Raw genomic sequence first — 56,702 nt, 5'->3', positions numbered from 1 at the left:
TTCAAAGCCATAGCACCCGCTCTAGCTGCAACAAATGCTGCTGTAGGATGTGGTGTCGTAATAATGACTTCTTTACAAGCAGGAAGCATGGAGTGAACGTCTAATGCGACATCACCTGTTCCAGGAGGTAAGTCTAGTAAAAGATAATCTAATTCTCCCCATTCAACTTCTGTAAAAAAGCTCGTCAACATTTTTCCAAGCATAGGTCCTCGCCAGATAACGGGTGAATTATCTTCTACAAAGAAGCCCATTGAAATAACTTTCACTCCGAAGCGGTCAACTGGAATAATCTTTTCACCTTCTACTACAGGACGTTGTGTAATTCCCATCATATCTGGAACGCTAAATCCATAAATATCGGCATCAATTAAACCAACTTTCTTGCCTAAACGAGCTAGAGAAACGGCCAAGTTAACAGAGACTGTTGATTTACCAACGCCTCCTTTACCACTTGCAATAGCAATAAATTCAGGTGCATTTGGACTAGTTAGTAAGTTTCCATTATTCGGTTGCTCAGCGCGATACTGCTGAAGTTCCTCAGGCGTAAACTCCACAAAACGCAGTCCAACCGACTGTATACCTGCTTTTTTTAATGAGTCCACAATCGTACCTTGCAGGCTCAATTGTTCGCTAGTACCTGTTTTTGCAACGGCAATCTTGAGACTTACATGCTGTTTTTCAGCTTTGATTGTTATTTCTTTAATCGCATCTGTTTCTGATAGTTTTTTATTTAAAAATGGATCTGTAATTTCCCCTACCACTTCTTTTACTTGCTTTTCCGTTAGCATACTCCCACCACCATGTTAAAATCTATTTAATTTATATTATTAAGTATATCATACATATTAGATTTTTCTGAATAGAAGGATGCTAAGCTTTTTATTTGGGCTTTTCTCCAGTAAAATATCGGCTGACTCCTTCATAAATGGATTCAGCTAACTTTTTTTGATAGCGTTTCGATTGAAGCATTTTACGTTCTGTAGGATTTGATAAAAATCCTACTTCAACTAATGCACCGGGTGGTTTAGAATGCTTGAGTAGGTAAAGAGTTTGAATCACTTTTGCTTCACGGCTCGTATTATCCAGGTTATTTCTTAGCTCCTGTTGAATGAGTTTGGCCACTTGTTCATTTTCTTTTAGGGACCCGTAATAGAAAGTTTGGGCTCCTCTCCATGCAGAGGATGGAATAGCATTCAAGTGAATACTTAAGTACAAATCGGCATTCGACTTATTGATCATCGTTAAGCGATTTTTTAAGTCTTCTACTTTTCTCCGACTGTATCCTCTTGTGTCTTTAGCCGCTAGGTCTTCGTCTTTTTCTCTCGTCATAATAACAAGCGCTCCTTGCTCTTGCAGATAGTCTCGAAGCATTAGCGAAATCTTAAGAGTTATTTCTTTTTCAAGCACCTTATCTTCTCCTACCGCTCCTCCATCAACGCCACCATGTCCAGGATCTAGCACAATGACTTTTCCGCTAAGAGGAAGTGAAAGCGAACCGGATGATGTTTTATGATCTATCTGATATTGTACAATGACAAAAAGAACGAGAAGCGCTATAATTGTGCTCATTATTTTTACTTTAGACATTTTATCCCTTCCCTTCTTGCCTCACCTATTTATTTCTATATGGGACAAGAACGGGAATTATGAGTACTTTTTAATGCAAACGTAACCGACGTCTTTTTTCTGCGGTTCGATAGCCTTCTTTACACCAGTCCTGCACATATCCTTGACACAAATAATACAAACCATCTTGATAAAGATCTGTTACAGACATGCTGACCGCTCCGTACAACGTATCAATTAAAAGAGACTCTTCCTGCTTACTGTGCTTCCGAGAGTCTTCGTAGCCTTTACCACATTTACTCACCCGTGCACCTAATAAAAATGATTCGATGGCAATATCAAGACAATATTCCTCCACATGTTCGTCTCCTAGCATATTCCACTGAAACATAGGATGAAAATAACGGCGCAGCCTCTCTTGAAGCAAATCAAACGACAGTTCTCTTAGGACTTTGCGTTCATACTTCATTTCTTTTTCATAACGTTTTTCTTTTAAATATGTAACCTCGTTCACGATAACGCCTCCCTTTTTTACATATTGTCTGCACAAGCGTTCGTCTCATACGCAAACAACAAATAAAAAAAGCCTTGGTCCAAAGACCAAGGCTTGAAACGTAATATAAAATTAACGTTTTGAGAATTGTGGTGCACGACGAGCGCCTTTAAGACCGTATTTTTTACGTTCTTTCGCACGAGCGTCACGAGTTAATAGACCAGCACGTTTTAATGTTCCACGGTATTCAGGGTCTGCTTGTAATAAAGCACGAGAGATTCCGTGACGAATAGCGCCAGCTTGACCTGCATAACCTCCACCATTAACGTTTACAAATACGTCATAGTTACCTACAGTTTCAGTTAAAGCAAGTGGTTGTTTTACTACTTCACGTAGTGCAGCAAATGGAATGTATTCTTCGATTTCACGACCGTTGATTGTTACGCGACCGTTACCTGGTACTAAACGTACACGAGCAACAGAGCTTTTACGACGACCAGTTCCGTAATATTGTACCTGTGCCAAGATAATAACCTCCTCTTATTAATTATCCGCGAAGTTCGTAAACTTCTGGTTTTTGTGCTTCATGTGGATGTGTGTCACCAGCATACACATGTAATTTTTTGAACATTTGACGGCCTAGGCTACCTTTTGGAAGCATGCCTTTGATTCCTAATTCAAGCATTTTCTCAGAGTAGTTAGTACGCATTTCTAATGCTGTACGTTGTTTCAAACCACCTGGGTGCATGCTGTGACGGTAATAAATTTTATCAGTTAATTTTTTACCTGTTAATTCAATTTTTGACGCATTGATAAGGATCACGTGATCACCAGTATCAACATGTGGTGTAAAAGTTGGTTTATGTTTACCGCGTAAGATTGATGCTACTTCACTTGCTAAACGACCTAAAGTTTTACCTTCAGCATCGACAACATACCATTTACGCTCTACTTCGTTTGCTTTCGCCATGAAAGTTGTACGCATGAGTTTCCCTCCTAATTTTCATCATCAATTATAAAATTATTTCAACCTTCTATTTCAACACGATTAATTTCCGGGGCTAACCGTGGGGTTAAAATACATACCATATGATATATTATATCTTTAAGCTACTAATGTCAAGAAAATGTTACACCAGGTTTAGTTGTCATAGAAAACGCGCCATAAATATAGTCCTTGCGAAGGCGCAGTTTTCCCTGCACGAGGACGTGATTTGCTTTCTAGAATATCTTTTATAGTATCTGCTTCAATACGGCCTTGTCCCACTTCTAAAAGCGTTCCAACAAGAATACGAACCATATTATACAGAAAGCCACTTCCAACGAATCTAAACACAAGCTGATCATTCTCTTCATACATATCAATCTTGTAAATTGTACGAATCTTATCTTCCACTTCTGTCCTCGCTGAACAAAAGCTTGTAAAGTCGTGTGTACCGAGTAAATATGTGATGGCTTTTTTCATTTTTGAGTAGTCTAATGAATAAGGATAATGGTATGCATAAGAACGAGTGAAAGGATTTCGATCTTCGCCGCGCAAAATATAATAGCGATACTCTTTTGAAGTAACGTCATACCGGGCGTGAAAATGCGCATCAACTTCACATACATTCTTCATTACAATATCATCTGGTAGCATTGAATTCAATGCTTTTTTCCACTTATCACATGGAATATTTAGGTTTGTATCAAAATGAATGACTTGCCCCTGTGCATGAACATTTGTGTCCGTCCTTCCAGAGGCGTAAATCGGCACTTTTTTGTTATGCATTTTCTCCAGAACGGCTTCAATCTCCAGTTGAACAGTTCGCTTATTTGGCTGAACTTGATAACCAGAAAAGTGTGTGCCGTCATATGCAACTATACATTTTAAACGTCTCATCTTTTCACCAAACAATCTTTACGTTCTAATCAGCACTAAAACAACTGCTACTGCTAGCAGAAGTAAAAGCATAATGGTATCTATGCTTCTCCATTTCAATTGACGGTACTTTGTACGCCCTTCTCCGCCTTTATAGCCCCTTGCCTCCATGGCAATAGCTAACTCTTCAGCACGCTTAAACGAACCTATAAATAAAGGAACAAGTAAAGGAACGACGGCTTTCAAACGATTCGTAATGGGACCGCTACTAAAGTCCACTCCTCGTGCTGTCTGCGCTTTAATAATTTTATCCGTTTCTTCCATCAACGTAGGGATAAAGCGAAGAGAAATGGACATCATTAAAGCTAGTTCGTGTACAGGAAGCTTGAGCTTTTTAAATGGATTCAGCAAGCTTTCCATTCCGTCTGTTACTTCAATGGGCGTAGTCGTTAACGTTAGCATCGTTGTAATTAAAATTAAGAACAAGAAGCGTAAGGAAATTAAAACACCTTGAATAAGACCGCCTTTATAGACAGAAAACCATCCCCATTCAAACAAAAGAGGACCTTCCTTTGTCATGAAGATATGCAAAAGAAACGTGATGACAATAATAAATAACACGGGCTTCAACCCTCTTAAAATAAAAGAAACGGGCACTTTGCTCATCGCTACTATCGCAAGGGTATACACACCTAAAAAAGCATAGCCCATAGGGTTATTTGCCACAAACACAATTAATACATATGCGAATACAAGAAGCAGCTTAGCTCGAGGATCCATTCGATGAACAACAGAATGACCAGGCACATACTTACCAATAATGATTGAGTTCATCATAATCGTTCACCTTGCTGCATGAGGTGCTGCACTTTCTCCACAACTTCTGAAAAGGTAATAACCGTATCCGATGCTTCCAGCTGAAATTTCTCTTGCAGTTTCAGCATAAAGCGAAGCGATTCTGGAACATCTAATCCATATTCTTTTAGCTGGTTATGCTGACCAAACACTTCTCTAGGTGATCCTTTCATCGCAATCGTTCCCTTATTCATCACAATTAGCTCATCAGCGTACATAGCTGCATCTTCCATGCTGTGAGTCACGAGAATCGTCGTCAAGCCTTTTTCCTTATGAAGATGATAAATCATATTCATAATCTCTTGACGCCCTCTAGGGTCCAACCCAGCAGTTGGCTCATCTAAAATTAGCACATTTGGATTCATCGCTAGAATGCCTGCAATCGCTACGCGACGCATTTGTCCACCACTCAAATCAAAAGGAGATCTGTTAAGGATATCCTCTGGTAAACCTACTAACTTGATGAGCTCTCTTGCTTTTTGCTTTGCTTCTTCTTCTGAAACACCATAATTCATTGGTCCAAAAGCTATATCTTTTTCCACCGTTTCTTCAAAAAGCTGATGCTCAGGAAATTGAAACACAACGCCTACTTGCTGACGAATAGCTTTTAAATTCTTTTCTTTTCGATTTGCTTTAATGGTGCGTTCACCGATTTGAATTTCACCAGAAGTTGGCTTCAATAAGGCATTCAGATGCTGTATAATTGTTGATTTCCCAGAACCAGTATGGCCAATAACAGCCAAAAATGTACCTGATTGAATGTCTAAATTTAAGTCATGTAAAGCAATTCGTTCAAATGGTGTATTAACTTGATAACGATGCTCTACTTCTTTGAATATAATGTCCATAGTTCGTCCACCAAGTCCTCATCTGTTAAATGAATTTTTGATAAAGGAATTCCTACGGAAGCAAAACGATGGCTTAGTTTAACGGAAAACGGCAAGTCTAGTCCAATATCCGTTAACTTGGAACCTAATGCAAATACTTCGCGTGGGGTACCTGTTGCATAGATCTTCCCTTTGTTCATTACAATGACTCTGTCAGCCATTGCTACTTCATCTAAATCATGTGTAATTGAAATAACCGTCAGTTGTTTTTCTTCTTTTAATTTTCTAACAGTTTCAATTACTTCACTTCGTCCAATAGGATCTAACATAGATGTTGCTTCATCTAGAATGATGACAGATGGCTGCACGGCAATTATACCCGCAATGGCCACACGCTGTTTTTGTCCACCTGATAGCTGATGAGGCTCTTGATCAAGAAAAGCACTCATATTGACCATTTGGATTGCTTCAGGTATACGTTTTTCCATAATTTCAAATGGAATCCCGTTATTTTCAAGCCCAAATGCAATATCGTCTTGAACGGTTGAGCCAACAAATTGATTATCCGGATTTTGAAACACCATTCCTATCTGCTTGCGCACATCCCATATTGTTTCTTCAGATAAAAGGGTATTACCCACTCGAACCGTTCCTTTTTCAGGCAGCAAAAGACCGTTTAGGATTCGTGCCAGCGTCGATTTACCAGATCCATTGTGTCCAGCTATCGCTAACCATTCACCTTTATAAGCAGAGAAAGAAAGGTGGTCTAATGTTAGGTCTGCTTCAGGATCATATCGAAAGCATAAATCTTTTACCTCTAAAGACATTTCTTTCAACACTATCTTCCTCTCAGCTTTTTCTATTGCAGCATTGCCTACATTGTTTTTTACGCTATTTATCCGGTTTAAGGTATAAAAAAAGGGCAACGACTAGTTACACACTGTCTCGCCCTTTTCTATCTGTATTAAAAATATTAAACTAATTCAATGATAACCATTGGAGCACCGTCACCACGGCGAGGTCCAACTTTTAAGATACGAGTGTAACCGCCTTGGCGATCTTCGTAGCGAGTAGCGATATCGCTGAATAGTTTTTGTAAAGCGCTTTGACCAGCTTCTTCGTTAGCTACTTCATTACGGATGTAAGATGCAGCTTGACGACGAGCGTGTAGATCTCCACGTTTACCTAAAGTAATCATTTTTTCAACAGTTGAACGTAATTCTTTTGCACGAGCTTCAGTTGTCTCAATGCGTTCACTGATGATTAAATCAGTTGTTAAATCACGAAGAAGCGCCTTGCGTTGTGCGCTTGTACGACCTAATTTACGGTAAGACATGTGAGGTCCCCTCCTTTGTTAAGTAGTTAAACAGGTAGATATAATCAGTCGTCCTTACGTAGACCCAAACCTAATTCTTCAAGTTTAGCTTTAACTTCTTCTAAAGATTTACGGCCTAAGTTACGAACTTTCATCATATCTTCTTCTGTTTTATTAGCAAGCTCTTGTACAGTATTGATGCCTGCTCGTTTTAAGCAGTTGTAAGAACGAACAGATAAATCCAGTTCCTCGATCGTCATCTCTAGAACTTTTTCTTTCTGATCTTCTTCTTTTTCTACCATGATCTCTGCTTTTTGAGCTTCATCTGTTAAGTTAACGAAGATATTTAAGTGTTCAGTTAGAATCTTTGCACCTAAAGCAACAGCTTTTTCTGGCTCGATGCTACCGTCAGTCCAAACATCCAATGTTAACTTATCGTAATTTGTCATTTGACCAACACGAGTATTCTCTACATAATACGATACGCGAGTAACAGGCGTATAGATTGAGTCAATTGGAAGTACACCAATTGGTTGGTCTTCACGCTTGTTAGCATCGGCAGGATTATAGCCTCGACCTGTGCGAGCAGTAAGTCTCATACGGAAATGAGCATCTGACTCAAGTGTTGCAATATGAAGATCTGGATTTAGAACTTCGATATCGCTGTCTGCTTGAATGTCAGCAGCCGTTACTGTACCAGGACCTTTAACATCGATCTCAAGTGTTTTCTCTTCATCAGAGTAAATCTTTAACGCTAATTTCTTAACGTTTAAAATGATGTTTGTTACATCTTCAACAACTCCAGGAACTGTTGAAAATTCATGTAATACACCTTCAATTTGAATAGATGTTACAGCTGCACCAGGGAGTGAGGATAATAGGATACGACGTAAGGAGTTACCCAAAGTAGTACCATATCCACGCTCAAGTGGTTCGACGACGAATTTACCGTACTTTCTATCATCGCTGATTTCTACCGTTTCGATTTTTGGCTTTTCAATCTCTATCAATATAAACCCTCCTTCAAAACGTCGAAACCTCGGCTAGACGGCTGATTTCTCAAATGCCTAACCGAAATTCCCTATTAGACAGTTCCCGAATGTGCACAACAAATGGAAAACATTTCGTTGCATGAATAAATTCTACACCATCATCATTATAGACAACGAAATAGAATCTATACATATTAATTATACACGACGACGTTTTGGTGGGCGGCATCCGTTGTGAGGTACAGGAGTAACATCTTTAATAGCTGTTACTTCTAAACCTGCAGCTTGAAGAGCACGGATAGCTGCTTCACGACCAGCACCAGGGCCTTTAACTGTAACTTCAAGAGTTTTCATTCCGTTATCCATAGAAACTTTTGCAGCAGTTTCAGCAGCCATTTGCGCAGCAAATGGAGTAGATTTACGAGAACCTCTGAAGCCAAGTGCGCCTGCACTAGACCAAGCAATCGCATTACCGTGAACATCTGTAATTGTTACAATAGTATTGTTAAACGTTGAGCGAATATGAGCTACACCAGCTTCAATATTCTTTTTCACGCGACGTTTACGTGTATTAGTTTTACGTGCCATCTGTTAATGACCTCCCTTACTAATTATTTCTTCTTGTTCGCTACAGTACGGCGTGGGCCTTTACGTGTACGAGCATTGTTTTTACTGTTTTGACCACGAACTGGTAAACTACGACGGTGGCGGATACCACGGTATGAACCAATCTCAATTAAACGTTTGATGTTTAAAGAAACTTCACGACGAAGATCGCCTTCTACTTTATAGCTATCTAAAATATCACGAATTTTACCTAATTCTTCTTCTGTTAAGTCACGAACGCGAGTATCTTCAGAAACTCCAGCTTCAGCTAGAACTTTTTCAGCAGTTGGACGACCAATACCAAAAATGTATGTTAATGAAATTACTACACGCTTGTCACGAGGAATATCAACACCAGCAATACGTGCCATATGAATAGTGCACCTCCTTATTGATTAACCTTGTTTTTGTTTATGCTTAGGGTTTTCACAAATTACCATTACTTTACCTTTTCTACGGATAACTTTACATTTTTCGCAGATTGGTTTAACTGATGGTCTGACTTTCATGTTTCATACCTCCTTGATAGTACGGAGTGCATAGGTTTTATTTGAAACGGTACGTAATTCTACCGCGAGTTAAATCGTATGGTGACAATTCTACAGTTACTTTATCACCAGGTAAGATTCGAATGAAATGCATGCGAATTTTTCCTGATACGTGAGCAAGTACTGTATGACCATTTTCTAATTCTACCTTGAACATAGCGTTAGGTAAAGTCTCAGCAACTGTACCTTCAACTTCAATTACATCGTCTTTTGCCATTAAAGTGCTCTCCTTTCTTTGAAACAGTAACAAGCTATCATTAAACGACTTAAAAAGAACCTGTTCTGAACATCCGGAGATCGTAATCATTAAATTCAAGATGATTGACGCTAATATACATCTTTACCATTTTAACAGCAATTCAGACGAAAAACGATCATCGTGAATTTAGATAATTACTGTTTACTGTCCAGTGCATCTAGCGAGGAATGGATAGAGATAACATCCTTTAACATTACAATGCTGTCAGAATTTCATATCCCGTCTCAGTAATAGCAATAGTATGTTCGAAGTGCGCACACATTTTACCATCCACTGTCACTACTGTCCAGTTATCAGGTAATGTTTTTACATATCGCATACCAGCATTCACCATTGGCTCAACTGCCAATACCATGCCTGGACGTAGACGCGGTCCTTTATTCGGTGGACCATAATGAGGTACTTGCGGATCTTCATGTAAGTCTTTGCCAACCCCATGGCCGACATATTCTCTTACAATCGAAAAGTTACGTGATTCTGCGTACTGTTGAATAGCATGTGAAATATTCGACAAACGCTCACCCGGCTTAGCTTCTGCTAATCCTTTATAGAGAGATTGCTCAGTCACATCAAGCAGCTCTTGATTTTCTAATGAAATCTTTCCCACTCCATATGTCCAAGCTGAATCACCGTGATAGCCACCGAATTTAGCTCCGATGTCTAAACTGATGATATCTCCTTCATTAAGTTTGCGTTCTCCCGGAATACCATGAACTAATTCTTCATTCACAGAAGCACATACACTGCCGCGAAAACCATTATACCCTTTAAAAGACGGAATTGCATCATGTTGACGAATAAAATTTTCAGCAATTGCATCCAATTCTATAGTCGTAATACCTGGAGCGATATGTTTTTTTAACTCTTGATGAGTTAAAGCCACGATTCGTCCAGCTTCACGCATGACCTCAATTTCCTCTGGTGTCTTGCAAATGATCATTGCTTAACCCCAGCAAGTAATTGACGAACATCCTCAAACACAATGTTAATATCTTGATTACCATTAATATTGCGTAGATAACCTTTTTCTCGATAGAAATCAAGCAAAGGTTGAGATTGTTTAACATTAACTGAAAGTCTAGTTGAAACCGTCTCAGCATTGTCATCTGCACGTTGGTAAAGCTCGCCACCACATTTGTCACAAACTCCTTCTTTCGCAGGAGGATTGAATACTAAGTGGTAAGTAGCTCCGCAATCTTTACAAATGCGGCGTCCAGTAAGACGCTCCATTAAAATGCTTTGATCTACATCAATATTAATCACATAATCAATTTGCTTGTTTAGTTCTTTTGTAATTGTTTCAAGAGCTTCTGCTTGGGCCACTGTTCTTGGGAAGCCATCAAGTAAAAAGCCATTTTCACAATCTTTTTTGTTTAAACGCTCGCGCACAATTCCAATTGTTACTTCATCAGGAACAAGGTTACCTTGGTCCATAAATGATTTAGCTTTTAAACCTAGTTGCGTTCCTTCTTTAATTGCAGCTCGGAACATATCTCCTGTTGAGATATGAGGGATATCGTAATGCTCAACGATTTTTTCTGCTTGAGTACCTTTCCCAGCACCAGGAAGACCCATTAACACTAAATTCATTTCTTGCTTCCCCCTCAGTATCTTATCCGTTTAATGGGAAAGCAGCTTGCTTCCCACTAAACAGCTTTACTTAATAAATCCCTTATAATGACGTTTCACTAATTGACTCTCAAGCTGCTTCATTGTCTCAAGAGCTACACCGACAACAATTAACAAACTAGTACCGCCGATCTGAGCAGATGATGGTAGGTTTGCAATTTTGATGAACAGAACCGGCAACACAGCAATTAACGCAAGGAATATCGAACCGATTAATGTCAGACGATATAACACTTTCGTTAAATATGCTTGTGTGCTTTTACCAGGACGTATGCCTGGGATGTAGCCACCTTGCTTTTTCAAGTTTTCTGCAACTTGTTCAGGATTAACTTGAACAAATGTATAGAAGTAACAAAAAGCAATGATTAACGCTACATACACTATCATACCAATTGGCTTAGTATAGTCAAATGTATTCTGAATCCACGTTGTTACATCATTTGGACCGAAAAATGATGCAATTGTTGGTGGTGTGATAATAAATGAAACTGCAAAGATAACAGGAATAACCCCAGCAGCATTTACTTTTAACGGTAAATGAGTGGATTGACCTCCAACAGGATTACGACCAGCTGAACCCTTTGCATATTGAATAGGAATTTTTCGTAGCGCTTGTTGGAAGTAAATAACCCCAACAATAATAGCTAAAACTGCGATGGCAATTAAAACTACCGTTACGATACGAATGAATAATTGATCCCCAACGTCTTCAAATTGCTGTGCATAAATTTGATTTAATGTTGTCGGAATACCAGCCGCAATACCAGCAAAGATAATAATAGAAATACCATTACCTACGCCTTTTGCAGTAATCTGCTCTCCTAACCACATTAAGAAGGCAGTACCTGCCGTTAACACTGTAGCAATTAGAAGATACGTAGAAATTCCTGGATTAGCGATCAATTGTCCGCCCGAAATATTGTTGAATCCTATAGACATACCTAAAGCCTGGATAAATCCAAGCACAATTGTTCCATAACGAGTTACTTGAGCTAATTTACGGCGCCCAACATCTCCCTGCTTTGACCATTCTGTAAACTTAGGTACAACATCCATCTGCAATAATTGGACGATGATGGATGCTGTAATATAAGGCATAATGCCCATAGCAAGAATGGAGAAGTTTTTTAACGCGCCGCCGCCAAATGTATTCAGAACCCCGAATACATTTAACCCATCTTGCAATTTTAGTACATCCGTATTAACACTTGGCACAGGAATAAATGTACCAATTCGGAAGACAATTAACATTAACAAAGTGAAAAAGATTTTTTGTCTTATTTCACGCACGCGCATTAAATTGGAGATTGTTTGAAACATTAGATCACCTCAACTGTACCGCCAGCAGCTTCGATAGCTTCTTTAGCAGTTGAAGAGAATTTAGCAGCTTTAACAGTTAGCTTAGAGTTTAATGTACCGTTTCCTAGTACTTTAACGCCAGCTTTTGCTTTGCTTACTAAACCAGTTTCGATTAATAATTCTGGTGTTACTTCAGTTCCATCTTCAAAACGGTTAAGAGCTTCTAAATTAACGATCGCATATTCTTTGCGATTGATATTAGTGAACCCACGTTTTGGAAGACGACGGAATAAAGGAGTTTGACCACCTTCGAAGCCAGGTCTTACGCCACCGCCAGAGCGAGCGTTTTGCCCTTTGTGACCTTTACCTGAAGTCTTTCCGTTACCTGAACCAGTACCACGACCTACACGGTTACGTACTTTACGTGAACCTTCAGCTGGTTTCAATTCATGAAGTTTCATTCCGGAGCACCTCCTTAGAGTGACAATTTATACTTATTGCTCTTTTACTGTAACAAGGTGAGCTACTTTGTTAATCATTCCGCGAATTGCAGGATTATCGTCTTGAACGACAGTTTGATTTAACTTACGTAGGCCAAGTGTACGAACAGTTACACGTTGATCTTCTGGACGACCAATTACGCTACGAGTAAGGGTAATTGCTAGTTTGTTTGCCATTCTATATCCCTCCCTTATCCTAACAGTTCTTCTACAGTCTTGCCACGTAGTTTTGCAACATCTTCAGCACGTTTTAGGTTAGCTAAACCGTTAAGAGTTGCACGTACCATGTTGATTGGAGTATTTGAACCTAAAGATTTAGATAGAATATCACTTACGCCAGCCAATTCTAATACCGCACGAACTGGACCACCAGCGATAACTCCTGTACCTTCAGAAGCAGGTTTTAAGAAAATTTGACCTGCACCAAATTGTCCAAGGATTTCGTGTGGAATAGATGTACCAACCATAGGTACAGTAATTAAGTTTTTCTTCGCATCTTCAATTGCTTTACGGATTGCATCTGGTACCTCTTGTGCTTTACCAGTACCGAATCCAACGTGACCGTTTTTGTCACCAACTACAACTAATGCAGCGAAGCGGAAACGACGTCCACCTTTCACAACTTTAGCTACGCGGTTAACGGTAACAACACGTTCTTCAAGCTCTAATTTATTTGGATCAATACGACGCATGATTTTCCCTCCTTTTACAATTAGAATTGTAATCCAGCTTCACGAGCAGCGTCAGCTAATGCTTTAACACGGCCATGATATAAATAACCGCCACGGTCGAATACTACTTCGTTTACACCTTTTTCTACTGCGCGTTTAGCGACTAATTCGCCAACTTTAATAGCAGCTTCAGTGTTACCAGTGCTTTCTAAAGTCAGGTCTTTATCTAACGTTGAAGCACTTGCGATTGTTACTGAATTTAAATCGTCGATAACTTGTGCGTAAATATGTTGATTAGAACGGAACACGTTTAAACGCGGACGAGTTGCAGTTCCAGATAACTTCGCACGAACACGAGCATGTCTTTTTTTACGAACTTTGTTTTTATCAAGCTTCGTGATCATTTCGGGCACTCCTTTCTTTTACCTAACCGGCATTACTTCTTAGCAGTTTTACCTTCTTTACGACGTACATATTCGCCTTCGTAACGAATACCTTTACCTTTGTAAGGCTCTGGTGGACGAACGTCACGAATATTTGCAGCTAATGCACCTACGCGTTCTTTATCAATACCTTTAATAACGATCTTAGTTTGAGAAGGAACTTCGATTTCGATTCCTGTTTCAGGAGTAATCTCAACTGGGTGAGAGTATCCAACGCTCAATACTAATTTGCTACCTGATTTTTGTGCACGGTAACCTACACCGACTAATTCTAAACCACGTTCGAATCCTTTAGTAACACCTTCAACCATGTTACCTAAAAGGCTACGAGTAGTTCCGTGAAGAGCACGGTGCTCTTTATTGTCGCTAGGACGATTAACAACTAATACGTTGTCTTCAACTTTGATTTCGATTTCAGGGTGGAATGTACGAGTTAATTCACCCTTTGGTCCTTTTACAGTTACAGTGTTGCTCTCGTTCGTAACTGTAACACCTGCTGGAAGTTCTAAAGGCTTTTTACCAACACGTGACATAGTTACACCTCCATTCACATTTAAAACTTATTACCAAACGTACGCTAATACTTCTCCACCAGTTTGCTTTTGACGAGCTTCTTTGTCAGTTAAAACACCTTGAGAAGTAGAAACGATTGCGATACCTAAACCGTTAAGTACACGTGGTACTTCGTTAGTTTTTGCATAAACACGTAGACCAGGTTTACTGATACGTTTTAAGCCTGTAATTACACGTTCGTTATTTGAACCGTATTTTAAGAAGATACGGATAATACCTTGTTTGTTGTCTTCGATGTATTCTACATCACGTACGAAACCCTCACGCTTAAGGATTTCTGCAATTTGCTTCTTAATGTTAGAAGCAGGAACTTCAATTTTCTCATGACGAACCATGTTCGCATTGCGGATACGAGTTAGTAAATCTGCAATAGGATCAGTCATTACCATATTAATTTACCTCCTTCCCAAACTTGGGTTTTACCAACTAGCTTTTTTAACACCAGGAATTTGACCTTTATAAGCAAGCTCACGGAAACAAATACGGCAAAGCTTGAATTTACGTAGTACTGAGTGTGGACGTCCACAACGTTCGCAACGTGTATACTCCTGTACTTGGAATTTTTGCTGGCGTTTTTGCTTCGCAATCATTGATTTTTTAGCCACATTTTCGCCTCCTCTGCTTAACGTTGGCAGTTATTACTTCTGGAACGGCATACCGAACTGAGTTAAAAGCTCACGAGCTTCTTCATCAGTGTTTGCTGTTGTAACAATAACGATATCCATACCACGAACTTTAGTTACTTTATCATAATCGATCTCTGGGAAGATCAATTGTTCTTTAACACCTAATGTGTAGTTTCCACGACCATCAAATGCTTTTTTAGATACACCACGGAAATCACGTACACGTGGAAGTGATACTGATACTAGTTTATCGAAGAATTCGTACATACGCTCGCCGCGTAAAGTAACTTTCGCACCGATTGGCATACCTTCACGAAGACGGAAACCAGCGATAGATTTTTTCGCACGAGTTACAACAGGTTTTTGACCAGTGATTTCAGCTAGTTCTTCAACAGCGTTATCTAAAGCTTTTGAGTTAGAAACAGCATCACCGATACCCATGTTGATTACGATCTTTTCGATTTTTGGCACTTGCATTACAGATTGATAATTAAACTTGCTAACTAGAGCAGGAGTAATTTCTTTTGTAAATTTCTCTTTAAGACGGTTCATGTGAACTAAACCTCCCTTCACATTTCATTAATTATTTATCTAAAGTTTCACCAGATTTTTTTGCTACACGTACCTTTTTGCCATCGATAACTTGGTACCCAACACGAGTTGGCTCACCAGATTTAGGATCCAACGGCATTACGTTTGATACGTGGATAGGTGCCTCTTGGCTAACGATTCCACCTTGTGGATTTACTTGAGAAGGTTTAGAGTGTTTTTTCACAACGTTCACGCCTTCAACAAGTACACGGTCTTTCTTTGGGAAAGCTGCAAGTACTTCACCTTGCTTACCTTTGTCTTTACCAGAGATAACCACTACTTTGTCGCCCTTTTTAACATGCATCCTATTCGCACCTCCTTAAAAGGCATTTTGTATTTGTTCTATATATCAATTAGATAACTTCTGGAGCTAATGATACGATCTTCATGAAGTTGTTATCACGTAATTCACGAGCAACTGGTCCGAAGATACGAGTACCACGTGGTCCTTTGTCGTCACGGATGATTACGCAAGCATTTTCGTCGAAACGGATGTAAGAACCGTCATTACGGCGAACACCACTTTTTGTACGTACAACAACAGCTTTAACAACGTCACCTTTTTTAACAACGCCTCCTGGTGTTGCTTGTTTCACCGTACAAACGATAACATCACCAATGTTTGCTGTCTTACGACCTGAACCACCAAGTACTTTAATAGTAAGTACCTCACGTGCACCAGAGTTGTCTGCAACTTTTAAACGAGATTCTTGTTGAATCATGTACGAAACCTCCCTTCGGATGAATCATTCTTATCCGATCTATCTTAACTATTAGATGATAACAGCTTTTTCTACAACTTCTACTAGACGGAAACGTTTAGTAGCTGATAACGGACGAGTTTCCATGATCTTCACGATATCGCCTAGTTGAGCTGTATTGTTTTCATCGTGAGCTTTGAATTTCTTTGAGTATTTTACACGCTTGCCATAAAGCGAATGCTTTTTGTAAGTTTCAACAAGAACAGTAACAGTCTTATCCATTTTGTCAGAAACTACGCGGCCAGTGTAAACTTTACGTTGGTTGCGTTCACTCATTCTGAAAGCCTCCTCTCAGACTTAATTATTTATTAGCAGCAATCTCTCTTTCACGAACTACAGTTTTCATACGAGCGATCGATTTGCGCACTTCGCGAATACGAGTAGTATTCTCTAATTGTCCAGTCGCTAATTGGAAACGAAGGTTAAACAACTCTTCTTTTAAAGCCTTAACTTTTTGTTCAATTTCAGCAGTGGTAAGGTCACGAATTTCATTAGCTTTCATTAGAATCACCACCAATTTCTTCACGTTTTACAAACTTACATTTTACAGGTAGCTTGTGTGCAGCTAAACGTAAAGCTTCACGTGCAACCTCTTCAGATACACCTGAAATTTCAAACATTACTTTTCCAGGTTTAACAACTGCTACCCAACCTTCAGGAGCACCTTTACCAGAACCCATTCGGACTTCTAGAGGCTTAGCAGTATAAGGTTTAGAAGGGAAAATTTTAATCCATACTTTACCGCCACGTTTCATGTAACGAGTCATTGCGATACGAGCAGCTTCGATTTGACGGTTTGTAATCCAAGAAGCTTCAGTAGCTTGTAAACCGAATTCACCAAAATGTACTTCCGTACCACCTTTAGCGCGTCCACGCATTTTTCCGCGGTGTTCGCGACGATATTTAACGCGTTTTGGTAATAACATAATTATTTTCCTCCTTCCTCTGTTTTCTTTTTAGTAGGAAGAACCTCTCCACGATAGATCCATACTTTCACACCAAGTTTACCATAAGTAGTATCTGCTTCAGCGTGAGCATAGTCAATATCAGCGCGAAGTGTATGAAGTGGAACTGTACCTTCACTGTAATATTCAGAACGAGCAATATCAGCTCCGCCTAAACGACCAGATACCATTGTTTTGATACCTTGTGCGCCAGCGCGCATAGTACGTTGGATAGCTTGCTTTTGAGCACGACGGAATGATACACGGTTCTCAAGTTGGCGAGCGATGTTTTCAGCTACTAGTTTAGCATCTAAGTCTGCTCGTTTAATTTCAAGGATGTTAATGTGTACACGCTTGCCTGTTAATTGGTTAAGAGCTTTACGAAGTGATTCTACTTCAGTACCACCTTTACCAATTACCATACCAGGTTTTGCAGTGTGGATCGTTACGTTTAAGCGGTTAGCAGCGCGTTCGATTTCAACTTTAGAAACAGCTGCATCGTTTAAACGTTTAGCGATATATTCACGTACTTTTAAGTCTTCATGTAATAAGTCAGCGTAGTCTTTGCCAGCGAACCATCTTGATTCCCAATCACGGATGACACCGACGCGAAGACCGACCGGATTTACCTTTTGACCCATGAATTATCCCTCCTTCTTTTCTGATACCACGATTGTGATGTGGCTTGTGCGCTTGTTGATTTGGCTTGCACGTCCCATAGCGCGTGGACGGAAACGTTTTAAAGTTGGACCTTCGTTAACAAAAGCGTCAGTAATAACTAAATTGTTAGCGTCCATTTCATAATTGTGTTCTGCATTGGCAATAGCAGATTTTAATACTTTCTCAACGACTGGAGAAGCAGCCTTTGGTGTGTGAAGTAGCACTGCTAGCGCTTCACCCACTTGCTTACCTCGAATTAAATCTACAACTAAACGAACTTTACGAGGAGCAATACGTACTGTTCTCGCGACAGCTTTAGCTTGCATTTAAAAGCCTCCTCTCATATTAGCGTCTTGTTTTCTTATCATCACTTGCGTGACCTTTGTAAGTACGAGATGGTGCGAATTCACCAAGTTTGTGACCTACCATGTCTTCAGTAACATAAACTGGTACATGTTTACGACCGTCATATACAGCAATTGTATGACCAATGAACTGAGGGAAGATAGTTGAACGACGAGACCAAGTTTTTACCACTTGCTTGCTGTCAGTTTCGTTTAACTTCTCAATTTTGTTGATTAAATGGTCATCTACAAAAGGTCCTTTCTTTAAGCTGCGACCCATAAATGAACCTCCCTTCGTGATTGTCCTACGGTTCGTTTGAACCGTAGCTCAATCCCGTTATTTTTTACGACGACGAACGATAAATTTATCGGATTTGTTTTTCTTCTTACGAGTTTTGTAACCAAGTGTTGGTTTACCCCATGGACTCATTGGAGACTTACGTCCGATTGGAGAACGTCCTTCACCACCACCGTGTGGGTGATCGTTAGGGTTCATTACAGAACCACGTACAGTTGGACGGATACCTAACCAACGAGAACGACCGGCTTTACCGATGTTGATTAACTCGTGTTGTTCGTTACCAACTTGACCTACAGTTGCACGACAAGTTGCAAGGATCATGCGTACTTCACCAGAAGTTAAACGTACTAATACGTATTTACCTTCTTTACCAAGTACTTGAGCAGATGTACCTGCAGAACGAACTAATTGTCCACCTTTACCAGGTTTCAATTCGATGTTGTGTACTACTGTACCAACAGGAATGTTAGCTAAAGGAAGTGCGTTACCTACTTTAATGTCAGCTTCAGGACCTGACATAACTTCTAAACCTACTTTTAGGTTTTTAGGAGCAAGGATGTAACGTTTTTCACCATCAGCATAGTGAATTAATGCGATGTTAGCTGAACGGTTTGGATCATACTCGATTGTAGCAACGCGTCCAGGTATTCCATCTTTATCGCGTTTAAAATCGATGATACGGTATTGACGCTTGTGCCCACCACCTTGGTGACGAACAGTCAATTTACCTTGGTTGTTACGACCACCTTTTCTCTTGACAGGTGCAAGTAACGATTTTTCTGGTTTGTCAGTAGTAATTTCAGCGAAATCAGAAACTGACATGCCACGACGACCATTTGAGGTTGGTTTATACTTTTTAATCGCCATCTCAATTTCCCTCCTTCTCTAGTAATCTTAAGCTTCGAAGAATTCGATTTCGTTGCTCTCTTGAGTTAGTGTTACTACCGCTTTACGACGACGGTTAGTAAGACCACTGTAGCGACCTACACGCTTGAATTTACCTTTGTAGTTCATGATGTTTACTTTTTCAACTTTTACGTCAAAGATTTTTTCGATAGCATCTTTAACCTCAGTTTTATTAGCTCTTACATCAACATCAAACGTATATTTTTTCTCAGCCATTAAGTCTGTTGAACGTTCTGTAATTACGGGGCGCTTAATAATATCACGAGGATCTTTCATTATGCAAGCACCTCCTCTACTTTTTCAACTGCGTCTTTAGTGATTACAAGCTTGTCGTGGTTAACAACGTCTAATACGTTTAACCCGTTAGCTGCAACAACTGTTACACCAGGAATATTACGTGCTGAAAGTGCAACGTTATCGTTAAGATCAGCAGTTACTACTAATGCTTTGCGTTCTACTGTTAGGTTTTTAAGTACTGCTACCATTTCTTTTGTTTTTGGAGCATCAAAAGAAAGAGCCTCAACAACAACGATGTTGTTATCTTGAACTTTAGTTGATAATGCAGACTTAATTGCTAAACGACGAACTTTTTTAGGTAATTTGTAGCTATAGCTTCTTGGAACTGGACCAAATACTACGCCACCGCCACGCCATTGTGGAGAACGGATAGATCCTTGACGAGCACGACCAGTACCTTTTTGACGCCATGGCTTACGGCCACCGCCTCTTACTTCAGAACGATTTTTAACTTTAGAAGTACCTTGACGTTGAGATGCGCGTTGCATTACGATCGCGTCGAAAAGTACTTTATTGTTTGGTTCGATACCGAAAACGGCATCTTGAAGTTCGATTTCTCCAACGTTTTCACCGTTTTGGTTAAACAATGCTACTTTTGGCATTGGTTATTCCTCCTTTCTCGAAGAATTATTATTTAGATTTAACTGCAGTTTTAACAGTAACTAGAGATTTTCTAGCTCCTGGCACGTTACCTTTTACTAATAAAAGATTGCGTTCTGCGTCAACTTTAACGATTGATAAGTTTTGCACAGTGATGCGCTCTCCACCCATGCGTCCTGGTAATAATTTACCTTTGAATACGCGGTTTGGAGCTACAGGACCCATTGAACCTGGGCGACGGTGGTAGCGAGAACCATGAGACATAGGTCCACGAGATTGTCCGTGGCGTTTAATAGCACCTTGGAAACCTTTACCTTTTGAGATTCCTGTTACATCAATTACATCGCCTTCTGCGAAAATATCAACCTTGACTTCTTGACCAACTTCATATGCTGAAGCGTCCACACCGCGTAACTCACGGATGAAGCGCTTAGGAGCAGTATTAGCTTTAGTAGCATGTCCTTTTGCAGGTTTGTTAGATAGTTTTTCACGGATATCTTCGAAACCTAATTGGATTGCTTCGTAACCGTCTGTCTCAGCGTTTTTAACTTGAAGAACTACGTTAGCAGAAGCTTCAATTACTGTTACTGGGATTAAGTCACCATTTTCAGCAAATACTTGAGTCATACCGATCTTTCTTCCTAAGATTCCTTTGGCCATTAGTCACACCTCCTAAGTATCTTTTCATTCTTTATTTTAAATTAAAGTTTAATTTCGATATCTACACCAGATGGTAAGTCTAAACGCATTAATGAATCAACAGTTTGTGGTGTTGGATTCACGATATCAATTAAGCGTTTATGCGTGCGCATTTCGAACTGCTCACGAGAATCTTTATATTTGTGTACTGCACGTAGAATTGTATAAATTGATTTTTCAGTCGGTAATGGAATCGGACCAGATACAGCCGCACCAGAACGTTTTGCAGTTTCTACGATTTTTTCAGCAGATTGATCAAGAATTCTGTGATCATATGCTTTTAAACGAATGCGAATTTTTTCTTTTGCCATTATTTTCCCTCCTTTTTCGCCTACTTTACAATAGACATTCTCCGCGGAAATTTCCCCACACTCGCCATGGCAAAGCGGCCGGGTGTGTCGGCAACCTTCCGCATCATCGCAGTCAAAGACCAACATTTTTATTATACTAAAAATGGGTTCATATTGCAACAACAAAGTTAAAAAACTTTTTATGTGTCGCACACTTTTTTCATTATATATAAAAGGAGATCATTTTGCAAGTGTAATAGTAAAAACTATCTTTACCTTTTATCACCAAATAAAAAAGGAGTAGGTTACCCTACTCCTTTTTTTACTGATACGAGAAATTACTCGCTGATTTTAGCTACAACGCCAGCGCCTACTGTACGTCCACCTTCACGGATTGAGAATTTAGTACCTTCTTCAATCGCGATTGGAGCGATAAGTTCAACAGTCATTTCGATGTTGTCGCCAGGCATTACCATTTCTACGCCTTCAGGTAAGTTACAAATACCAGTTACATCAGTTGTACGGAAGTAGAACTGTGGACGGTAGTTTGAGAAGAATGGAGTGTGACGTCCACCTTCGTCCTTAGAAAGAACGTATACTTCAGCAGTAAATTTAGTGTGTGGAGTGATTGAGCCTGGTTTAGCTAATACTTGTCCACGTTGGATATCTTCACGTGCTACACCACGAAGTAAAGCACCGATGTTGTCGCCAGCTTCAGCATAGTCAAGAAGCTTACGGAACATTTCTACACCTGTTACAGTAGTAGATTTTGGCTCTTCAGTTAAACCGATGATGTCAATAACGTCACCAACTTTAACTTGTCCACGCTCTACACGACCTGTAGCAACTGTACCACGACCAGTGATTGAGAATACGTCCTCAACTGGCATCATGAATGGTTTTTCAGTGTCACGTTCTGGAGTTGGGATGTACTCATCAACAGCGTCCATAAGCTCGATGATTTTAGCTTCCCAGTCAGCGTCGCCTTCAAGAGCTTTAAGAGCAGAACCTTTGATTACTGGTACATCGTCACCAGGGAAATCATATTCAGAAAGAAGGTCACGTACTTCCATTTCTACTAATTCAAGTAGCTCTTCGTCGTCTACCATGTCACATTTGTTTAAGAATACAACTAGGTAAGGTACACCTACTTGACGAGAAAGAAGGATGTGCTCACGAGTTTGTGGCATTGGACCATCAGCAGCAGATACTACTAAGATACCGCCATCCATTTGAGCAGCACCAGTGATCATGTTTTTAACGTAGTCAGCATGTCCTGGGCAGTCAACGTGTGCATAGTGACGAGTGTCAGTTTCATACTCAACGTGTGCAGTTGAGATTGTGATTCCACGCTCGCGCTCTTCTGGAGCAGCGTCGATCATGTCGTAAGCCATTGCTGCACCTTTACCACTTTTCTTAGCAAGAACAGTAGTGATAGCAGCTGTTAAAGTTGTTTTACCATGGTCAACGTGACCAATTGTACCGATATTGGCATGTGTTTTTGAACGGTCGAATTTTTCCTTAGCCATTCGAAAATCCTCCTTAAAATTCATGTAGTTTATGTTTTATGAGGCCGTGAAAGGGAATGAACTCCACTTTCACAGCGTACATAAGTAGTTATACTTCAATAAAGAGTGAAAATCAATTATTCACCTTTATTTTTTTTAATAATTTCTTCTGAAATTGATTTAGGAACTTCTTCGTAGTGATCGAAGTGCATAGAATATGTTCCGCGACCTTGAGTGTTTGAACGTAATGCAGTTGCATAACCAAACATTTCAGAAAGTGGAACGAATGCACGTACAACTTGAGCGTTACCGCGTGCTTCCATACCTTCTACACGTCCACGACGAGACGTAACGTCACCCATGATATCTCCTAAGTATTCGTCAGGGATAACAACTTCTACCTTCATCATTGGCTCAAGGATAGCTGGGTTACATTTTGATACTGCGTTTTTAAGAGCCATAGAAGCGGCAATTTTAAACGCCATCTCACTTGAGTCAACGTCATGGTAAGATCCATCAACTAAAGCAGCTTTTACATCGATTACTGGGTAACCAGCAAGAACACCGTTTTGTAATGCATCTTCAAGACCAGCTTGAACTGCAGGGATGTATTCACGTGGAACTACACCACCAACGATTTTGTTTTCAAATTCAAAGCCTTTTCCTTCTTCGTTAGGTTCGAACTCAATCCAAACGTGACCGAATTGTCCACGACCACCAGATTGACGTGCGAATTTACCTTCAACTCTCGCACTACCGCGGAAAGTTTCACGGTAAGCTACTTGAGGAGCACCAACGTTTGCTTCTACTTTGAATTCGCGACGCATACGGTCAACGATGATATCAAGGTGAAGCTCACCCATACCAGAGATGATGATTTGACCAGTCTCTGTATTAGTTTCCGCACGGAAAGTTGGATCTTCTTCTTGTAACTTTTGAAGAGCTGTAGTCATTTTATCTTGGTCAGCTTTTGATTTTGGCTCAACAGATAAAGAGATAACTGGCTCTGGGAATTCCATAGACTCAAGAATTACAAGATTCTTTTCGTCACATAGCGTATCACCAGTAGTTGTATCTTTTAATCCTACAGCTGCCGCGATATCTCCAGCGTATACTTCAGAAATCTCTTCACGAGAGTTAGCATGCATTTGTAGGATACGACCTACACGCTCACGCTTACCTTTTGTAGAGTTTTTGATGTAAGAACCAGAGTTTAGTACACCAGAGTACACACGGAAGAATGTTAATTTACCAACATAAGGGTCCGTCATAACTTTGAACGCTAATGCTGAGAAAGGAGCGTCGTCGCTAGACTCACGCGTAACTTCTTCTTCTGTGTCAGGTACGATACCTTGGATTGCTGGTACATCAACTGGAGATGGTAGGTAATCGATTACCGCATCTAGCATTAATTGTACACCTTTGTTTTTGAATGCTGAACCACAGATAACTGGGTAGAATTCAACGTCACAAGTACCTTTACGGATACCAGCTTTTAGTTCTTCAACTGTAAGCTCGCCTTCGTCTAAGTACTTCATCATTAATTCTTCGTCAAGTTCTGCAACAGCTTCTACTAAGCTTGCACGGTATTCTTCAGCTTGCTCTTTGTATTCCTCAGGAATTTCACGAGCTTCTGAACGAGTACCTAAGTCATCTTCGTAGAAGTATGCTTTCATTTCCACTAGGTCAATGATTGCTTCGAACTCATCTTCAGCACCAATCGGCAACTGAATTGGGTGAGCATTTGCACCTAAACGATCGTGGATCGTTTTTACAGAGTACAAGAAGTCAGCACCAATTTTGTCCATTTTGTTAACGAATACGACACGGGGAACACCGTACGTAGTCGCTTGACGCCATACTGTTTCTGTTTGAGGCTCAACACCAGATTGAGCATCAAGAACTGCCACAGCGCCATCAAGTACACGTAATGAACGCTCAACTTCAACAGTGAAGTCTACGTGTCCAGGAGTATCGATGATGTTAACGCGGTGACCTTTCCAAGAAGCAGTTGTCGCAGCAGACGTGATAGTGATACCACGTTCCTGCTCTTGCTCCATCCAGTCCATTTGTGAAGCTCCTTCATGAGTTTCACCAATTTTATGGATACGGCCAGTATAATAAAGAACACGCTCAGTTGTTGTTGTTTTACCAGCATCAATGTGAGCCATGATCCCAATATTACGAGTGTTTTCTAAGGAGAACTCTCTTGCCATCTTAGGTATTTCTCCTTCCATATTTTAGTTTGTTTTTTAAAAAGTTTCGTTAAAAGATTACCAACGGTAATGAGCAAATGCTTTGTTAGCTTCTGCCATTTTGTGAGTATCTTCACGCTTCTTAACTGCAGCACCAGTGTTGTTAGCTGCATCAAGGATTTCGTTAGCTAAACGCTCTTCCATCGTTTTTTCTCCACGAAGACGAGCATAGTTTACTAACCAACGAAGACCTAAAGTAGTACGACGCTCTGGGCGTACTTCTACAGGAACTTGGTAGTTAGAACCCCCTACACGGCGTGCTCTAACTTCTAGTACAGGCATGATGTTTTTAAGAGCTTGGTCGAATACTTCCATAGCTTCTTTACCACTGCGCTCTTGTACTAAATCGAATGCTCTATAAAGAATAGCTTGTGACTTACCGCGCTTTCCATCAAGCATCATTTTGTTGATTAAGCGAGATACAAGCTTAGAATTGTAAATCGGATCTGGTAATACGTCTCTTTTTGCAACAGGTCCCTTACGTGGCATTCTACTTCCTCCTTTCACTTTTAAAAGTTTATCTATTATTTGTTAAGCTATTAATTGTTAAGCTATTATTTTTTAGCTGCTTTTGGTCGCTTAGTACCATATTTAGAACGACCTTGCATACGGCCATCCACACCAGCAGTATCAAGTGCACCACGTACGATATGGTAACGTACCCCTGGTAAATCTTTTACACGTCCACCGCGGATAAGTACCACGCTGTGTTCTTGTAAGTTGTGACCAATACCTGGGATATAAGCTGTTACCTCGATACCGTTTGTTAAACGTACACGAGCATATTTACGAAGAGCCGAGTTCGGTTTCTTCGGTGTCATAGTACCCACACGTGTACATACACCACGTTTTTGTGGAGAAGATTGGTTAGTTTGAGCTTTTTTGAAGCTGTTGTAACCTTTGTTTAAAGCAGGTGAGTCAGATTTTTTACCTTTGCTCACACGACCATTACGGATTAATTGGTTAATAGTAGGCATTTAAATTTTCCTCCTTTCGCCTTTTGTAAGACCACACATCCAGGTGGTTCATTTTTTAGCAAAAAACAAAGTCTTTGAAACTAAAAGTTCAAAAACGTGTTAACTAATAATTGCAACAGTTGCAGCGTTAACTTCTATCCTACAAGCTTGACCAAGCTTTCGCATAGAAGGGACATACGTATACGGAACGTTTTCTTGCTGTGCTGTTTTTACCACAATAGATGTGACATAAAGATCAGCATCTTCAGCAATGATGACTTCCTTTACTGTACCTTTTTTTAATGCTTTCACCGTCTGCTTTGTTCCTACAATAATATGATCAGCCTGTAATACTTTTTCATAAGACATTATCATATCCTCCAAAGTAACAGGTAGTTTATAGGAGCACCTTTGATATAGTATCATTCCCTAGAATGGATGTCAACTAACGTTTTGTAGTTTTTTAAAAAAACATCCATTCTAGAGTAATGATTTTATAATTAGTCGATTGTTACCGTTTCTTCAGCTTGGTTTTTGATTGGTTCAGCATTACGATATCTCGTCATACCTGTACCAGCCGGAACTAGCTTACCAATGATAACATTCTCCTTAAGTCCAAGCAACTCATCACGTTTTCCTTTGATTGCAGCATCTGTAAGAACACGCGTTGTTTCTTGGAATGATGCAGCAGATAAGAAGGAATCAGTTTCAAGAGATGCTTTTGTAATACCAAGTAATACAGGACGGCCTGTCGCTGGACGATTGCCTTCAAGTAATACTTTTTCATTTGCATCAGTGAATTGGTGAATATCAAGTAATGAGCCTGGTAATACATCTGTATCTCCTGAATCCATTACGCGCACTTTACGAAGCATTTGGCGAACCATTACCTCTACGTGCTTATCTCCAATTTCTACCCCTTGCATACGGTATACTTTTTGCACCTCACGAAGCAAGTACTCTTGTACAGCCGTGATGTCTTTTACTTTTAGTAATTCTTTAGGATCAATTGAACCTTCTGTTAATTCTTGACCACGTGCAATACGCTGTCCTTCAATAACTTTCAGACGTGCACTGTACGGAGCTGTGTAAGAACGAGTTTCAATGTCGCCTTGAACAGTAATTTCGTGCTGACGATCGCGTCCTTCAGAAATGCTGGCAATTGTACCTTCAATTTCAGAAATAACGGCTTGACCTTTAGGATTACGCGCTTCGAAGATCTCTTGGATACGCGGTAAACCTTGAGTGATATCGTCTCCAGCAACCCCACCTGTATGGAATGTACGCATCGTTAACTGTGTACCTGGCTCACCGATAGATTGAGCAGCGATGATACCAACTGCTTCACCCACTTCAACTTCTGAACCAGTCGCAAGGTTACGACCGTAACATTTTTTACATACACCGTGGCGAGTGTTACAAGTGAATGCAGAACGAATCCATACTTCTTCAACACCAGCATTCACAATTGTTTCAGCTAGGTCTTCTGTAATTAGTTCGTTTTCTTTAACTAACACTTCATTTGTTCCTGGGTGAAGCACTGTTTTTCTTGCATAACGTCCAATTAGACGCTCATCAAGTTTTTCAATTTCTTCTGTTCCTTCTTTGATTGCAACAGCCAGAATACCACGGTCTGTACCACAGTCGTCATCACGTACGATAACGTCTTGTGCCACGTCAACCAGACGACGAGTAAGGTAACCTGAATCAGCTGTTTTAAGAGCCGTATCGGCAAGACCTTTACGTGCACCATGGGTAGAGATAAAGTACTCTAATACTGTTAAACCTTCACGGAAACTAGATTTGATTGGTAACTCGATGATACGACCAGACGGGTTGGCCATTAGTCCACGCATACCTGCAAGCTGAGTGAAGTTAGATGCGTTACCACGGGCACCAGAGTCACTCATCATGAAGATTGGGTTTCGTTTGTCTAATGACGCCATTAATTTACCTTGGATAACGTCTTTTGCACTACTCCATACAGAGATAACACGGTCATAACGCTCATCTTCAGTAATTAAACCGCGACGGAATTGTTTTAGTACGTTATCTACTTTTGCTTGTGCTTCTGTTAAGATAACTTCTTTTTCTCCTAAAACAACGATATCAGCTACACCAACTGTAATACCAGCTTTAGTAGAATATTTGAAACCTAGGTCTTTCATGCGGTCAAGCATTTTAGATGTTTCAGTAATTTTGAAACGTTTAAATACTTCAGCGATGATATTACCTAAGATTTTTTTCTTGAACGGTGCGATAGCCGGTTGATTCTTGATGAATTCCTTCACATCTGCACCCTTTTCAACAAAATACTTCTCAGGAGTTTTTACTTCTAAGTTTTCTCTTGTTGGTTCGTTAATGTATGGGAACGATTTTGGTAAAATTTCGTTAAAAACTAATTTACCAACCGTTGTAACAAGCAATTGTTGATTTTGTGCTTCTGTAAACGTTTCATTGTTTAAAGAACCTGCATACACAGCTACACGTGTATGAAGATGCACATAACCGTTTTGGTACGCTAATAGTGCTTCATTCGTATCTTTGAACACCATACCTTCTCCAACTGCATCTTCACGCTCAAGTGTTAAGTAGTAGTTACCTAATACCATATCCTGTGAAGGTGTAACAACTGGTTTACCATCTTTAGGGTTCAAGATATTTTGAGCAGCAAGCATTAAGATACGTGCTTCTGCTTGTGCTTCTGCAGATAACGGAACGTGAACCGCCATTTGGTCACCGTCAAAGTCAGCGTTATATGCTGTACATACAAGCGGGTGAAGACGGATAGCGCGACCTTCTACAAGCGTAGGTTCAAATGCTTGAATACCTAATCTGTGTAGCGTTGGTGCACGGTTTAAAAGAACTGGATGCTCTTTAATAACCGATTCTAATACGTCCCATACTTCAGGTTGCACGCGTTCAATTTTACGTTTTGCACTCTTGATGTTATGAGCTAAACCGCGTTCAACAAGCTCTTTCATTACGAAAGGTTTGAAAAGCTCTAACGCCATTTCCTTTGGAAGACCACATTGATACATCTTTAAGTTCGGACCTACAACGATTACCGAACGGCCAGAGTAGTCAACACGTTTACCTAATAAGTTTTGACGGAAGCGACCTTGCTTACCTTTTAACATGTGAGAAAGAGATTTTAATGGACGATTACCTGGTCCTGTTACCGGACGGCCACGACGACCATTATCGATTAATGCATCTACAGCCTCTTGAAGCATACGCTTTTCGTTTTGAACGATAATGCTAGGAGCTCCAAGGTCTAATAAACGCTTTAAGCGGTTGTTACGGTTAATTACACGGCGATATAAATCATTTAAATCAGACGTAGCAAAGCGTCCACCATCTAGTTGAACCATTGGACGAAGTTCTGGTGGAATAACCGGTAGAACATCTAAGATCATCCAAGAAGGTTCGTTACCAGAATGACGGAAAGCCTCTAGTACTTCTAAACGTTTAATAGCACGTGTACGACGTTGACCTTGAGCAGTTTTCAATTCTTCTTTTAAAGCATCTACTTCTTTATCAAGATCAATGTCATGCAATAATTTCTTAACAGCTTCAGCACCCATTGCTGCGTGGAAAGTTTGTCCGTACTTCTCACGATACGCACGGTATTCTTTCTCTGATAAAAGCTGTTTCTTTTCAAGTGGTGTATCACCAGCATCTGTTACCACATAAGAAGCAAAATAAATGATTTCCTCTAGCGCACGAGGGGACATGTCTAAGACAAGTCCCATGCGGCTAGGAATACCTTTGAAGTACCAAATATGTGAAACAGGTGCAGCTAGTTCAATGTGACCCATGCGTTCACGACGAACTTTTGCGCGCGTAACTTCTACGCCACAACGATCACATACAACACCTTTATAACGAACGCGCTTATATTTTCCGCAGTGACATTCCCAGTCCTTTTGTGGACCGAAAATACGCTCACAGAATAAGCCGTCTTTTTCAGGTTTTAACGTACGATAGTTGATCGTTTCAGGTTTTTTTACCTCACCGTACGACCAAGAACGAATTTTATCTGGCGAAGCTAGACCGATTTTCATATACTCAAAGTTATTTACATCTAGCAAGGAGCCTACCTCCCTTTTAATCTACAGGTTTTTTCCCTTAACGTTTATATGAAAGTAATTCCTTACTCTTTTGTGACAGGATCTTTTTGTCCTTCAGAAAGGCTTTCTTCGTTATCTGCAATAATTGATTCTGTTGGTTGCTCATGGTCCTCTTCTGAATCCATGATATCAATTTCTTGCTCGTCAGCAGAAAGCATCTTCACATCCATACCTAAACTTTGTAGTTCTTTAATTAATACTTTGAACGATTCAGGTATGCCAGGTTCTGGAATGTTTTCACCTTTAACAATTGCTTCGTATGTTTTCACACGACCTACTACGTCGTCTGATTTCACTGTTAAGATCTCTTGTAACGTGTAAGCAGCACCGTATGCTTCAAGTGCCCATACTTCCATCTCACCAAAACGCTGTCCACCGAACTGCGCTTTACCACCAAGTGGTTGCTGTGTAACAAGTGAGTATGGTCCGGTAGAACGAGCGTGAAGTTTGTCATCTACCATGTGAGCAAGTTTGATCATGTACATGATCCCTACTGATACACGGTTATCGAATGGTTCACCTGTTCGACCATCATATAGAACTGTTTTAGCATCACGAGACATGCCAGCTTCTTCGATTGTTGCCCAAACATCTTCCTCACGCGCACCATCAAATACTGGAGACGCAACGTGAATGCCAAGCTTACGAGCAGCCATACCTAAATGAAGCTCTAGCACCTGACCGATGTTCATACGGGATGGTACCCCTAATGGGTTTAACATGATGTCAATTGGCGTACCGTCTGGTAGGTAAGGCATATCTTCTTCAGGTAAAATACGTGAAATTACACCTTTGTTACCGTGACGACCGGCCATTTTGTCACCTTCAGAAATTTTACGCTTCTGAACAATGTATACACGGACTAATTGGTTTACACCTGGTGGTAATTCGTCGCCATCTTCACGGTTGAAGACTTTAACATCTAGAATAATTCCACCGCCACCGTGTGGTACACGAAGAGAAGTATCACGAACTTCACGCGCTTTTTCACCGAAAATAGCGTGTAGAAGACGTTCTTCAGCTGTTAGTTCTGTTACACCTTTTGGCGTTACTTTACCAACTAAAAGATCTCCATCTTTTACTTCTGCACCAATGCGGATGATTCCACGCTCATCTAAGTTACGAAGCGCATCTTCACCTACGTTTGGAATGTCACGCGTAATTTCTTCAGGCCCCAGTTTCGTATCACGAGACTCAGATTCATATTCTTCAATATGAACAGACGTATATACATCGTCTTTCACAAGGCGTTCACTCATGATGATGGCATCTTCATAGTTGTAACCATCCCATGTCATGAAACCAACCATTACATTTCGTCCTAAAGCAAGCTCACCTTTTTCCATTGAAGGACCGTCGGCTAAGATCTCGCCTTTTACTACTTCGTCGCCCACTGAAACAATTGGGCGTTGGTTGTAACAAGTACCTTGGTTAGAACGAACGAATTTTAATAATTTGTATTGATCTAAGTTACCTTTAACTTTTTGTCCGTCTACTTCTTCATAGCGGCGAACAAAAATTTGTTTTGCTTCTACGCGCTCTACAACACCAGGGTATTTACAAATCACGGCTGCACCAGAGTCTTTACCAGATACGTACTCCATACCTGTACCTACGATTGGTGCTTCAGGATTTAATAAAGGTACTGCTTGACGTTGCATGTTCGCACCCATTAATGCACGGTTAGAGTCATCGTTCTCTAAGAATGGGATACACGCTGTAGCGGCAGATACAACTTGTTTTGGTGATACATCCATATAGTCTAAACGATCGCGACGAATAACCGTATTTTCTCCACGGAAACGTGCAACAACGTTTTCATCTAAGAATGAACCATCATCACCTAGACGAGCGTTCGCTTGGGCTACAACATAGTTATCTTCTTCATCAGCTGTTAAGTAGTCAATTCGTTCTGTCACTTTACCCGTTTCAGGATCGATACGACGGTAAGGTGTTTCGATGAAACCGAATTTGTTTACTTTTGCATAAGAAGAGAGTGAGTTGATTAACCCGATATTCGGACCCTCTGGCGTTTCAATCGGACACATACGACCATAGTGAGAATAGTGAACGTCACGCACTTCGAAACCAGCGCGCTCACGCGTTAAACCACCAGGTCCTAAAGCTGAAAGACGACGTTTGTGCGTCAATTCTCCTAATGGATTCGTTTGATCCATGAATTGTGATAATTGAGAACTTCCAAAGAACTCTTTAATCGCCGCAATAACTGGACGGATATTAATTAATTGTTGAGGTGTAATTGTATTCGTGTCTTGAATTGACATTCTTTCACGAACAACACGTTCCATACGAGATAAACCGATACGGAATTGGTTTTGTAACAATTCACCTACAGAACGCAGACGACGGTTACCTAAGTGGTCGATATCATCTGTATCTCCTACTTGATGAAGCAAGTTAAAGAAGTAACTGATTGATGCTAAAATATCAGCAGGTGTGATATTTTTAACTTCTTCTGTTACATATGCGTTGCCTGATACAGTGATAATTTTTTCACCTTCTGGATCATTTGGCGCATATATCTTAATAGATTGTAATGTAACATCATCTTCTACTACTCCACCAACCGGACTATAAGTTTTGAAGTTTACTCCACCTTCAAGCATCGGAATCAAGCGGTCTAGCAGACGGCGGTCAATCATTGCGCCTTTTTCTGCAATAATTTCACCTGTTTCAGGATCAACTAATGTTTCAGCTAGTTTTTGATTAAATAAGCGATGTTTGATATGAAGCTTTTTATTAATTTTATAGCGACCTACGTTTGCTAAGTCATATCGTTTTGGATCAAAGAAGCGAGATACTAAGAGAGATTTCGCATTCTCAACTGTCGGCGGTTCACCCGGACGTAAACGCTCATAGATTTCTAATAGCGCTTTTTCCGTTGTTTCCGTATTATCTTTTTCAAGCGTATTACGGATATATTCATTATCACCGATTAAATCGATAATCTCTTGGTCAGAACCGAAACCTAGCGCGCGTAACAGCACTGTTACTGGCAGTTTACGAGTACGATCAATACGTACGTATACTACATCTTTTGCATCAGTTTCATATTCTAGCCATGCACCACGGTTAGGGATAACAGTTGCTGTATATCCTTTTTTACCGTTTTTATCAAGCTTTCCACTATAGTAAACACTTGGTGAACGAACCAACTGTGATACGATAACACGCTCAGCACCATTAATTACAAAGGTACCTGTTTCGGTCATCAATGGGAAATCTCCCATGAACACATCTTGGTCTTTTACTTCACCTGTTTCTTTATTAATTAACCGCACCTTAACACGAAGAGGTGCTGCATAAGTTACATCACGTTCTTTAGACTCTCCTACTGAATACTTTGGCTCACCTAAGCTGTAATCAATAAATTCTAGTGATAAGTTACCTGTAAAATCATCAATTGGAGAAATATCTTGGAACATTTCTCGTAAACCTTCATCTAAAAACCATTGGTATGAAGCCGTTTGAATCTCGATTAAGTTCGGTAACTCTAAAACTTCACTAATACGAGCATAACTTCTGCGTTGGCGGTGGCGTCCATACTGAACTAGTTGACCTGTCAACTGATTCACCCCTCAAATCAAGCGTTATTATTCAAAATATATAATAAACCATATGTTTATTATTGAACAAAAGAAAAATGGTCTCTTTAAATAGAAAACCACAATTTCATAAAAACGTACTATTGATTTTATTAGTTTTTCCCATATAATTCAAAATTATACCTTTTATTTTATGTATAACCCGAGCCTATATGGAATATTTATATATTGGCATTTTATAATGCTAACATACTAAAAAATATTAGTCAACATTTTTTAGCACATATGATATAATACCCTTTTTTCTTTTCTACTACTTCTACTTCATTAAATAAAGATTCTAATTTCGCAAGAGCAGATGGTGCTCCTTGCTTTTTCTGAATCACAATCCAAAGTTTCCCTTGATCAGCAAGGTGATCTAATGACTGTTCTAGAATTTCATGAACTACTTTTTTACCCGCACGGATCGGCGGATTACTAAGAATAGCTGCAAAATTCGTTTCCTTCACATTTTTATAACAAGAGCTTTGATAGATTGAAACATTTGATACCGAATTAGCTTCAGCATTTTTTCGAGCTAATGCTAATGCACGTTCATTCACATCCACCATATGAACGTTTCTTTGACTATCCTCTTTTGCAAGCGCCAACCCAACTGGGCCATATCCGCACCCAACGTCTAAAAGCGGGCCGGGACTCTCGGGCATTTGAAAAGTTTCAATTAACAGGCGAGATCCAAAATCGATCTCTTTTTTTGAAAAAACACCGCGGTCACTCGTAAACGAAAAAGAGGTTCCTCTCAATTCAAATGAAAAGCGCTCTTCATTACTTGCAGACGATGGTGTATTAGAAAAATAATGTTCTGTCAAAATAGAACCTCCTAATCAATATGTTCTTCTTTACTATAAATGAAAAGGATGACAGAAGCAAAAAAGCTCGCTTGTACAAGCGAGCTTTTTTATATCAGTTGCTAAGCAATAATTACTTAACTTCTACAGAAGCGCCAACTTCTTCAAGTTTAGCTTTTGCTTCTTCAGCTTCTTCTTTAGAAATACCTTCTTTAAGAGCTTTTGGAGCGTTATCAACGATTTCTTTAGCTTCTTTTAAGCCAAGACCAGTGATTTCACGTACTACTTTGATAACTTTGATTTTTTGGCCGCCAGCACTTTCAAGTACTAGGTCAAATTCAGTTTTCTCAGCAGCAGCTTCACCAGCAGCACCGCCAGCTACAGCTACAGGAGCAGCAGCAGTTACGCCAAATTCTTCTTCAATTGCTTTTACTAAATCGTTAAGTTCTAAAACAGTCATATTTTTAACTGCTTCAATGATTTGTTCTTGAGTCATTGTTAATTTCCTCCTTGTGATTGTGTTATATATAACAGACTAGATTATGCACCTTGTTCTTCTTTTTGATCTGCCACAGCTTTTGTAGCAAGAGCAAGGTTGCGAATTGGAGCTTGAAGCACGCTAAGCAACATAGAAAGTAAGCCTTCGCGAGATGGTAGTTCTGCAAGTGCTTTAATTTCTTCAACAGATGCAACATTACCTTCAATTACACCAGCTTTGATTTCTAATGCTTCGTGTTCTTTAGCGAAGTTGTTTAGAATTTTAGCTGGAGCAACAACATCTTCTCCACCAAATGCGATTGCATTTGGACCAACTAACGCATCATTAAGACCTGTTAGTTCAAGTTTTTCTACAGCACGGCGAGTTAAAGTGTTTTTGTAAACTTTGAACTCAATGCCTGCTTCACGTAATTGCTTACGAAGTTCAGTAACTTCAGCAACATTCAAACCACGGTAGTCAACGACAACTGTTGAGTTACTCGCTTGAAGTTTTTCAGCAATTTCGTCTACGACTTGTTTCTTTTGTTCAATTACGTTGCTCATCTTTACACCTCCTGTAGATTTCCTTCCGTACACTCAGACAAGGTGCAATAAAAAACCTCCATGACAATAAAGACATGGAGGTGTAGTAAGCGAACCATAACGTTTCACTAATTTATCTCACACACCTCGGTAGGAAATTAAGCTTTGCAGCACCTACTGTCTACGGTAAAAATGTTATTCTTTTTTAACAACATTATCTATTATAATCAGGGACTTTTAAAAAGTCAACACCGATTTATTTCCAAATTTATTAAGCAGAGAATGAAGCAGTATCAACTTTGATACCAGGGCCCATTGTTGAAGTAACAGCTACGTTCTTCATGTATGTGCCTTTTGCTGCTGCCGGCTTAGCTTTTACCATAGTTTCGAAGATTGTAGTGAAGTTTTCAACTAACTTGCTCTCTTCGAAAGATACTTTACCGATTGGTACGTGAATGTTACCAGCCTTATCAACGCGGTATTCTACTTTACCAGCTTTGATTTCGTTAACTGCTTTTTGAACGTCAAATGTTACTGTACCAGTTTTAGGGTTTGGCATTAAACCTTTAGGTCCTAATACACGACCAAGTTTACCAACTTCCCCCATCATGTCTGGAGTAGCTACGATTACATCGAACTCGAACCAACCTTGTTGGATTTTGTTGATGTAGTCAGCATCGCCAACGTAGTCAGCGCCTGCAGCTTCAGCTTCTTTAGCTTTTTCGCCTTTAGCGAATACTAATACACGTTGAGTTTTACCTGTACCGTTTGGTAGTACTACTGCACCACGAATTTGTTGGTCAGCTTTCTTAGGGTCAACTCCTAAACGGAATGCTACTTCTACAGTTGCATCAAATTTAGTTGTGTTTGTTTTCTTTACTAATTCAATCGCTTCTTGTACTGAATAAGTTTGTGTACGATCTACAAGCTTAGCAGCTTCAACGTACTTTTTACCTTTTTTAGCCATTTTTATTTCCTCCTTATGTGGTTTTAACGGAATAACCTCCCACTAATAAAGGTTGCGAGCATAGGAAAACTTCCATTTCTCGCAACCTTCTAACACCCAATCAAATGGAATTAGTCTTCAACTACGATTCCCATACTGCGCGCTGTACCTTCTACCATGCGCATTGCAGATTCAACGCTAGCAGCGTTTAAGTCAGGCATTTTAGTTTCAGCAATCTCACGCACTTTGTCACGCTTGACTGTTGCAACTTTATTACGGTTTGGTTCACCAGAACCAGACTCAATACCAGCCGCTTTCTTAAGTAGTACAGCAGCAGGTGGAGTTTTCGTAATAAATGTAAATGAACGGTCTTCAAATACCGTGATTTCAACAGGAATGATAAGACCAGCTTGATCAGCTGTGCGAGCGTTAAACTCCTTACAGAAACCCATGATGTTAACACCGGCTTGACCTAATGCAGGACCAACTGGTGGCGCTGGATTTGCTTTACCTGCAGGAATTTGTAACTTAACAAGTTTAATTACTTTTTTAGCCACGAGACACACCTCCTTAAGTCCGTGATGTGGTAATAGGGCGATGCCCTCCCACTCAATGTTCTTTATATATAAAATAAAGAAATAGTTGTTTTAGTCTCTAGTTTTGAGACATACTGACTTATGAAATATTAACATTAAACTTCATGAATTGCAAGGTCTTAAAGATTATATTTTTTCAATTTGTGTAAAGTCTAGCTCTACTGGCGTTTGTCTTCCGAACATATCAACATGAACCTTAACTTTGCGTTTATCTGTATCGATTTCTTCAATGGTACCTTCAAAGTTAGCAAACGGACCTTCTTGAACCAATACTGTTTCCTTTAGTTCAAAGTCGAAGTCAGCATGCTGCTCGTCCATGCCCATTTGTTTTAAGATCATTTCTACTTCTTCTGGTAGAAGGGCAGTCGGCTTTGAGCCTGAACCTGCTGAACCTACAAAGCCCGTAACACCAGGTGTATTACGAACTACATACCATGAATCATCCGTCATGATGATTTCAACTAATACGTAGCCTGGGAATACTTTTTTCTTTGTGATTTTTTCTTTGTTGTTCTTAATTTCTCTTTCTTCTTCTTCAGGAACAACAACGCGGAAAATTTTATCTTGCATACCCATTGTTTCTACGCGCTTTTCTAAGTTTGTTTTTACTTTATTTTCATATCCAGAATAAGTATGAACTACATACCAATTTTTCTCCATTTCTGAGGACTATACGTCCTTCCCTCCCAGCTCACTATAAAATAAGATGTCCTAATCTATTGCACAGACAACGCACTAGGAAAATAGTTGACCCCTAGCACAATCATTCTTAAAGCAAATTAAAAAACCCGTCTCCGGGCTTTTCTGAAAAAAACATAATTTAGCTTTATTATACCATGATTTAAGTCAATTTATTCAAGGGATTAAACGAATAAGTGACGAAATTCCGTAATCAACTACTACAAAAAAGAGTGTCATAAATACAACTGTAGAAATAACAGTAATTGTATAACGAGTTAGCTCATTTTTTTTAGGCCAACTTACCTTCTTCATCTCACGCCCAACATCACGCAAGAAATTTCCTACACGGTTCATGTTTGTAACCTCCAATAAAGTAAAAGGGGTATTAGTCTGTGCAGATTATTGATCTACTTTGTTTCACGATGAATCGTATGTGCGTTACACGTTTTGCAAAACTTCTTCATCTCTAAACGCTCTTCGTTTTGCTGTGTATTTTTCATAGTCGTATAGTTACGACTAGCGCATTGCACACACGCAAGTACAACTTTTTTACGCATAATGTCAACCACCTATAAAGTGATAATGTCTATAAAAAAGTATCACAGACTTTCTTAGCATGTCAATATGAGGATAAAGGCTACATTGTGATTTCGCGAATCTCGAGGTAGCGCTCCAATTTTCTCTTCACACGCTGAAGTGCATTATCGATGGATTTGACGTGGCGGTTTAACTCTTCTGAGATCTCTTGATAAGATTGACCATCTAAATAAAGAACGAGAACTTTTCGCTCAAGGTCACTTAACAGTTCAGCCATCTTTAATTCAATATCATCAAACTTCTCTCGATTAATGAGCAACTCTTCTGGATTTGCTACTTTTGTCCCCGAAATAACATCCATTAGGGTTCGGTCGGACTCTTCATCATATATTGGCTTGTCCAATGATACATAAGAGTTTAATGGAATATGTTTTTGCCTTGTTGCGGTTTTAATAGCGGTAATGATTTGCCTGGTAATGCAAAGTTCAGCAAAAGCTTTAAACGAAGTTAACTTATCTTCTCTAAAATCTCTAATTGCCTTATATAACCCTATCATACCTTCTTGTACAATATCTTCACGGTCTGCCCCAATTAAAAAATATGACCGCGCCTTTGCTCGCACAAAGTTTTTGTATTTATGAATCAAATACTCCAATGCGTCAATATCGCCTTTATGCACAAGATCGACAACTGTTTCATCTTCTTGTTGTTCGAAATGAGCATGCAGTTTTCTCCCATAATTATCGCCCATATCGATCCCCCCGACCGCACAGTAGATAGAAATATTATACAGTAGCTAATTCTGTACCGTCAATAACCTCACCGCTGTCCCCGACGCCATTTTTCGAAAATTTCGGCTACTTGATTGGAAAGTTGAATACGTGCCGCTGGCTTTTGATTTTGAATAGACTTCACATCAAGATTAATATGTTTCTCGATTTGCTCAATTTCGTTGTATAATTCTCGAGCAGAAATTCTAAGCGCACCTTGTCCAAAGATTGCCCACTGCTCTGTAAAATCAGATGTGGCAACATAAATCTGTGTTTTCACATTGTTTAGCTCTTGAGCCAGCTTTTCAATGTACTCATCCGCTGTTTCATTTTCTCTTGTAAATACAACGTCAACCTTATGATTTTTTGCCTTCTTTTCAATTCCTTCGACCATGTGAGCATCGAATACAATAATGACACGATAACCCATATACGCTTGATACTCTGCCATTTTTTCGATTAACAGGTCTCGAGCACTGGCTAAATCATTATCTCTAAGCTTTCTTAGGTCCGGCCACGCACCTATCATGTTATAACCATCCACCAGTAGAATATCCATTTTTATTCACCTAGAGGATGACGTTTTCGATAAACCTCATACATGAGAAGACTGGCTGCTACAGATGCATTTAACGATGTAACATGCCCAACCATTGGAAGCTGTACAAGAAAGTCGCATTTTTCACGAATCAAACGACTCATGCCTTTTCCTTCGCTTCCAATCACTAACGTAAGCGGCATACCTCCATCTAAATTGCGGTAATCGTCGCTTTCTTTCGCATCTGTTCCAACAATCCATACGCCTCGATCTTTTAATTCATCAATCGTCCTTGATAGGTTTGTTACCCTTGCTACGGGAATATGTTCAATCGCTCCTGTAGACGCCTTTGCTACAGTCGCTGTTAATCCGACTGAACGGCGCTTTGGAATAATGATACCGTGTGCGCCAACAGCATCGGCTGTTCGCATAATAGAACCTAAATTATGTGGATCTTCAAGCTCATCTAACAGAAGAAAAAACGGACTTTCATTACGTTTTTCTGCTAAGTTAAATAAATCATCTAACTCTGCATACTGATAAGCAGCAACTTGTGCAGCTACTCCTTGATGAATACCGTCTACCATTTGCTCAATTTTCTTTTTTGGTACAAACTGCACCAATACACCATTACGCTTTGCTAACTGCGTGATTTGTCCCATAGAACCGCCTTGCGATCCTTCAGCAATCCATAGTTTGTTAATGTCGCGCCCAGACTTTAGGGCTTCTAGGACCGGATTACGCCCAATGATAAATTCATGTTCCATGATTCATTCCTCCCTCTCCTTCATCAACGAAAGAGATAGCTTTATTAATAAGTTCCATCATTCTTTCTTCTTTACCTAAGAGATACAAATAGCCTATGACCGCTTCAAATGCCGTACTGTAGCGATACGTTTGCACATCTGTATTTTTAGGTACTGTACCGGACTTCGCATTACGTCCCCGGCGCAGTACACCTTCTTCTTCTTCTGTAAAAAAGTTTTCGTTTTTAAAATAATACACGATTTGCGCTTGTGCTTTTGCTGATACATATTTTTTAGCTTTATTATGAAGCTGGTTAGGGCGCACTGTCCCTAACACCAGCAGGTGGCGGCGAACATGTAAGTCAAACACCGCATCACCCATATAAGCAAGAGCTAAGCTATTTAGCTGTTTTACATCTAATTTACTGCTGCTCATAACACTATTATCCTCTTTTCCATCTTGTTCCTTGCGACGTGTCTTCTAAGATAATGTTTTTAGCTTTTAATTCATCTCGAATTTGATCTGCTAGTTGGAAATTACGATCTTTACGAGCTTGAATGCGATCTTGAATCAATTGATCGATTTCTTCGTCTAAAAGCTCAGCTTCTCCAAACGTAATGCCTATTGCGGAACCTAATTCTTTAAATTCTTTAATAAAGGCTTCAATTACACCTGTAGACGTTGTTTGTTCTAATAAATACAAGTTAGCTTGCTTTGCTAGCTCAAACAGAACAGAAATGGCATTTGCCGTATTAAAATCATCATCCATTTCTTTAACAAACGTTTCACGAAGCTCTTTTAGCTTTTCGAACCATTCTGAAGTATCTTCTTGAAGATTTGTTGCTGCCTCTAGACGGTGAGTTAGGTTACCGTAGGCTGTTTGCAGGCGTTCAAACCCTTTGCGCGTATTCTCTAAAATTTCTTCGTTATAGTTAATCGGGTGACGATAGTGAACAGATAAAATAAAGAATCGAAGTAGGGAAGGATCATGCTTTTTAATAATGTCGTGGACTAACACGAAGTTCCCTAGTGATTTAGACATCTTTTCATTGTCAATATTGATATATCCGTTATGAAGCCAGTATTTCGCAAACGATTTCCCAGTGAGAGCCTCTGATTGGGCAATTTCATTTTCATGATGAGGGAAAGCTAAGTCCTGGCCACCTGCGTGAATATCGATTGTATCACCTAAATACTTGCGTGCCATTGCTGAGCACTCAATATGCCAGCCCGGTCTTCCTTGACCCCAAGGGCTATCCCAAGCAATCTCTCCATCTTTGGTTGCTTTCCAAAGAGTAAAGTCTAATGGATCTTCTTTCTTTTCTCCAACCTCTATACGAGCACCGGATTGTAATTCATCAATGGATTGGTGTGATAATTTGCCGTACCCCTCAAACTTACGCGTACGATAATATACATCACCCTCTGACTCATATGCATAGCCTTTTTTCACCAGTTCATCGATGAACTCAATAATGATATCCATATTTTCAGTTACGCGTGGGTGCACATCAGCATGCTTGCATCCAAGAGCCGACGTATCTTCAAAGTAGGCATCAATGAAGCGATTTGCGATTGTTGGAACATCTTCTCCTAACTCTTTTGCCGCCTTAATTAATTTATCATCTACATCTGTGAAGTTTGAGACATACTCCACATCGTAACCTCTAAACTCCAAATAACGGCGCACCGTATCAAATACAATCGCAGGACGTGCATTTCCAATATGAATGTAGTTATAAACAGTTGGTCCGCACACGTACATTTTGACTTTGTTTTCTTCTAACGGTACAAACGTCTCTTTTTGACGTGTTAACGTGTTATATAGCTTAATTGCCATGGTGAATCTTCCCTTCTTTTAATTCCTTTAATTGATTTTGCAGATGTAAAACTTCTTTCTCTAGCTGTTTGAAACGCTCTGCATCTGGATCTGGCAAATCTTGATGATTCAAATCTTTTGGAATTCGGACGCCATTTTGAATGACGACTCGGCCAGGGATACCAACAACCGTTGAATTTTCTGGAACGTCATTTAATACAACTGATCCTGCTCCAATTTTGGAGTGCGCATGAATCGTAATCGATCCCAGCACCTTAGCACCTGTTGCGATTAAGACATTGTCTTCAATCGTCGGGTGACGCTTTCCTTTTTCTTTCCCTGTTCCTCCGAGTGTTACTCCTTGATATACTGTTACATTATCTCCAATTTCGCACGTTTCCCCAATAACAATTCCCATTCCGTGGTCAATAAAAAATCGGCGGCCAATTTTAGCACCCGGATGAATTTCAATCCCTGTGAAGAATCGACTAACTTGTGAGATTACACGTGCTAGAAAAAACCACTTTCTTTTAAAAAGCCCGTGGGCTAATCTATGTGCCCAAATAGCATGCAACCCCGAATAGGTTAATATCACTTCAATATAACTTCTTGCTGCAGGATCTTGTTCAAATATGGCCTCAATATCTTCCTTTAACAACTTTAGCATCATCTCACCCCAATTCCGCTATTCCCTCTATCTATTCATTGATTGTATAAAAAAACGCCCCTATGTCAAATGACACAGAGACGTATATACGCGGTTCCACTCTGTTTGGATCAACAAACAATCCCAACTCTGCTCTCATAACGTGAAAGTACCCGCTTTTGCCTACTTACTTATTAGCATTCAACAAAAGACTCAAAGGCGCACTTCAACAAGTTTTGTCATAGGTTACTTTCAGCCGGTGATAACCCTCTCTGATATGCAATGAACTTGCCTACTCTTCCTTCTCAACGATATCCATATTTGATTATTTTATCATATGGGCAAAATAGAAATTTGTTAACTATAAATGCTTTCTAAACGAGCTAAAACTGTTTCTTTTCCTAAAAGAGAAATAGCTTTTGGAAGTTCAGGACCATGTGTTTCACCTGTTGTTGCTACACGAATTGGCATGAATAGTTTTTTACCTTTTTGACCTGTTGCTTTTTGTACAGCTTTTGTTGCTGCCTTAATCTCATCAGCGCTGAATTCTTCTAAAGAAGAAATCTCTTCACCAAATGCTTTTAACACTTCGGGTACTTGCTCTTCAGCAAGCACTGCTTTTGCTTCTTCACTGTAATCAATGTCTTTCTTAAAGAACATTTCAGTAAGTTCAACAATCTCAGCGCCAAAGCTCATTTGTTCTTGATATAGAGCAACTAAGTCACGTACCCATTGTTCTGTTTCTGCATCGCGCGTTTCTTCAACTTTTCCAGCTTTCACTAAGTGAGGAACTGATAAAGCTACTACTTCGTCTAAATCCAACTGTTTCATGTATTGGTTGTTCATCCAACGTAATTTGCTTGTATCAAATAGCGCTGGAGATTTTGATAAACGAGCTGGATCAAAGATTTCAATGAACTGTTCTTTCGAGAAGATTTCTTCTTCTCCTACAGGTGACCAGCCAAGCATTGTAATAAAATTAAACAGTGCTTCTGGCAAGTAGCCTAATTCTTTATATTGCTCGATAAACTGAATGATTGACTCGTCACGCTTACTTAGCTTGCGACGATTTTCATTTACAATTAATGTCATATGACCAAATACAGGAGGCGTCCAGCCTAAAGCTTCATAAACAAGGATTTGCTTCGGTGTATTAGAAATATGGTCGTCTCCGCGAAGAACATGCGTCATCTCCATTAGATGATCATCAATTGCTACAGCGTAGTTATATGTTGGCGTACCGTCTTTTTTCACAATAACGAAATCACCAATGCCTTCAGACTCAAATGATACTTCATCTTTTACAATATCGTTCCACTTAATTTCTGTGTTACTAGGAACACGGAAACGAACGCTTGGCTCACGACCTTCTGCTTCTAGTTCAGCACGCTGTTCAGCTGTTAAGTTACGGCACTTACCTGAATAGCGCGGCATTTGGCTGTTCGCTTGCTGTTCTTCACGCTCTTTTTCAAGCTCTTCTGAAGTACAGTAACAGTGATAAGCTAATCCTTTTTCAAGAAGTTCTTCCGTATACTTCTGATAGATTTCCGTACGTTCAGACTGACGGTAAGGACCGTATTCACCGCCTACATCGATACTCTCATCCCATTCAATACCTAACCATTTTAAATAGCGCAGCTGACTTTCTTCTCCGCCTTCAATATTACGCTTTTGGTCTGTATCTTCAATACGGATAATAAATTTACCGTTTTGATTTCGTGCAAATAAATAATTAAATAGTGCTGTTCTTGCATTCCCTATATGAAGATGTCCAGTTGGACTCGGGGCATAACGAACTCTTACTTCGCTTGACATAACTAAGATGACCTCCAATTTAATATTACTTATAGTATGTATTTATATATTTTAGACATGTTCTAATTTTATCACCAAATAGGTATCTGTCAAAGTCAACTGTTCTTATTTTTGATAAACTAAAACGGCTGCTTGAGCGGCAATTCCTTCTTCGCGTCCTGTAAAGCCTAACTTTTCTGTTGTTGTTGCCTTGACATTAATTTGAGAAATGCTTGTTTCTAACAGTTGTGCAATACGCTCTCTCATTGGTTCAATGTAAGGAGCCATTTTAGGCTTTTGCGCGATAATGGTGCAATCTACATTGCTTAATTCATAGCCTTCATCTTTTAGCAGTTTCCATACGTGTTGAAGAAGCTTTGCTGAATCAGCATCTTTAAATTCAGGGTCTGTATCTGGAAAGTGCTTTCCGATATCTCCTTTAGCGGCTGCTCCTAATAATGCATCTGCAATTGTATGCAACAGCACATCTGCATCTGAATGGCCTAATAATCCTTTTTCATACGGAATTTCTAAACCTCCGATGATTAAAGGTCTTCCTTCTGCAAATTCATGTACGTCGAAACCTTGTCCTACTCGAATGTTCATTTTCCCACTCCTTCAGCCCTGTTTAACTTTGTTAATATAGCTTCCGCATATAACAAGTCTTCTGGTGTTGTTAGTTTTATATTATCGTAATTTCCTTCTACAATCGATACTTTTTGCCCCGCTTTTTCTACTAAGCTTGCATCATCTGTACCTAAGTATTCATTTGCTTTTGCTTTTTCGTGCGCGTCCATTACTACATCAAAAAGAAAAGCCTGCGGCGTTTGGATAGCCCACAAGCTAGAGCGCTCAACTGTTTCAATGACAGTACCCCGTTCCACACGCTTAATGGTGTCTTTTACTGGAACAGCTAGCACAGCAGCCTTATCACTAGCAGCTTTTTCTACTAACTCATGGATTGTGTTTTGTTGCACAAATGGACGGGCACCATCATGAATTAACACCATCTGAGCCTGCTTTAAACTCTTAAGGCCGTTATAAACGCTATGTTGACGTTCATCGCCTCCAACTGTCAATGATTGAACCTTTTGGATTGGATATTTGGTTAATAACTCTTTAAACATCTCTACTTCTTTTTCGTTTACAACTAATACAATCCCACTGCACCAAGGATCTTGTTCGAACTTTTGCAGCGTATGAATGATAAGCGGAACGTTTTGAATGGTTAAAAACTGTTTGTTCCGCCCCGCTTTCATTCGCTTCCCCTGCCCTGCAGCTAAAACGATAATTTCATACTTCATAGGTATACTCCCTTTACCTGTTACATCACAGTGCTTTTTCTAATAACTTTGGTTTCGCAAAAATCATACGGCCTGCTGAGGTTTGAAGTACACTCGTCACCAGTACATCAATTTGCTTTCCAATGTAATTTCTTCCTTCTTCTACCACAATCATTGTGCCATCATCAAGATAGGCAATGCCTTGATTGTGCTCTTTACCGTCTTTTATAACCAATACGTTCATTTCTTCTCCCGGAAGTACAATTGGCTTGACCGCATTTGCTAAGTCATTGATATTCAAGACACCCACATTTTGAAGTTCGCATACTTTATTTAAATTAAAATCGTTTGTAACGACCAACCCAGAAGTCAGTTTTGCCAATTTAACCAGCTTACTGTCCACTTCTTGAATGTCTTCGAAATCGCCTTCATAAATCTCTACCTTCATTGCCAGGTCTTTTTGAATACGGTTTAGAATATCTAGACCTCGTCTACCTCTGTTTCGTTTTAACACATCCGATGAGTCAGCAATATGCTGAAGTTCTTCAAGTACAAAGCGCGGAATAACAATTGTTCCGTCTAAAAATCCTGTTTGACAAATATCTGCGATACGGCCGTCAATAATAACGCTTGTATCTAAAATTTTAAGAGACTTTAATGATTCTTCGTTATCTGAATCTTCTTCTTGTCCTTTTTTCTTCCCAATTCGAGCTGGCATGGAAAACACATTTACAAGCTCATCACGCTTTTTAAAGCCGACTTGAAACCCTAAGTATCCTAAGAGAATACTTAGAAAGATTGGTAAAATTGTACTTACTACTTGAAGTTGAATTCTGCCTAAAAATGCTCCGACCAAGTAGGCTACAATAAGCCCTAAAATCAATCCTAAGCTACCAAAAAGCACATCCGTTACAGGCGCCTTCAGCAACGCCTCTTCCACTCGACGAATTAATTCAACTATATAATCAACAATCCAAAACGTGACAAGGAAAAACAAAATAGCTCCCAGTATTGCATCGACGTAAGGTTTTTCTAAAAATGCTACATCTTGTAGATTTAATAATTGAATAAGTTCAGGTATAAAAAAGACGCCCAATGTACCACCTGTAATAATAAAAAATAACTGTACAAAACGTTTTAACACGCCTTCACCTCCCTTTATCATTATAAACAGTTTACAATGATTGAAACCTGTTATTTAACCAAAAAGCAGAATTTGTAAACAAACTGTCACTTTTTTTGTATTTTCACAATATCTTAATGAATCAAACATTTAATGTCAATTAATATCCTATAGCTGATGGTTTGTGAGATGCTGCTCTTTTAGTCTTTTTAGGCCTTCTCTTATTTTCCGCGCTCGAATTTCACCGATACCTTCTACCTCATCCAACTCTTCTACTGAGGCATCTGCTATTGTTTTTAAATCTCCTAATTCATCAATGAGATTCTCAATAATAATAGATGGAAGCCTTGGAATTTTATGAAGCATTCGATACCCTCTAGGAATAACGCTGTCTTCAAAGCTTGTATACATGGGATATCCCATTAAGCGAAGGAGCGTTTGGTCATCGAGAAGAACATTATTTGACGGCTGCTGCATGCGCTCGATTACTCGGTAAGGATCCAAGCTGAGGTCATACATATAATCTTTAATTAATAAGGTTGCTTCTTCCTCTAAGTGAGAAAGTAGTTCATTCATTTGAAGACGAATTAGCCTTCCTTCTGTTCCTAACTCGCTAATATAGCTCAAAATCTCATTTTTAATACGCAGAACCATTTCTGTACGATGAAGCGACTGCAGCACATCTGTATGAGTTACTTGCTCTTCAAACTCTAATGCACTGAGACTTGTAATCGATTCGTCTAATACTGCCTTATACTTTTCAAGGGTTCCAAGCGCTTGATTCGCTTTTGCTAAAATGACACTAATGTCCTTCAATACATACTGCAGAGATCCTTTGTAAAGCGTAATCACATTTCGTCTTTGTGAAATGGCTATCACCAATACACCTGACTGCTTAGCTACTCGCTCTGCTGTACGGTGACGCATTCCTGTCTGTGAAGAAGGAGTAGAGGGGTCTGGCATGAGCTGAGCATTAGCAAATAATATCTTGCTTCCGCTATCGTTTAAAATAAGCGCTCCGTCCATTTTGGCTAATTCGTATAAATGCGCAGGTGTAAATGCACAATTAATCGAAAATCCTCCATCTACCATCTTTTTAACTTGTTCATTGTAGCCCATAACAATTAAGCCGCCCGTCTTTGCCCGCAATACGTTATCGATACCATCCCGAATAGGGGTTCCTGGTGCTACAAACTGCAGAATTTCTGATATTTGTTTTTGACTAACTGTTGTTTTTTCTCCTTCCACTGCTTATCCTCCTAATGTATATTGCAGAGCCTCCGCTACTGTTGATACCCCAATCACATCAATACCATCTGGGACTTTCCATCCACCTAAATTTTTCTCCGGGATAATAATTCGTTTGAACCCTAACTTTACCGCTTCTTGAACACGCTGTTCAATTCTAGATACTCGGCGTACTTCACCTGTTAACCCTACTTCTCCTACGATGACATCTGTAGCGCTAGAAGGAGCATCTCTGAAGCTTGAAGCAATACTAACGGCTACAGCTAAATCGATTGCTGGTTCATCTAATTTCACTCCACCCGCTACTTTTAAATAAGCATCTTGATTTTGCAGCAGCATTCCTACACGCTTCTCTAAGACAGCCATGATAAGCGAAACACGGTTATGATCTACTCCCGTAGCCATTCTTCTAGGGTTTCCAAAGCTTGTTGGACTGATTAGCGCCTGTAACTCTACTAATACGGGTCTTGTCCCCTCCATTGAAGCAACAACAACCGAACCTGCTGCTCCCTGAGACCGCTCTTCTAGAAAGATTTCAGATGGATTCAATACTTCTTCTAGTCCACTTTCTTTCATTTCAAAAATGCCCATTTCATTTGTAGATCCGAATCGGTTCTTAACCGCTCTTAATATACGATACGTATGATGACGCTCGCCTTCAAAATAAAGAACTGTATCTACCATATGTTCAAGAAGTCTCGGACCTGCAATGGCCCCTTCTTTCGTTACATGACCCACAATAAAAATGGCAATTCCATTCGTTTTAGCAACGCGCATGAGTTCAGCTGTACACTCTCGCACCTGTGAGACACTTCCTGGCGCTGATGTTACATCGGCATGGTAAATGGTTTGAATTGAATCAATTACCACAAAATCAGGCTGCATGCTTGAAATGGCCTCTAGTATTAATTCTAAGTTTGTTTCTGAGTGAACATAAAGCTCTTCAGCTTTTACACCTAGCCTGTCTGCTCTTAACTTAGTTTGTTTGGTTGATTCCTCTCCTGAAATATATAGTACTTTATTTTGTTTCATCGCTAACTGCGCGGAGGTTTGCAAAAGTAAAGTAGACTTTCCGATACCCGGATCTCCCCCTATTAAAACGAGTGACCCTCTGACAATACCTCCTCCTAATACACGATTTAACTCTGCAGAAGGCGTGAAAATTCGTGGTTCTGTTGTAGATTCAATCGCTGTAATTGACTGGGGCTTTTGAATTTTAGAAGCGGTAGCTCCAGAAAAAGCTCCTCGGCGTGATGATTTCGTTTCTTCCATTTCTTCTACCATGGAGTTCCAGCTTCCGCATCCAGGACATTTTCCCATCCATTTTGCTGATTCATATCCGCAATGCTGACATGCAAATTTTGTTTTTCGTTTTGCCATTATGTTATCAATCTCTCCGTTCATTCAATCGATTTCTATCTCTATTGTACACTATTTTGTACGCTAAAATAAAAAGGGAGGCATACGTGTTTTTTCGTATGCCTCGTCTTGGTTTGAGTAAATTTAGCTGATGCTGCTTGGAGCGGAGGATTTGACGACAAATTCTCCTTTGTCTACATCTAGCGTCACTTTCTGACCTTTTTGAACAACTCCTTTTAGCAGCTCTTCAGATAAACGGTCTTCAATATGTTTTTGAATTGCTCTACGAAGTGGACGAGCACCGTATTCTGGATCAAAACCTTCCTCTGCAATCTTATCAATTGCTTCTTTTGTTAGCTCAAGATCAATGTCTTGCTCTTTTAAGCGTTTTGTTAACTGATCCGCCATTAATTTAACGATTTCAGCTAAGTGAGATTTCTCTAATGAATGGAAGACGATAATTTCATCGATACGGTTTAGGAACTCTGGACGGAATGCGCGCTTCATTTCCGCCATTACTTTTCCTTTCATATCTTTGTAGTCTTGCCCTTCTGCTTCTACTGTGAATCCTAAGTGCTTGCTTCGTTTTAATGTATCAGCACCCACGTTTGATGTCATAATTAAAATCGTATTACGGAAATCAACTGTACGGCCTTTTGAATCTGTTAAGCGTCCATCTTCTAATACTTGTAATAAAATATTAAATACATCTGGATGTGCTTTTTCAATTTCGTCTAAAAGAACAACTGAGTAAGGTTTTCTTCTTACTTTTTCAGTTAACTGGCCGCCTTCCTCATATCCAACATATCCTGGTGGTGAACCTACTAAGCGTGAAGTAGAATGTTTCTCCATGTACTCAGACATATCGATACGAATCATTGCATCTTCATCGCCAAAGATTGATTCCGCTAATGCGCGTGCAAGCTCTGTTTTACCAACCCCTGTTGGCCCTAAGAAAATGAATGAACCAATTGGACGCTTTGGATCTTTTAAGCCTGCTCTAGCACGGCGCACAGCTTTTGCAACTGCTTTTACCGCTTCTTCTTGCCCAATTACACGAGAGTGAAGAATCTCTTCCATGTTCAGCAGTCTTTCTGTCTCTTCCTGTGCAAGTTTAGAAACTGGTACACCCGTCCAGCTCGATACCACCATCGCAATATCTTCTACGGTTACAGCTGAGTTTTCTTTACCTTGCTGCTCTTTCCAAACTTTCTTTGTGTCTTCTAATTCTTCGCGTAGGCGTTGTTCTGTGTCGCGTAAAGATGCTGCTTTTTCAAATTCTTGGCTTTGAACAGACGCATCTTTTTCATTGCGTACTGATTCTAATTTTTGCTCTAATTCCTTTAAATTTGGGGGCGTTGTAAATGAACGTAAACGCACTTTTGAACCAGCTTCATCAATTAAATCGATTGCTTTATCCGGTAAGAAACGATCTGAAATGTAGCGATCTGATAGTTTCACCGCTTGTTCAATTGCCTCATCAGAAATAGATACTCGGTGATGCGCTTCATAACGGTCACGAAGCCCTTTTAAGATTTGAATAGACTCTTCCAACGTTGGTTCATCCACTTGAATTGGCTGGAAGCGACGTTCTAAGGCTGCATCTTTTTCAATGTATTTTCTGTATTCATCCAGTGTCGTAGCACCGATACACTGAAGTTCTCCACGAGCAAGAGACGGTTTTAAAATATTAGAGGCATCGATAGCACCTTCTGCACCACCAGCGCCAATTAATGTGTGTAACTCATCAATAAAGAGAATGATGTTACCTGCTTGACGAATTTCATCCATTACTTTCTTCAAGCGATCTTCAAATTCTCCGCGGTATTTTGTACCCGCAACGACTGTTCCCATATCCAAAGTCATAACGCGTTTGTCCCGTAAAATTTCTGGAACTTCATTGTTAACGATTTGCTGAGCCAGACCTTCAGCGATTGCCGTTTTACCGACACCTGGCTCCCCAATTAATACAGGATTGTTTTTTGTACGTCGGCTTAACACTTCAATAACACGCTGAATTTCTTTTCCACGTCCGATAACAGGGTCTAAGCTTCCTTCGCGCGCTACAACTGTTAAATCGCGTGCTAAGCTGTCTAGTGTAGGCGTATTGGCATTTGAAGAGCCTCCGCCTTGATGGCTTGAAGCAGCTTCATTGCTACCTAACAAATGAAGCACTTGCTGACGAGCTTTATTTAGGCTGACGCCTAGATTATTTAAAACGCGTGCTGCAACGCCTTCACCTTCACGAATTAAGCCTAGTAAGATATGTTCTGTTCCTACATAAGAGTGACCAAGCTTTCGCGCTTCGTCCATTGAAAGTTCAATGACTTTTTTCGCTCGAGGTGTATAATGAATGGTCTGCGTTAATTCTTGGCCTCTGCCAATTAATGCTTCCACTTCTTTTTGAATTTTTTCAGTGCTTAGGCCTAGAGCAGAAAGAGCTTTTGCTGCAATTCCTTCACCTTCACGAACGATACCTAATAAAATATGTTCCGTTCCAATGTTGTTGTGACCTAGGCGTAGTGCTTCTTCCTGTGCTAAAGCTAATACTTTTTGTGCGCGCTCTGTAAATCTACCAAACATCATATAATCGTCACCCTCCACGTTTAATTTATGTTTTTATTTATAGTGAGACGTTCTCGAATTAAGGTGGCTCTTTTAATATCTCGTTCTTGAGGCTTTAAGGGACCTCCCGAATACTTTTGCAAAAAGCCTGGCTGCGTCATAATGATAAGTTCATTCAATATATTTTGACTCAGTCCTTTTATATACCCTAAATCGATTCCTAATCGAACATCTGATAAACATTGTGAAGCTTCTTTTGACTCAATAATACGGCTATTGGCCAATACTCCATATGAACGATACACTCGATCTTCCAACTCTAAATGAGATGTTTTAAACAGCGCGTCTCTTGCAGAATGCTCTTGTGTAATCAACTGCTGTACGACACTATTTAAATCTGCCACAATATCTTCTTCAGATTTCCCTAAGGTTATCTGATTAGAAATTTGAAAGATATTCCCTAAAGCTTCGCTACCTTCTCCATAAATTCCTCTCACCACTAAGCCAAGCTGGTTAATAGCAGGAATAATACGATGAATTTGACGGGTCATCACTAAAGCCGGCAGGTGCATCATCACAGATGCACGTAGCCCAGTACCCACATTTGTGGGACAGCTGGTTAAGTACCCTCTATTTTCATCAAACGCATAATCTACGTATTTCTCAATCCAATTATCTACTTTATTTGCTGTACTTAAAGCTTCAGATAATTGGAGGCCCGGAAATAAACATTGTATGCGTAAATGATCTTCTTCATTAACCATAATACTCAAATCTTCTTTTCCTGATAAAAAACAAGCTCCATTGTTATCTCCTTCAGCCAAGTTAGGACTGATAAGGTGCTTTTCAACTAACACTTGCTTTTGAAGAGGCTGTAATTCGTTCATCTTTAGTAAATGCAAATTCCATTGATTGGTGTTTTCACTTTTTTGAAAAACTTGCTCGAATACTCGAACCACTTCAACCGCTTGTTCTTTAGAAAAGAGAGTTGGAAAAAGATAATGAGTTAAATTTCGAGCCAGCCTGATTCGACTGCTTAGAACAATATCTGAATTTGAAGCTTCTTGACGCATCCAAGAGCTAACAGGCTGGGAAAAGAACAAATCCTGGGACATGAATTACGCTTCCTCCTCTCTCGATTCGTTCATCTTCTTTTCTAGTAATCGAATATGATCTCGGAGTTCGGCTGCTTTCTCAAACTCTTCTTTTTCGATATACTCTTTTAAGTTCAATCTCAATGCCTGTAATTCCTTTTTTAAATGAAGATTACTTGCAATTCGTGCAGGTATTTTTCCGTGATGTAGATAATTACCCCCATGCAGCCTCTTTAGGAAAGGAACAAGAGGTCGCTCAAATGTTTTGTAGCAGTCTGCACATCCAAACCTGCCGATTTTAGCAAACCTTTGATATGTCATGCCACAAGTGGGACAAGAAAGAACCTCGTGATTTTGTTGTTTATAGCTTTCTGTCACTGCTGGGTCTAAGTTAAGCAGGCCAGCTAGTAAATTATTGATTGAAAAACCTTGCTGATTTGAAAAGGAAAATGTATCTCCATTTTCTGAAGCACACTGTTCACATACATGCATCTCCGTCTTTTCACCATTAATAATTTTTGTGAAGTGAAGAGTTGCAGGTCTCATTTCACATTGCTGACAAATCATCCTGTCATCACTCCCTGTTCTAAATAAAATAGATCATGAGTTTATCGATAGCGTAATGAATTAAGCATTGCTTTTAGAAGATTAGCTCTAAGTTCATCACGATAAGGAAGTTCAATATTAATAACTGAACGATTGATAACACTCAACATGATTTTTGCTTCTCGTTCTGTGATGACTTTTTCTTCAACCAATCTAATAATGACGTTTTCAGCACTTACTTGTGAAATTTCATTTTGAATCATGTCAATTACTTGCTGAAACAGATCCGCTGCATCATGCATTTTTACCTTTGCAATACGAATAAAACCGCCGCCGCCTCGCTTACTTTCTACAAGATAACCTCTCTCAACTGTAAAACGGGTATTGATAACGTAATTAATTTGCGACGGAACGCATTGAAACTTATCAGCAATCTCACTGCGTCTTATTTCAACAATTTCTCTTTCACTTAATTCAAGTACTTGTTTTAAATACTGTTCGATAATGTCAGAGATATTTGGCACGTTGCCCCCTCCTTCTGACTTTGACTATATTTGACCTTAATTTAAATATAAAAGGAAACGAAAAAATTTTCAACTATGTACTATTAAAGTTTATTCTTTACTTTTATCGTTGCCACTAAATTTTATTTCAAAACCTGCAAATAGTGAATTTTATTGTTCTTATTATACTTTTTCATAAAATAAATAAATTGTAAACAAAAAAGGACTAGCTAAAATAGCTAGTCCTTTTTCAGGTGCCTGGCAACGTCCTACTCTCACAGGGACAAAGTCCCAACTACCATTGGCGCTAAAGAGCTTAACTTCCGTGTTCGGTATGGGAACGGGTGTGACCTCTTCGCTATCACCACCAGACATGAGATTGTTCTCTCAAAACTAGGTAACAGTTCGCTGAGTAAAGCTTACGCTTTTAAAGTTTGGTTAAGTCCTCGATCGATTAGTATCAGTCAGCTACACGTGTCGCCACGCTTCCACCTCTGACCTATCAACCTGATCATCTTTCAGGGATCTTACTAGCTTGCGCTATGGGAAATCTCATCTTGAGGGGGGCTTCATGCTTAGATGCTTTCAGCACTTATCCCGTCCACACATAGCTACCCAGCGATGCCTTTGGCAAGACAACTGGTACACCAGCGGTGTGTCCATCCCGGTCCTCTCGTACTAAGGACAGCTCCTCTCAAATTTCCTACGCCCACGACGGATAGGGACCGAACTGTCTCACGACGTTCTGAACCCAGCTCGCGTACCGCTTTAATGGGCGAACAGCCCAACCCTTGGGACCGACTACAGCCCCAGGATGCGATGAGCCGACATCGAGGTGCCAAACCTCCCCGTCGATGTGGACTCTTGGGGGAGATAAGCCTGTTATCCCCGGGGTAGCTTTTATCCGTTGAGCGATGGCCCTTCCATGCGGAACCACCGGATCACTAAGCCCGACTTTCGTCCCTGCTCGACTTGTAGGTCTCGCAGTCAAGCTCCCTTGTGCCTTTACACTCTACGAATGATTTCCAACCATTCTGAGGGAACCTTTGGGCGCCTCCGTTACATTTTAGGAGGCGACCGCCCCAGTCAAACTGCCCACCTGACACTGTCTCCCGGCCCGATTAGGGCCGCGGGTTAGAATTTCAATACAGCCAGGGTAGTATCCCACCGACGCCTCCACCGAAGCTAGCGCTCCGGCTTCTCAGGCTCCTACCTATCCTGTACAAGCTGTACCAAAATTCAATATCAGGCTACAGTAAAGCTCCACGGGGTCTTTCCGTCCTGTCGCGGGTAACCTGCATCTTCACAGGTACTATAATTTCACCGAGTCTCTCGTTGAGACAGTGCCCAGATCGTTACGCCTTTCGTGCGGGTCGGAACTTACCCGACAAGGAATTTCGCTACCTTAGGACCGTTATAGTTACGGCCGCCGTTTACTGGGGCTTCGATTCAGAGCTTCTCCCAAAGGATAACCCCTCCTCTTAACCTTCCAGCACCGGGCAGGCGTCAGCCCCTATACTTCGCCTTGCGGCTTCGCAGAGACCTGTGTTTTTGCTAAACAGTCGCCTGGGCCTATTCACTGCGGCTCTCTCGGGCTATACACCCTACCAGAGCACCCCTTCTCCCGAAGTTACGGGGTCATTTTGCCGAGTTCCTTAACGAGAGTTCTCTCGATCACCTTAGGATTCTCTCCTCGCCTACCTGTGTCGGTTTGCGGTACGGGCACCTCCCGCCTCGCTAGAGGCTTTTCTTGGCAGTGTGGAATCAGGAACTTCGGTACTATAGTTCCCTCGTCATCACAGCTCAGCCTTAATGATGAGCGGATTTGCCTACTCATCAGCCTAACTGCTTGAACGCGCATATCCAGCAGCGCGCTTACCCTATCCTACTGCGTCCCCCCATTACTCAAACGGCGGGGAGGTGGTACAGGAATATCAACCTGTTGTCCATCGCCTACGCTTTTCAGCCTCGGCTTAGGTCCCGACTAACCCTGAGCGGACGAGCCTTCCTCAGGAAACCTTAGGCATTCGGTGGACAAGATTCTCACTTGTCTTTCGCTACTCATACCGGCATTCTCACTTCTAAGCGCTCCACCAGTCCTTACGGTCTGACTTCGCTGCACTTAGAACGCTCTCCTACCACTGACATCTAAGATGTCAATCCAC

Annotated in this window: 70 protein-coding genes, 2 rRNA genes and 2 other annotated features (1 of these 74 running past the window's edge); all 72 genes read right to left on the bottom strand. The window is 40.1% G+C overall.

Features of this window, described 5'->3' with window-relative positions; genetic code table 11:
• Positions 1–788, bottom strand: partial view of an Mrp/NBP35 family ATP-binding protein gene (locus ACLHDF_RS31245; RefSeq protein ID WP_413922225.1) — the 5' portion only. Its footprint begins 286 nt before the window's first position; 788 of the gene's 1,074 nt are visible here — the first part of the coding sequence; it begins with the start codon at positions 786–788; the stop codon falls past the left edge of the window.
• A 91-nt stretch (positions 789–879) separates the two neighbouring features.
• The gene (gene cwlD / locus ACLHDF_RS31240; RefSeq protein WP_413922224.1) at positions 880–1,587 is read right to left on the bottom strand and encodes an N-acetylmuramoyl-L-alanine amidase CwlD; all 708 of its coding nucleotides are present in this window, start codon (positions 1,585–1,587) and stop codon (positions 880–882) included.
• A 70-nt stretch (positions 1,588–1,657) separates the two neighbouring features.
• Positions 1,658–2,080 carry a DUF2521 family protein gene (locus ACLHDF_RS31235; protein ID WP_413922223.1) on the bottom strand — a complete coding sequence of 141 codons (423 nt, stop codon included), beginning with the start codon at positions 2,078–2,080 and terminating at the stop codon, positions 1,658–1,660.
• A 111-nt stretch (positions 2,081–2,191) separates the two neighbouring features.
• Entirely contained in the window at positions 2,192–2,584 is a 393-nt protein-coding gene (gene rpsI / locus ACLHDF_RS31230; RefSeq protein ID WP_413922222.1) for a 30S ribosomal protein S9, read from the bottom strand.
• 22 nt (positions 2,585–2,606) lie between these two features.
• The gene (rplM, locus tag ACLHDF_RS31225; RefSeq protein WP_209150827.1) at positions 2,607–3,044 is read right to left on the bottom strand and encodes a 50S ribosomal protein L13; all 438 of its coding nucleotides are present in this window, start codon (positions 3,042–3,044) and stop codon (positions 2,607–2,609) included.
• A 156-nt stretch (positions 3,045–3,200) separates the two neighbouring features.
• Positions 3,201–3,941, bottom strand: a complete 741-nt coding sequence (truA, locus tag ACLHDF_RS31220; RefSeq protein ID WP_413922221.1) for a tRNA pseudouridine(38-40) synthase TruA — start codon at positions 3,939–3,941, stop codon at positions 3,201–3,203.
• A gap of 18 nt (positions 3,942–3,959) precedes the next feature.
• Positions 3,960–4,757 carry an energy-coupling factor transporter transmembrane component T family protein gene (locus ACLHDF_RS31215; RefSeq protein ID WP_413922220.1) on the bottom strand — a complete coding sequence of 266 codons (798 nt, stop codon included), beginning with the start codon at positions 4,755–4,757 and terminating at the stop codon, positions 3,960–3,962.
• Positions 4,754–5,623: an energy-coupling factor ABC transporter ATP-binding protein gene (locus ACLHDF_RS31210; protein ID WP_413922219.1), complete on the bottom strand. Its 870-nt coding sequence runs from the start codon at positions 5,621–5,623 to the stop codon at positions 4,754–4,756. Before ACLHDF_RS31210 ends, ACLHDF_RS31215 begins: the two co-directional genes overlap by 4 nt.
• A complete protein-coding gene (locus ACLHDF_RS31205) occupies positions 5,599–6,438 on the bottom strand; it encodes an energy-coupling factor ABC transporter ATP-binding protein (protein ID WP_413922218.1) in 840 nt (279 codons plus the stop codon). The genes ACLHDF_RS31210 and ACLHDF_RS31205 overlap by 25 nt, the downstream gene beginning before the upstream one ends.
• A 137-nt stretch (positions 6,439–6,575) precedes the next feature.
• The gene (gene rplQ / locus ACLHDF_RS31200; protein WP_013054953.1) at positions 6,576–6,938 is read right to left on the bottom strand and encodes a 50S ribosomal protein L17; all 363 of its coding nucleotides are present in this window, start codon (positions 6,936–6,938) and stop codon (positions 6,576–6,578) included.
• Between the two features lie 44 nt (positions 6,939–6,982).
• Entirely contained in the window at positions 6,983–7,927 is a 945-nt protein-coding gene (locus ACLHDF_RS31195) for a DNA-directed RNA polymerase subunit alpha (RefSeq protein WP_013054952.1), read from the bottom strand.
• A 180-nt stretch (positions 7,928–8,107) separates the two neighbouring features.
• A complete protein-coding gene (rpsK, locus tag ACLHDF_RS31190; protein WP_013054951.1) occupies positions 8,108–8,497 on the bottom strand; it encodes a 30S ribosomal protein S11 in 390 nt (129 codons plus the stop codon).
• A 23-nt stretch (positions 8,498–8,520) separates the two neighbouring features.
• A complete protein-coding gene (gene rpsM / locus ACLHDF_RS31185; RefSeq protein ID WP_013054950.1) occupies positions 8,521–8,886 on the bottom strand; it encodes a 30S ribosomal protein S13 in 366 nt (121 codons plus the stop codon).
• A gap of 24 nt (positions 8,887–8,910) precedes the next feature.
• Entirely contained in the window at positions 8,911–9,024 is a 114-nt protein-coding gene (gene rpmJ, locus ACLHDF_RS31180) for a 50S ribosomal protein L36 (RefSeq protein WP_003156543.1), read from the bottom strand.
• Positions 9,025–9,061: 37 nt separating this feature from the next.
• Entirely contained in the window at positions 9,062–9,280 is a 219-nt protein-coding gene (infA, locus tag ACLHDF_RS31175) for a translation initiation factor IF-1 (RefSeq protein ID WP_010285101.1), read from the bottom strand.
• A 235-nt stretch (positions 9,281–9,515) separates the two neighbouring features.
• A complete protein-coding gene (map, locus tag ACLHDF_RS31170; RefSeq protein WP_014462024.1) occupies positions 9,516–10,262 on the bottom strand; it encodes a type I methionyl aminopeptidase in 747 nt (248 codons plus the stop codon).
• Positions 10,259–10,912: an adenylate kinase gene (locus tag ACLHDF_RS31165; protein WP_413922217.1), complete on the bottom strand. Its 654-nt coding sequence runs from the start codon at positions 10,910–10,912 to the stop codon at positions 10,259–10,261. The genes map and ACLHDF_RS31165 overlap by 4 nt, the downstream gene beginning before the upstream one ends.
• Before the next feature lie 66 nt (positions 10,913–10,978).
• Complete coding sequence (gene secY, locus ACLHDF_RS31160; protein ID WP_013054947.1) at positions 10,979–12,271, bottom strand: preprotein translocase subunit SecY; 1,293 nt, start codon at positions 12,269–12,271, stop codon at positions 10,979–10,981.
• Positions 12,271–12,711 (bottom strand): 50S ribosomal protein L15, encoded by a 441-nt coding sequence (gene rplO, locus ACLHDF_RS31155; protein ID WP_013054946.1) that lies wholly within the window; start codon positions 12,709–12,711, stop codon positions 12,271–12,273. The genes secY and rplO overlap by 1 nt, the downstream gene beginning before the upstream one ends.
• 33 nt (positions 12,712–12,744) lie before the next feature.
• Positions 12,745–12,927, bottom strand: a complete 183-nt coding sequence (gene rpmD / locus ACLHDF_RS31150) for a 50S ribosomal protein L30 (RefSeq protein ID WP_013054945.1) — start codon at positions 12,925–12,927, stop codon at positions 12,745–12,747.
• Between the two features lie 14 nt (positions 12,928–12,941).
• Positions 12,942–13,442 carry a 30S ribosomal protein S5 gene (rpsE, locus tag ACLHDF_RS31145; RefSeq protein WP_116077804.1) on the bottom strand — a complete coding sequence of 167 codons (501 nt, stop codon included), beginning with the start codon at positions 13,440–13,442 and terminating at the stop codon, positions 12,942–12,944.
• Positions 13,443–13,462: 20 nt separating this feature from the next.
• Positions 13,463–13,825: a 50S ribosomal protein L18 gene (gene rplR, locus ACLHDF_RS31140; protein WP_013054943.1), complete on the bottom strand. Its 363-nt coding sequence runs from the start codon at positions 13,823–13,825 to the stop codon at positions 13,463–13,465.
• A gap of 32 nt (positions 13,826–13,857) precedes the next feature.
• On the bottom strand, positions 13,858–14,397 hold the full coding sequence (rplF, locus tag ACLHDF_RS31135; protein ID WP_013054942.1) for a 50S ribosomal protein L6: 540 nt from the start codon (positions 14,395–14,397) through the stop codon (positions 13,858–13,860).
• Between the two features lie 30 nt (positions 14,398–14,427).
• Entirely contained in the window at positions 14,428–14,826 is a 399-nt protein-coding gene (gene rpsH, locus ACLHDF_RS31130) for a 30S ribosomal protein S8 (RefSeq protein WP_013054941.1), read from the bottom strand.
• A gap of 30 nt (positions 14,827–14,856) precedes the next feature.
• On the bottom strand, positions 14,857–15,042 hold the full coding sequence (locus ACLHDF_RS31125; protein ID WP_013054940.1) for a type Z 30S ribosomal protein S14: 186 nt from the start codon (positions 15,040–15,042) through the stop codon (positions 14,857–14,859).
• Positions 15,043–15,075: 33 nt separating this feature from the next.
• Positions 15,076–15,615 (bottom strand): 50S ribosomal protein L5, encoded by a 540-nt coding sequence (gene rplE / locus ACLHDF_RS31120; protein WP_413922216.1) that lies wholly within the window; start codon positions 15,613–15,615, stop codon positions 15,076–15,078.
• 31 nt (positions 15,616–15,646) lie between these two features.
• Positions 15,647–15,958: a 50S ribosomal protein L24 gene (rplX, locus tag ACLHDF_RS31115; protein ID WP_013054938.1), complete on the bottom strand. Its 312-nt coding sequence runs from the start codon at positions 15,956–15,958 to the stop codon at positions 15,647–15,649.
• Positions 15,959–16,007: 49 nt separating this feature from the next.
• On the bottom strand, positions 16,008–16,376 hold the full coding sequence (gene rplN / locus ACLHDF_RS31110) for a 50S ribosomal protein L14 (RefSeq protein ID WP_413922215.1): 369 nt from the start codon (positions 16,374–16,376) through the stop codon (positions 16,008–16,010).
• A 51-nt stretch (positions 16,377–16,427) separates the two neighbouring features.
• The gene (gene rpsQ, locus ACLHDF_RS31105; protein WP_013054936.1) at positions 16,428–16,691 is read right to left on the bottom strand and encodes a 30S ribosomal protein S17; all 264 of its coding nucleotides are present in this window, start codon (positions 16,689–16,691) and stop codon (positions 16,428–16,430) included.
• A gap of 25 nt (positions 16,692–16,716) precedes the next feature.
• Positions 16,717–16,917, bottom strand: coding sequence for a 50S ribosomal protein L29 (gene rpmC, locus ACLHDF_RS31100; RefSeq protein WP_013054935.1), 201 nt, complete (start codon positions 16,915–16,917; stop codon positions 16,717–16,719).
• Positions 16,907–17,341 (bottom strand): 50S ribosomal protein L16, encoded by a 435-nt coding sequence (gene rplP / locus ACLHDF_RS31095; protein WP_013054934.1) that lies wholly within the window; start codon positions 17,339–17,341, stop codon positions 16,907–16,909. The genes rpmC and rplP overlap by 11 nt, the downstream gene beginning before the upstream one ends.
• Before the next feature lie 2 nt (positions 17,342–17,343).
• Complete coding sequence (gene rpsC, locus ACLHDF_RS31090; protein WP_116741845.1) at positions 17,344–18,000, bottom strand: 30S ribosomal protein S3; 657 nt, start codon at positions 17,998–18,000, stop codon at positions 17,344–17,346.
• Positions 18,001–18,003: 3 nt separating this feature from the next.
• Positions 18,004–18,345, bottom strand: coding sequence for a 50S ribosomal protein L22 (gene rplV / locus ACLHDF_RS31085; RefSeq protein ID WP_013054932.1), 342 nt, complete (start codon positions 18,343–18,345; stop codon positions 18,004–18,006).
• Positions 18,346–18,364: 19 nt separating this feature from the next.
• Positions 18,365–18,643 carry a 30S ribosomal protein S19 gene (rpsS, locus tag ACLHDF_RS31080; protein WP_013054931.1) on the bottom strand — a complete coding sequence of 93 codons (279 nt, stop codon included), beginning with the start codon at positions 18,641–18,643 and terminating at the stop codon, positions 18,365–18,367.
• Positions 18,644–18,700: 57 nt separating this feature from the next.
• Positions 18,701–19,531, bottom strand: a complete 831-nt coding sequence (gene rplB, locus ACLHDF_RS31075) for a 50S ribosomal protein L2 (RefSeq protein WP_013081374.1) — start codon at positions 19,529–19,531, stop codon at positions 18,701–18,703.
• 27 nt (positions 19,532–19,558) lie between these two features.
• On the bottom strand, positions 19,559–19,846 hold the full coding sequence (gene rplW / locus ACLHDF_RS31070; RefSeq protein WP_013054929.1) for a 50S ribosomal protein L23: 288 nt from the start codon (positions 19,844–19,846) through the stop codon (positions 19,559–19,561).
• A complete protein-coding gene (gene rplD, locus ACLHDF_RS31065) occupies positions 19,846–20,469 on the bottom strand; it encodes a 50S ribosomal protein L4 (protein ID WP_413922214.1) in 624 nt (207 codons plus the stop codon). The genes rplW and rplD overlap by 1 nt, the downstream gene beginning before the upstream one ends.
• A gap of 28 nt (positions 20,470–20,497) precedes the next feature.
• Complete coding sequence (gene rplC, locus ACLHDF_RS31060; protein WP_413922213.1) at positions 20,498–21,127, bottom strand: 50S ribosomal protein L3; 630 nt, start codon at positions 21,125–21,127, stop codon at positions 20,498–20,500.
• Between the two features lie 41 nt (positions 21,128–21,168).
• The gene (gene rpsJ, locus ACLHDF_RS31055; RefSeq protein WP_013054926.1) at positions 21,169–21,477 is read right to left on the bottom strand and encodes a 30S ribosomal protein S10; all 309 of its coding nucleotides are present in this window, start codon (positions 21,475–21,477) and stop codon (positions 21,169–21,171) included.
• Between the two features lie 317 nt (positions 21,478–21,794).
• Positions 21,795–22,985, bottom strand: coding sequence for an elongation factor Tu (gene tuf, locus ACLHDF_RS31050; protein WP_413922212.1), 1,191 nt, complete (start codon positions 22,983–22,985; stop codon positions 21,795–21,797).
• A 116-nt stretch (positions 22,986–23,101) separates the two neighbouring features.
• The gene (fusA, locus tag ACLHDF_RS31045) at positions 23,102–25,180 is read right to left on the bottom strand and encodes an elongation factor G (RefSeq protein WP_413922211.1); all 2,079 of its coding nucleotides are present in this window, start codon (positions 25,178–25,180) and stop codon (positions 23,102–23,104) included.
• 57 nt (positions 25,181–25,237) lie between these two features.
• A complete protein-coding gene (gene rpsG, locus ACLHDF_RS31040) occupies positions 25,238–25,708 on the bottom strand; it encodes a 30S ribosomal protein S7 (RefSeq protein WP_013054923.1) in 471 nt (156 codons plus the stop codon).
• 65 nt (positions 25,709–25,773) lie between these two features.
• On the bottom strand, positions 25,774–26,196 hold the full coding sequence (gene rpsL / locus ACLHDF_RS31035; RefSeq protein WP_413922210.1) for a 30S ribosomal protein S12: 423 nt from the start codon (positions 26,194–26,196) through the stop codon (positions 25,774–25,776).
• Between the two features lie 99 nt (positions 26,197–26,295).
• Positions 26,296–26,544: a 50S ribosomal protein L7ae-like protein gene (locus ACLHDF_RS31030; RefSeq protein ID WP_413922209.1), complete on the bottom strand. Its 249-nt coding sequence runs from the start codon at positions 26,542–26,544 to the stop codon at positions 26,296–26,298.
• Between the two features lie 131 nt (positions 26,545–26,675).
• Entirely contained in the window at positions 26,676–30,269 is a 3,594-nt protein-coding gene (rpoC, locus tag ACLHDF_RS31025; RefSeq protein ID WP_413922208.1) for a DNA-directed RNA polymerase subunit beta', read from the bottom strand.
• Between the two features lie 62 nt (positions 30,270–30,331).
• Positions 30,332–33,895: a DNA-directed RNA polymerase subunit beta gene (gene rpoB, locus ACLHDF_RS31020; RefSeq protein WP_013081368.1), complete on the bottom strand. Its 3,564-nt coding sequence runs from the start codon at positions 33,893–33,895 to the stop codon at positions 30,332–30,334.
• A gap of 245 nt (positions 33,896–34,140) precedes the next feature.
• Entirely contained in the window at positions 34,141–34,743 is a 603-nt protein-coding gene (locus tag ACLHDF_RS31015) for a class I SAM-dependent methyltransferase (protein ID WP_413922207.1), read from the bottom strand.
• A gap of 112 nt (positions 34,744–34,855) precedes the next feature.
• Positions 34,856–35,218, bottom strand: a complete 363-nt coding sequence (gene rplL, locus ACLHDF_RS31010; protein ID WP_013054917.1) for a 50S ribosomal protein L7/L12 — start codon at positions 35,216–35,218, stop codon at positions 34,856–34,858.
• Between the two features lie 44 nt (positions 35,219–35,262).
• Positions 35,263–35,763 carry a 50S ribosomal protein L10 gene (gene rplJ, locus ACLHDF_RS31005; RefSeq protein ID WP_116741835.1) on the bottom strand — a complete coding sequence of 167 codons (501 nt, stop codon included), beginning with the start codon at positions 35,761–35,763 and terminating at the stop codon, positions 35,263–35,265.
• Between the two features lie 40 nt (positions 35,764–35,803).
• Positions 35,804–35,947 (bottom strand) — a sequence feature (ribosomal protein L10 leader region).
• A gap of 66 nt (positions 35,948–36,013) precedes the next feature.
• Entirely contained in the window at positions 36,014–36,709 is a 696-nt protein-coding gene (rplA, locus tag ACLHDF_RS31000; RefSeq protein WP_013054915.1) for a 50S ribosomal protein L1, read from the bottom strand.
• A 110-nt stretch (positions 36,710–36,819) separates the two neighbouring features.
• Positions 36,820–37,245 (bottom strand): 50S ribosomal protein L11, encoded by a 426-nt coding sequence (gene rplK / locus ACLHDF_RS30995; RefSeq protein WP_013054914.1) that lies wholly within the window; start codon positions 37,243–37,245, stop codon positions 36,820–36,822.
• Positions 37,246–37,410: 165 nt separating this feature from the next.
• Positions 37,411–37,944, bottom strand: coding sequence for a transcription termination/antitermination protein NusG (gene nusG, locus ACLHDF_RS30990; RefSeq protein WP_014462032.1), 534 nt, complete (start codon positions 37,942–37,944; stop codon positions 37,411–37,413).
• Between the two features lie 195 nt (positions 37,945–38,139).
• Positions 38,140–38,319: a preprotein translocase subunit SecE gene (gene secE / locus ACLHDF_RS30985; protein WP_013054912.1), complete on the bottom strand. Its 180-nt coding sequence runs from the start codon at positions 38,317–38,319 to the stop codon at positions 38,140–38,142.
• A 53-nt stretch (positions 38,320–38,372) separates the two neighbouring features.
• Positions 38,373–38,522 carry a 50S ribosomal protein L33 gene (gene rpmG / locus ACLHDF_RS30980; protein ID WP_013081365.1) on the bottom strand — a complete coding sequence of 50 codons (150 nt, stop codon included), beginning with the start codon at positions 38,520–38,522 and terminating at the stop codon, positions 38,373–38,375.
• A gap of 80 nt (positions 38,523–38,602) precedes the next feature.
• Positions 38,603–39,253 (bottom strand): RNA polymerase sporulation sigma factor SigH, encoded by a 651-nt coding sequence (gene sigH / locus ACLHDF_RS30975; RefSeq protein ID WP_013054910.1) that lies wholly within the window; start codon positions 39,251–39,253, stop codon positions 38,603–38,605.
• 68 nt (positions 39,254–39,321) lie between these two features.
• A complete protein-coding gene (locus tag ACLHDF_RS30970; RefSeq protein ID WP_413922206.1) occupies positions 39,322–39,831 on the bottom strand; it encodes an NYN domain-containing protein in 510 nt (169 codons plus the stop codon).
• A gap of 2 nt (positions 39,832–39,833) precedes the next feature.
• Positions 39,834–40,577 (bottom strand): 23S rRNA (guanosine(2251)-2'-O)-methyltransferase RlmB, encoded by a 744-nt coding sequence (gene rlmB / locus ACLHDF_RS30965; protein WP_014462034.1) that lies wholly within the window; start codon positions 40,575–40,577, stop codon positions 39,834–39,836.
• The gene (locus ACLHDF_RS30960; protein ID WP_413922205.1) at positions 40,567–40,992 is read right to left on the bottom strand and encodes a Mini-ribonuclease 3; all 426 of its coding nucleotides are present in this window, start codon (positions 40,990–40,992) and stop codon (positions 40,567–40,569) included. Before ACLHDF_RS30960 ends, rlmB begins: the two co-directional genes overlap by 11 nt.
• 7 nt (positions 40,993–40,999) lie before the next feature.
• Positions 41,000–42,397, bottom strand: coding sequence for a cysteine--tRNA ligase (cysS, locus tag ACLHDF_RS30955; RefSeq protein ID WP_413922204.1), 1,398 nt, complete (start codon positions 42,395–42,397; stop codon positions 41,000–41,002).
• Positions 42,387–43,043: a serine O-acetyltransferase gene (cysE, locus tag ACLHDF_RS30950; RefSeq protein ID WP_413922203.1), complete on the bottom strand. Its 657-nt coding sequence runs from the start codon at positions 43,041–43,043 to the stop codon at positions 42,387–42,389. Before cysE ends, cysS begins: the two co-directional genes overlap by 11 nt.
• Positions 43,044–43,116: 73 nt before the next feature.
• Positions 43,117–43,340 (bottom strand) — a binding site (T-box leader).
• Between the two features lie 39 nt (positions 43,341–43,379).
• Positions 43,380–44,837, bottom strand: coding sequence for a glutamate--tRNA ligase (gene gltX, locus ACLHDF_RS30945; RefSeq protein ID WP_413922202.1), 1,458 nt, complete (start codon positions 44,835–44,837; stop codon positions 43,380–43,382).
• Between the two features lie 105 nt (positions 44,838–44,942).
• Complete coding sequence (gene ispF / locus ACLHDF_RS30940; protein ID WP_251399839.1) at positions 44,943–45,422, bottom strand: 2-C-methyl-D-erythritol 2,4-cyclodiphosphate synthase; 480 nt, start codon at positions 45,420–45,422, stop codon at positions 44,943–44,945.
• The gene (gene ispD, locus ACLHDF_RS30935; protein ID WP_413922201.1) at positions 45,419–46,120 is read right to left on the bottom strand and encodes a 2-C-methyl-D-erythritol 4-phosphate cytidylyltransferase; all 702 of its coding nucleotides are present in this window, start codon (positions 46,118–46,120) and stop codon (positions 45,419–45,421) included. The genes ispF and ispD overlap by 4 nt, the downstream gene beginning before the upstream one ends.
• A gap of 25 nt (positions 46,121–46,145) precedes the next feature.
• Positions 46,146–47,243 (bottom strand): PIN/TRAM domain-containing protein, encoded by a 1,098-nt coding sequence (locus ACLHDF_RS30930; protein ID WP_413922200.1) that lies wholly within the window; start codon positions 47,241–47,243, stop codon positions 46,146–46,148.
• 147 nt (positions 47,244–47,390) lie between these two features.
• Positions 47,391–48,470 (bottom strand): DNA integrity scanning diadenylate cyclase DisA, encoded by a 1,080-nt coding sequence (gene disA, locus ACLHDF_RS30925; protein WP_413922199.1) that lies wholly within the window; start codon positions 48,468–48,470, stop codon positions 47,391–47,393.
• Positions 48,471–48,473: 3 nt separating this feature from the next.
• Positions 48,474–49,850, bottom strand: a complete 1,377-nt coding sequence (gene radA, locus ACLHDF_RS30920) for a DNA repair protein RadA (RefSeq protein ID WP_413922198.1) — start codon at positions 49,848–49,850, stop codon at positions 48,474–48,476.
• A 123-nt stretch (positions 49,851–49,973) separates the two neighbouring features.
• Positions 49,974–52,415 carry an ATP-dependent protease ATP-binding subunit ClpC gene (clpC, locus tag ACLHDF_RS30915; RefSeq protein WP_413922197.1) on the bottom strand — a complete coding sequence of 814 codons (2,442 nt, stop codon included), beginning with the start codon at positions 52,413–52,415 and terminating at the stop codon, positions 49,974–49,976.
• Positions 52,416–52,435: 20 nt separating this feature from the next.
• A complete protein-coding gene (locus ACLHDF_RS30910; protein ID WP_413922196.1) occupies positions 52,436–53,509 on the bottom strand; it encodes a protein arginine kinase in 1,074 nt (357 codons plus the stop codon).
• A 3-nt stretch (positions 53,510–53,512) separates the two neighbouring features.
• Positions 53,513–54,055, bottom strand: coding sequence for a UvrB/UvrC motif-containing protein (locus tag ACLHDF_RS30905; protein ID WP_413922195.1), 543 nt, complete (start codon positions 54,053–54,055; stop codon positions 53,513–53,515).
• A gap of 41 nt (positions 54,056–54,096) precedes the next feature.
• Positions 54,097–54,558 carry a CtsR family transcriptional regulator gene (locus ACLHDF_RS30900; protein ID WP_413922194.1) on the bottom strand — a complete coding sequence of 154 codons (462 nt, stop codon included), beginning with the start codon at positions 54,556–54,558 and terminating at the stop codon, positions 54,097–54,099.
• 235 nt (positions 54,559–54,793) lie between these two features.
• Positions 54,794–54,909: ribosomal RNA gene (gene rrf, locus ACLHDF_RS30895) — 5S ribosomal RNA — on the bottom strand.
• A gap of 62 nt (positions 54,910–54,971) precedes the next feature.
• A 23S ribosomal RNA gene (locus ACLHDF_RS30890) occupies positions 54,972–56,702 on the bottom strand; the annotation flags it as partial.

The organism is Priestia megaterium (assembly GCF_046599315.1).
Classification (GTDB): Bacteria; Bacillota; Bacilli; order Bacillales; family Bacillaceae_H; genus Priestia; species Priestia megaterium_F.
This window is presented reverse-complemented; position numbering and strand designations above follow the sequence as displayed.

Bases quoted from the DNA above. Each gene is read 5' to 3' on its own strand.
- truA (WP_413922221.1), bottom strand. From the start codon at position 3,941: ATGAGACGTTTAAAATGTATAGTTGCATATGACGGCACACACTTTTCT.
- rpsE (WP_116077804.1), bottom strand. From the start codon at position 13,442: ATGCGTCGTATTGATCCAAATAAATTAGAGCTTGAAGAACGTGTTGTT.
- gltX (WP_413922202.1), bottom strand. From the start codon at position 44,837: ATGTCAAGCGAAGTAAGAGTTCGTTATGCCCCGAGTCCAACTGGACAT.
- rpsM (WP_013054950.1), bottom strand. From the start codon at position 8,886: ATGGCACGTATTGCTGGTGTTGATATTCCTCGTGACAAGCGTGTAGTA.
- cysS (WP_413922204.1), bottom strand. From the start codon at position 42,397: ATGGCAATTAAGCTATATAACACGTTAACACGTCAAAAAGAGACGTTT.
- secE (WP_013054912.1), bottom strand. From the start codon at position 38,319: ATGAACCGTGTAGGAAATTTCTTGCGTGATGTTGGGCGTGAGATGAAG.
- ACLHDF_RS30970 (WP_413922206.1), bottom strand. From the start codon at position 39,831: ATGGATATTCTACTGGTGGATGGTTATAACATGATAGGTGCGTGGCCG.
- rplW (WP_013054929.1), bottom strand. From the start codon at position 19,846: ATGAAAGATCCTCGTGATATTATTAAGCGCCCCGTAATTACAGAACGT.
- rplX (WP_013054938.1), bottom strand. From the start codon at position 15,958: ATGCATGTTAAAAAGGGCGACAAAGTAGTGGTTATCTCTGGTAAAGAC.
- rplJ (WP_116741835.1), bottom strand. From the start codon at position 35,763: ATGAGCAACGTAATTGAACAAAAGAAACAAGTCGTAGACGAAATTGCT.
- cwlD (WP_413922224.1), bottom strand. From the start codon at position 1,587: ATGTCTAAAGTAAAAATAATGAGCACAATTATAGCGCTTCTCGTTCTT.
- infA (WP_010285101.1), bottom strand. From the start codon at position 9,280: ATGGCAAAAGACGATGTAATTGAAGTTGAAGGTACAGTTGCTGAGACT.
- rplR (WP_013054943.1), bottom strand. From the start codon at position 13,825: ATGATCACGAAGCTTGATAAAAACAAAGTTCGTAAAAAAAGACATGCT.
- fusA (WP_413922211.1), bottom strand. From the start codon at position 25,180: ATGGCAAGAGAGTTCTCCTTAGAAAACACTCGTAATATTGGGATCATG.
- rpsC (WP_116741845.1), bottom strand. From the start codon at position 18,000: ATGGGTCAAAAGGTAAATCCGGTCGGTCTTCGCGTCGGTGTCATCCGT.
- rplQ (WP_013054953.1), bottom strand. From the start codon at position 6,938: ATGTCTTACCGTAAATTAGGTCGTACAAGCGCACAACGCAAGGCGCTT.
- rpsK (WP_013054951.1), bottom strand. From the start codon at position 8,497: ATGGCACGTAAAACTAATACACGTAAACGTCGCGTGAAAAAGAATATT.
- rpsS (WP_013054931.1), bottom strand. From the start codon at position 18,643: ATGGGTCGCAGCTTAAAGAAAGGACCTTTTGTAGATGACCATTTAATC.
- ispF (WP_251399839.1), bottom strand. From the start codon at position 45,422: ATGAACATTCGAGTAGGACAAGGTTTCGACGTACATGAATTTGCAGAA.
- secY (WP_013054947.1), bottom strand. From the start codon at position 12,271: ATGTTTCAAACAATCTCCAATTTAATGCGCGTGCGTGAAATAAGACAA.
- rpmG (WP_013081365.1), bottom strand. From the start codon at position 38,522: ATGCGTAAAAAAGTTGTACTTGCGTGTGTGCAATGCGCTAGTCGTAAC.
- ACLHDF_RS31215 (WP_413922220.1), bottom strand. From the start codon at position 4,757: ATGATGAACTCAATCATTATTGGTAAGTATGTGCCTGGTCATTCTGTT.
- rplE (WP_413922216.1), bottom strand. From the start codon at position 15,615: ATGAACCGTCTTAAAGAGAAATTTACAAAAGAAATTACTCCTGCTCTA.
- rplA (WP_013054915.1), bottom strand. From the start codon at position 36,709: ATGGCTAAAAAAGGTAAAAAGTACGTTGAAGCTGCTAAGCTTGTAGAT.
- rpmJ (WP_003156543.1), bottom strand. From the start codon at position 9,024: ATGAAAGTCAGACCATCAGTTAAACCAATCTGCGAAAAATGTAAAGTT.
- rplO (WP_013054946.1), bottom strand. From the start codon at position 12,711: ATGAAACTTCATGAATTGAAACCAGCTGAAGGTTCACGTAAAGTACGT.
- rpsJ (WP_013054926.1), bottom strand. From the start codon at position 21,477: ATGGCAAAAGAAAAAATTCGCATTCGTTTAAAAGCATATGATCACAGA.
- rplB (WP_013081374.1), bottom strand. From the start codon at position 19,531: ATGGCGATTAAAAAGTATAAACCAACCTCAAATGGTCGTCGTGGCATG.
- rplN (WP_413922215.1), bottom strand. From the start codon at position 16,376: ATGATTCAACAAGAATCTCGTTTAAAAGTTGCAGACAACTCTGGTGCA.
- cysE (WP_413922203.1), bottom strand. From the start codon at position 43,043: ATGCTAAAGTTGTTAAAGGAAGATATTGAGGCCATATTTGAACAAGAT.
- ACLHDF_RS30905 (WP_413922195.1), bottom strand. From the start codon at position 54,055: ATGATTTGTCAGCAATGTGAAATGAGACCTGCAACTCTTCACTTCACA.
- rpsH (WP_013054941.1), bottom strand. From the start codon at position 14,826: ATGGTAATGACTGATCCTATTGCAGATTTACTAACTCGTATCCGCAAT.
- ACLHDF_RS31165 (WP_413922217.1), bottom strand. From the start codon at position 10,912: ATGAATTTAGTGTTAATGGGTCTTCCTGGTGCTGGGAAAGGTACTCAA.
- map (WP_014462024.1), bottom strand. From the start codon at position 10,262: ATGATCATTTGCAAGACACCAGAGGAAATTGAGGTCATGCGTGAAGCT.
- rpmC (WP_013054935.1), bottom strand. From the start codon at position 16,917: ATGAAAGCTAATGAAATTCGTGACCTTACCACTGCTGAAATTGAACAA.
- clpC (WP_413922197.1), bottom strand. From the start codon at position 52,415: ATGATGTTTGGTAGATTTACAGAGCGCGCACAAAAAGTATTAGCTTTA.
- rplL (WP_013054917.1), bottom strand. From the start codon at position 35,218: ATGACTCAAGAACAAATCATTGAAGCAGTTAAAAATATGACTGTTTTA.
- rplD (WP_413922214.1), bottom strand. From the start codon at position 20,469: ATGCCAAAAGTAGCATTGTTTAACCAAAACGGTGAAAACGTTGGAGAA.
- rplC (WP_413922213.1), bottom strand. From the start codon at position 21,127: ATGGCCAAAGGAATCTTAGGAAGAAAGATCGGTATGACTCAAGTATTT.
- rplM (WP_209150827.1), bottom strand. From the start codon at position 3,044: ATGCGTACAACTTTCATGGCGAAAGCAAACGAAGTAGAGCGTAAATGG.
- ACLHDF_RS30960 (WP_413922205.1), bottom strand. From the start codon at position 40,992: ATGAGCAGCAGTAAATTAGATGTAAAACAGCTAAATAGCTTAGCTCTT.
- rplP (WP_013054934.1), bottom strand. From the start codon at position 17,341: ATGTTATTACCAAAACGCGTTAAATATCGTCGCGAACACCGCGGAAAA.
- rpmD (WP_013054945.1), bottom strand. From the start codon at position 12,927: ATGGCAAACAAACTAGCAATTACCCTTACTCGTAGCGTAATTGGTCGT.
- rpsQ (WP_013054936.1), bottom strand. From the start codon at position 16,691: ATGAGTGAACGCAACCAACGTAAAGTTTACACTGGCCGCGTAGTTTCT.
- ACLHDF_RS30910 (WP_413922196.1), bottom strand. From the start codon at position 53,509: ATGTCCCAGGATTTGTTCTTTTCCCAGCCTGTTAGCTCTTGGATGCGT.
- tuf (WP_413922212.1), bottom strand. From the start codon at position 22,985: ATGGCTAAGGAAAAATTCGACCGTTCAAAAACACATGCCAATATCGGT.
- rplV (WP_013054932.1), bottom strand. From the start codon at position 18,345: ATGCAAGCTAAAGCTGTCGCGAGAACAGTACGTATTGCTCCTCGTAAA.
- rpsG (WP_013054923.1), bottom strand. From the start codon at position 25,708: ATGCCACGTAAGGGACCTGTTGCAAAAAGAGACGTATTACCAGATCCG.
- rplF (WP_013054942.1), bottom strand. From the start codon at position 14,397: ATGTCACGTGTTGGTAAAAAGCCTTTAGAACTTCCAGCAGGTGTTACA.
- nusG (WP_014462032.1), bottom strand. From the start codon at position 37,944: ATGGAGAAAAATTGGTATGTAGTTCATACTTATTCTGGATATGAAAAT.
- radA (WP_413922198.1), bottom strand. From the start codon at position 49,850: ATGGCAAAACGAAAAACAAAATTTGCATGTCAGCATTGCGGATATGAA.
- sigH (WP_013054910.1), bottom strand. From the start codon at position 39,253: ATGGGCGATAATTATGGGAGAAAACTGCATGCTCATTTCGAACAACAA.
- ispD (WP_413922201.1), bottom strand. From the start codon at position 46,120: ATGAAGTATGAAATTATCGTTTTAGCTGCAGGGCAGGGGAAGCGAATG.
- rpsL (WP_413922210.1), bottom strand. From the start codon at position 26,196: ATGCCTACTATTAACCAATTAATCCGTAATGGTCGTGTGAGCAAAGGT.
- ACLHDF_RS31210 (WP_413922219.1), bottom strand. From the start codon at position 5,623: ATGGACATTATATTCAAAGAAGTAGAGCATCGTTATCAAGTTAATACA.
- rlmB (WP_014462034.1), bottom strand. From the start codon at position 40,577: ATGGAACATGAATTTATCATTGGGCGTAATCCGGTCCTAGAAGCCCTA.
- ACLHDF_RS31030 (WP_413922209.1), bottom strand. From the start codon at position 26,544: ATGTCTTATGAAAAAGTATTACAGGCTGATCATATTATTGTAGGAACA.